The following is a 57,671-nucleotide window of genomic DNA, read 5'->3' as shown; positions in this document are numbered from 1 at the left end:
CAGGCCTTTAAATGCTACAGATGGTTTTTGTCGACTGAAATAGCTATTTCAGTATTAATAACTCATCTCCACTATTTCCTTTACCTTATCTAATGTAATAATGCCATTTTCTCCGAGGGCTTTCCAGTTGCGTTTGCTGAATCGGTCCTGGATAATACTGGCTGTTTCCTGGTATTGACCCGTATATTCGGAAAGACGGGTTTTAACCCCCAGCGACTGAAAGAAAGAAACTGTTTTCTCAATGGCTGCAGTTGCTTTTTCATCTACCGTTCCGGTAGTAATGCCCCATACTCTTTCAGCATATTGTGCCAATTTCTGTTTTTTATTGGAGAACATTACACGATACAGGTTAGGGCCTATGATCGCGAGCGTTTGTGCATGGTCGATACCATATAAGGCCGTTAGTTCATGCCCAATCATATGAGTAGCCCAATCGGTAGGAACACCCTGCGCTATCAATCCGTTCAGTGCCATGGTACAGGCCCACATGAAGTTTCCGGCGCTGATTTCATCAGCTGGATTCTCTAAAACTTTCGGACCAATTTCAATCAGCGTGCGGAAAATTCCTTCGGCAAAATTATCCTGGATAGGAGCATCTGAAGGATAGGTCATGTATTGTTCCAATACATGACTATAAGCATCAATTACACCATTGGCAATCTGAATCTTCGGCAAACTTTTTACCACCTGCGGATCCAGTATGGAGAATGCTGGATATACCAGTGGTGATCCGAAAGAAAGCTTTTCACGGGTGGATTCCCTGCTGATCACTGAACTCCCGTTCATTTCTGAACCAGTGGCAGGAAGCGTAAGGATGGTTCCTATAGGAATTGCTTTTTTCTGTTGACCAGCCGTACGGTTGACAAGCATTTCCCAGGGATCAGCACCCTCATAAGGAATGGCGATTGCTATGAATTTCGCGGCATCCAGTACGGATCCTCCTCCAACTGCCAGGATAAAATCAACTTTCTCTGCCCGGCTCAATTCCACCGCCCGCATACATGTTTCATAACGGGGATTGGCTTCAATTCCACTAAATTCAATGACTTTATACTCTTTCAGCTCAGCCATAGCCTGCTCATAGATGCCATTTTTTTTAATACTTCCGCCTCCGTATGCAAATAAAATAGTAGCATTAGCCGGAATATTATCCTTCAATTTTTGAATTTTCCCCTTGCCAAACAGAATCTTAGTGGGGTTGCGATATTCGAAACTATTCATGGTTTTTTTCTTTTAACAAAGATAGTCCCGGCTTGTTTGATGCCCTGTTAATTGTTTGCATCCAGCGCAAATCGCCCGGCCCCGTTAAAAAGAAAAAGTACTGCTCCAAACAGAATGTTAAGAGCGGGAAACAGGTCTGGCAGGGGATCATGATTCGCCAGATGAACACCTGCAGCCACAATAAAATTAAGGACCAGTACAGCTGCGGCCCATCGGGATTTATAGCCGATCAACAGGAAAACAGCTGCAAAAAATTGTCCATAAACTGAAAGGAGCGCACTTATCAGTGGAAATGGAAATCCTTCTGACTGGAGAAAATCCCTGAATTCCAGCATACGATTCCAGCTTAAAATATTATCCAATACTCCATACAGAATCTGGAGGCAGAGGAATACGCGGAACAAAAATATACCCAGGTGCTGTTTGTTAAGAATTGCTTTCATCTTTAAATAAGAATTAATGCAATGAAGCTAGTTGAAAGCGGTGTTTGCCTATTTGCCGTCTGATACAGTTTGAGTATTTTCTGTGGACAAATACGACACGTTAAATCAGTTCATCCAAAATAACTACAAACTTGACTGTCGTTGGTGGGTAGATTCCTGCTGTTCGGCGCTTTATTTTCGGTTTACTTCATTTTTATCGACTTTTGATCCGCATGAAGAAGTTACCTATTCATATTACCTACTGGTTCCTTTACCTTTCTTTAAAAATCCTGATTGAATATTTATGGGTAAAAGCGGTTATTACTACTATTCCAGCCAATGAACTGGCAGGCGGATCTGTTTTGGCAGGTATTCTGTACCTGATTCCAGAGATAGTATTCGCGTATTATTTACTCAATATCGGATTGGATAGAGTCATTAAAAAAGGGCGCGATCGCTTTTTTTATTTTCTTGAGATTGTATTACTGCTTTGCGTTACGATTTATTCCATGCGACTAATTGCTCACGGGTTAGTTGCGCCGTATGCGTATCAAAATCAGCTTCCACTTGCTCCGATTCTTGGATTCCAGCGTGTGTTGCTGTTATTGGTTGATATTATTTTTTCTGCCGGCTTATTGATTGCCATTGAATTTGGAATGAGGCAACTGGAGTATAAAGAAAGGGAGAAAGAGCTGATCCGGGAAAAGATGAACACAGAATTACAGATGCTGAGAAATCAGATCAATCCTCATTTCCTGTTTAATACACTCAATAATATTTATGCCCTTACCCGAAAAAAATCTGATAAGGCCCCCGAAGTGGTTATGAAGTTGTCTGAACTGCTGAGTTTCATGTTGTATAAATCAAGTGTGGATACCATCACCATACAGGAAGAAATCAGGGTATTGGAAGATTATATTGAGTTGGAAAAAATCCGTTATAATGAACGTTTAACGGTCTCCTTCACCAAACAGATTGATGATCCTTCGCAGCGAATCATACCACTTTTATTCCTTCCGCTTGTTGAAAATGCATTCAAGCATGGTGTAAGTGAATCCCGATTCGACTCCTTCGTTCACATAGATTTAAAGTTAAAGGACGGATTTTTGAATTTTAGTATTGAAAATTCAATTGAACAAAAAGGAACTGAAATTCAGTATGGGAATATTGGACTTTATAATACCAGAAGACAGTTGGAACTAACTTATCACGACCATCACCTGCAACAGCAAACTTTGATGGATGCTTTTCGAATTCACCTGGACCTGAACCTACTGAGTTATGGAAAAATATAGCTGTATCATTGTTGAAGATGAACCACTTGCTGCTGAAGTATTAACTGATTATATCAGGCAAACACCATTTCTGGAGCTGAAAGGAATATGTTCAGACGCTATCTATGCATTGGAGTTGTTACAGCGGCAACCGATCGATCTCATTTTTCTTGATATACACTTGCCCAAGCTACGAGGCTATGATTTTATTCGCACCCTTAAAAATCAACCCCAGATTATTATTACTACTGCCTATCGGGAATATGCACTGGAGGGATATGAATTAAATGTTGTTGATTACCTGCTTAAACCCATCAGCTTTAATCGGTTCCTCTCCGCAATTAATAAAGTGAGGAAAAATATAGATCCTGTACTAACACAGCTTGCACGTCAGCCTGTTGGAGAATTGGAAGCTCCTTATATTCTGATTAATGTAAATAAGAAAAGGGTCAAAATTGAACTCAGTGAAATTTTGTACATAGAAAGTAAAAAGGAATATATCTCCATAGTAACCCGGCAACAGGCCTATCTCACGAAATACGCGCTGGGGGATATCGATCAGCAACTTGATAAGGCGCGGTTTCTCAGGATCCATCGTTCCTTTATTGTTGCCAGGGATAAAATCAAGGCATTTAATGCAACTGAAGTGGAAATCAATGGCATTCAACTACCTATTGGCAGAAGTTATAAAGAATTGGTGCTTTCTTTATTAGGTGACCCCTTACTGTAAAAAAGTCCGCCACTTAACAGAGGCGGACTCATATTGGGGAATATTTTCCCTTCTTACATTGCTTTTGTATTGAGATTGGTGTCTGCAATTCCAGTTAGCAACTCATCGCACTTTTTCTCTTCATTCAGAGTTTTAAGTAACTCCTGCAAGGCAGCTTTATGTCCGAGTACTTTCGCAAAAGCTGCCAAGGTTCCATAACTGGCAATTTCATAATGCTCCACTTTCTGGGAAGCTGCAATAATGCCGGCATCCCGCACAGAACCTGCTTCAGTTTCTTCCATGATGGATTTTCCTTCATCCAGTAATCCCTGCATGGCATCACATTTCTTTGCCTGGGCTTTCTTTCCAAGGGCATTGAAACAGGCTTCCAGACGGGTTACATGATTTCGGGTTTGCTCCAGGTGGTTCCCAATTGCTTTTTTCAATTTGGCATCGGAAGCATTTTTCTCCATTTTAGGGAGTGCTTTCACCAGGGCTTTTTCCGCCCAGTACAAGTCCTTTAATCCGTCTTCAAAAAGGGAAGACAGGTCTTTGGCGGCATCTTTTTTAGCGGGTATTTTGGCTGCTTTTTTTGGTGCTGCTTTTTTGTTGGCTGCTTTTTTTGTAGGCATACAAAAAGGTTTATTGGTTAATGGATCTGATTATCTGCCCTTTGATCAAAAAAACTATGCCACCAACGGTTTATTCAGGCTCTTTTAACTCATCCAATAATTTTCTTATCTGCTTTGCATGTTTTCCATAATACTTTTCTACCCACCAGTTGGTTGCCCAAATAATAAATACCGTCATCAATACCAGCACCACAGGAATCACAATCCAATCCCCAGCTTCCATTAATTGTTTGTCCGGGTACTTCAATAACCTCCTGTTAAATACAATCAAGAGGGCTGCAATCATGGCAAAGGGTACCAATAAAAAAGAGAAGGATTTGTAGGCTTCCATATTCAGGCGGATCTCATAATACAGTTCATATAAATTGTCTTTTGAATTGCCTGTATATTGATGTGACGCTTTAAAAAACCGGTAGAATCGCAAAAAATAATAGAGCGATACCATTATCAACAAAGCGTAAATGCTGTAATAAGCGATGCTGAATTGTTGATTGAACTTGAAATAAATGGGCCAGAATCCCATTATCAGAATTGCGAAACTCTGATAAAAAAGCTCATTTTTCATATTAATCCGGATTCTGTCAAGCGGCTGATGCGCTTTGCGTAATTTCTCAAGCACCAGGTTCAACGGTTCACTATCCGAGCCTTCCTTACCCCATGCTTGCTGCAGTTCATCAAGATTCATATCCAAGTTGTTTTATTAGTTGTTGTAATTTTTCTTTGGTGCGACTCAGTTTCACCCTGGCATTATTTTCTGTTATACCAAGTTGTGCACCGATTTCGCGGTGTGATAAGCCTTCCATGAAATAAAAGATCAGGGCTTTTTCAATTGAATTCAGGTACTGCACCGCTTTATAAAAAATCTTCATTTGTTGTGCCTGTTCGGAAGCATGGTCATCAGCTTTCAGCTCTTGCAGGTTTTCAGTTTCAGTAACCAGTATCGGCTGTCTTTTCTCTTTGCGCAGAAACGTGATGGCTGTATTTACCGCTACCCGGTACATCCAGGTTGAAAAACTGCTCTTGCCTTCAAACTGCTGGTAGTTGGTCCATAAGCGCAGCACGATTTCCTGGATAAGATCTTCCTGATCCTCCCTGCTGTCCATATACAACCTGGATACCTTGATAAGGATGCCCCGGTTTGCTTCCATCCGTTCTAAAAATTCTTTCTCCGATATGTTGTTCACAGTAATTTTCTTCCAGTTGATAGTATAGATAGTCGCCCAATTTCCGGTTTCGTTACAAGAGCCTCAAATTTTTTATAGTAACTTGACACAGCAGTATGACCACTCATACCCCTACCAAAGCACCTGTTGCGGATACCGAACTGGCAATTGACCAGGAACTGCTTACCTCCGTTGATGAAGCAGGCCAGGTGATTGTTCACGCCTCCATCACCTGCCGGGCCAGTTGGGAACTGGTGCGTATCTGGAAAACTACTTTTCTGATCGACCGGGCTTCGGGTTTCCAAAGTCAGCTGCTGCATGCTTCCAATATTTCGATTGCTCCCAACTGGACACCCATTGTGCAGGGACAAACCATTCGCTTTACCCTGGTGTTTGAAGCTCTTCCCAAAGCCTGCACGGCTTTTGATTTTGCTGAAATTATCCCCGAGCCAGGCGGTTTTTTCATTGAGAATATCCCCCGAAACCAAACAGATGTATATCGGATTGATCTGAGCAACCAGGATTTATTTTAGGGTTTCGGGATTCAATTCCCATTTTATTGTTAGTTTTTCGGCATGCTTCGTCACCTATACGTACAGGTTATTATTGGTATTCTCGCAGGTATCCTGGTGGGAGCCCTGTTTCCCTCCTTTGCACCCGGTGCCAAACTGATCAGCGAAACCTTCATCAATATGATCAAGATGGTAATCGCTCCCGTGATTTTTTTCACAGTGGTGGCAGGCATTGCCGGAGCAGGCGATCTCAATAAAGTTGGCAGGGTCGGACTTAAGGCTTTCATCTACTTTGAGGTGGTAACAACCCTGGCACTGATAATCGGTCTGATTACAGCAAACCTTGTGAAACCCGGGGCTGGCGTGCATTTCAGTGGTGGACCCAATAAGCAGGTGGAAAAAATAGCACAACAGGCAGGGGAAATGGACTGGGCTGAATTTTTCACGCATATCGTCCCCTCCAATGTAGTGGATGCTTTCGCCAAAGGAGATATCCTGCAGGTACTTTTCTTCTCCATCTTATTTGCAATTGGCTTAAAAATGACCGGTTCCGCCGGTAACAGCCTGCTGGTTTCTTTTGACAAGATCAATAAGGTGCTCTTTAATATCCTTCACATCATCATGCGTCTTAGTCCGCTTGGTGCATTTGGGGGAATGGCCTATACAATTGGTGAATATGGCTTCGGAACGCTGGCAGTGCTCGGTAAACTGATGCTGACTTTTTACCTGACTGGCTTTCTCTTCATTTTTGTGGTACTCAACCTTATTTGCCTGTATTACCGCATCAATCTCTGGAAACTGCTCAAATACATTAAGGAGGAAATTTTTGTCGTAATTGGTTCCAGCAGCAGTGAAGCTGCACTGCCCTCACTGATGGAAAAGCTCACCAATGCAGGTTGTGAAAAAGAAGTAGTTGGACTCGTTGTACCAACAGGTTATTCTTTCAATCTCGATGGTACTACCATTTACCTTAGTATGGCAGTTATTTTCCTGGCCCAGGTTTTTGATATCCAACTCAGCCTGGGGCAGCAACTAACCGTCATCGGTATCCTGCTGATTACCAGTAAAGGTGCAGCAGGTGTAACCGGTAGTGGATTCATCGTTCTTACTTCTACACTTACGGCGTTAAAAATTATTCCCCTGGAAGGGTTGGCGCTGCTGATCGGTGTAGATCGATTCATGAGTGAGGGCAGGGCAGTAGTTAATTTTATTGGAAACTCTGTTGCTACCATTGTTATTGCCAAAATGGAAGATGCCCTTGATCTGCCTACTTACAGAGCAGTGGTGGACCAGGGCAAAGAGCCTGCCTGATTGGTTACAGCCTTACTGAATGGTACACTTTCTTTCAATAAAATAGTATGCATGCGTTCAATATTACCAGGCAGGTGTTTAATTTTTCTTTTACTTGTGTTTAATGGGGTCGGCAGTCTGACAGCTCAAACCAACACCGTTCCATTTCAGTTGAAGCAAGTGGATGGCAGCCCGGCTGTTGCGCCTTATAAGTTTCATCCCGACCACCTAATGCCGGAAATAAAGTGGACGGCCGACTGGATCTGGTTGAATCCCGATGAATATCCAGCGTTTCAACGCACCAAAACTACCTGGCTGGGATCTGAAACCAGGACTACTCCCTATCGCGTGTTCTTTCGGAAAGAGATGAACTGGAAACCAGGCAATTCACCGGTGTACCTGTATTGTACAGCAGATGTGCGTTTTCGGTTATATATAAACGGTATACTTTCTGCTGAGGGCCCGGTTAATACGGGTGGAGATTATGATGATACAAAAGCTCCTGATTATTGGTATTACAGTATATACGATATCAGTTCTCTTTTGAAGGATGGAAATAATACCATTGCTGTTGAAGTGTTCAGTTATGCACTTGAATGGTCTGAAATAACCAGCACCTATGGTGGCTTACTCGCAGAAATTAAATCTGGAGACCAGACGCTCCTGCGCACCGATGCCAGCTGGCAGGCTATGCTGGATACCAGCTTGCAAAAAAAAGGCGACTGGCTGGAGTGGCAGGCAGGCATCGAACCCGAAGCATGGTCCCAACCTGGTTTTAATGCTTCCACCTGGAAAAAAGCGGCTGTGCAGAAAGATCTTTCCAAAACCCGCTTGTTTCGGAGCAATATTCCTGAATTGATGCAGGCGCCCATTCAGCCACTAACCCCCATGCCTGAACGTTTTTTGGCAGATTCTTCATTTTTGCTGGATTTCGAACGTAACCGGGTTGCCAGGATACAGTGCAGCTTTATTGCCAATGAAGGAGATACGATTGAAATCATGCCTTTTGAAAAGAAGGATTATGTAGCCAGTCCATCACGCGCCATCAGAATCATTGCCAAAAAGGGAATGAACCAGTACCGCTCTCCTAACCTCGCCGCCTTCAGGTACCTGAAGGTTCGGGTTGCTTCGAAAATGCCGGTGAACTTTACGGCTTTCGAAGCCATCTTTACCAGTTATCCGTTGGTGTACCGGGGCAGTTTTTCCTGCTCAGATCCTTTCTACACCAGGCTTTGGTCCATCGCCCGCTATACCACGCAACTTTGCATGGGTGATATGTTCTATGATTCGCCCATGCACCAGGAACCCAATGCCTGTACCGGTGATTATTTTATCGAATCACTCAATGCCTGGTATGCTTTCGGAGATGCCTGGTTAACCCGGCAAAACCTGGTTCAGACTGCACAAATGATGGAAAAGAATCAGTACCGGATGTTCCATACAAGCTATTCCCTGATCTGGGTGCAGATGTTACACCAGTATATCCAGTACACTGGCGATGCATCCATTCTAACTGAATTGTTGCCGCATACGCATCAACTGATGCTGCTTTTCCGATCCTATCTCAATAAGGATTACCTGGTTGCCAATGCACCCAATTACATGTTCATGGACTGGATCAAAATCGACCGGTTTAATGCACATCATCCTCCCGCTATGATTGGCACCGGTTACATGACAGCCTTCTATTATAAAGCTTTGCGAGACCTGGCCTGGTTACACGAATGGGGAAGTAAAAAATCGGTTGCCACCGCGTATTTATCAAGGGCCTCCTGGTACAATCAATTGGCAGACAGTATCCGAACCGGTATCGAAGTTCGGTTATGGGACCCCGGTAGAAAGCTGTATCGTGATGGTATTCCGGGAATGAGTAAGGTGTCTCCTTCTTTCTGGCTTCCTGCTGATACCAGCATCATAACCTACAGTGCTCATTTTAATACACTGGCGGTTTTATACGGAATAACTCAGCCTGAGAGGATGGAGTCGCTGATGCGTTATGTTGTAACACAACAGGACTATGAATTACAGCCTTATTTTATGTCCTATGTGCTGGCAGCTATGTCCAAACTTAATAAAACAGACGAGGGGCTTTCACTGGTAGATCGCTGGAAGAATGGTATTGATACCAGTACTTATACCTTGAAAGAAAACTGGCAGGATCTCAGTGCTACCGGTTACAGGGGCGATTACAGTCATGCCTGGGGTGGCTCTCCACTACTGTTTTGCTCCGTCAATCTGCTGGGTATTACATCTTATAGTCCCGGTTATACGCAGATATCCATTAAACCCTATGATGGCAATAAAATTGAATGGGCAAACGGTGCAGTTCCGTTAGGAGATAATGAACTGGTTCAGGTGAACTGGAAAAAAACAGGAGCAAGTTCAAAGTGGGACTACCAACTGCCCCCCGGCAGAACGGCTGTTATCCAAATGCCGGAAAGCTGGCGATCCAAAAAGATCCGGATCAATAGGAAAAAGGTGAAGTACCAGTCCAGCCTGGCCTATCGGGTAGCACGCATACTTATTGAGGTGGAGTAATCAGTTTTCCAATGCCTGCAACTGTTTATTGTATTTGTTCCGGTAGGCAACCGGGTTGAGTCCGGTTATCTTTTTAAACAGGGACCGAAATGCTTTCGTATCGGTATATCCTACATCATACATTACTTCATTGATGTTTTTGCGGGTTGCTTCAAAGCTGCGTTTGGCAGCTTCCACTTTAACGCGCTGGATATATTCTGCTACGGTGTTGTTAGTTGCTTGTCGAAAACGTCGTTCCAGGCTTCTGCGGCTCATGGCAACTGTTTTTGCGAGCTCTTCAACCGATAATTTTTCTGTGAAATTTTTTTCGATGAAATGCTGCACTTTTTTGACGTCTTCATCAGCATGGTCTTTCTGTCCGTTAAAAATCGCAAAGACTGTCTGGCTGTTCCGATCAATATCAATTGCAAAATATTTGGAAGCCAGAATAGCTGTTTCGCGGTTGGTATATTTTTCAAGGAGATAAATCAGCAGGTTCCAATAGGAATTCGCGCCACCACTGGAATAAATTCCCTGTTCTTCTGTGATGATATGGCCGTCCATAATAGTCACCTCCGGATATCGTTCCCTGAATTCATTGTAAAAGGCCCAGTGTGTCGAACATTTTTTCCCATCCAGCAAACCGGTTTCCGCCAACACGAAAGCTCCCAGGCAAAGAGATGCGATTTCTGCGCCTTTCTGGTATTGTTTCACCAGCCAGGGGATAAATGCCTTATTCTTTTCCAGCACCGGACCAATCGGACTTGAAATTGCAGGAATGATGATCAGGTCTGTTTGATCCACTTCGCTGATAAGTTTATCGGCCTGAATGGAAAATACACCATCCAGTAAACTGGTTTGTTTTTCAAGTCCGACCAATTGAATGGAAAACAGAGGAGGCCTGCCGGCTGCTTCAAGGAACTGGTTGGCAGTCGTAAACAGATACCTGGGATCTGCAACGGCTTCCATAACCGCACCTGGAGGAACCAGGATGGAGATCGATTTCATAGTATGAAAGTACACGAAAATGCTGACGGAAACCACCCCGCAATCCGTCGCAATCAGCAATCCTCTTTTTAGTTTCGGATAATGAATTTTGAACCAAATGATTTCGCTAATGCGCCAGATGATTACTTACCTCAGCTTCAACGGCAATTGCCGGGAAGCCATGCTGTTTTATCGCGATTGCCTGGGAGGGGAGTTGAGCTGGCAAACGATCGGCGATACACCTGTTGGTGAAAAAATTCCTGAATCCCTGCAACACTTTATCCTGAATGCAAGTTTGATCAAAGATGATTGGATCCTCATGGGAACAGATATGGTGACAGATGGCGCGCTGATCAAAGGAAATTCAGTATCCATCCTGCTGGATTGTGTTTCTGAAGAAGAATTTTACTCCTGTTACCAACGATTGAAAGAAGGCGGACAAAGCACACAGGAAATTGAAAGCACCTATTGGGGTGTTTTATTCGGCGGACTAACGGATCGTTTCGGAAATCAGTGGCTGCTGAAATTTGCGAATTATGATAAAAGCTGAACGAAGCTCTTTGCTTTTGCCGAAATGTAGTATTTTGTCAATGTGCGTCTACACATTCTTGTAATAGGTATCTTATTATTTTCTGCTGGTGCACTTGCACAAACAACGAGGGTTACAGACAGTACCCTAAGTTCCTATTCCAATCAATATCATGATCTGGCCGGGAAGGGTGAATGGGGAAAAGCCCTTGCAATTGGTAAACAGGCATTGCAACAGGTTACCATAGAAACGGCCTCTTCTGATAAAAGAGTTGAGTTGTGGTTTGATATCGCTTACATGAGCACTGAAGTAAAACAGTACGACAGTGCTGCAAACTATTATGAAAAAGCCAGGGTGGAATTGGAAGCTTCGCCTGATCGTGATGTAGAACAACTGGGCCTCATCTTTAACAACCTGGCCTTTGCTATGGATAACCTCGGGCGACAGCAAAAGAAAATCTCCTATTATACAAAAGCATTGGAACTGTGGTTAACAACACAGCCCCCGCCAGAGAAAAAACTGCTGACTGCGCTGGGTAACCTGGTGGAAGCCCATACTGAATATGGCTCCTTCAAACAGGCTGGTCATTACCTGGAGGAAATGAAAAAGAGAAGTAAAACTTTCTATTTTGATTCCCGAAAAAAAATGGATGTTGATCAGTTTACAGGTCGCGCTGAATCCATATTAGCCTGTATCCGGTATTATGCTGCAACTGATTCTGTGTTGCAATTAAAAGCCTGGGTTGATCAAATGGAAGTGCTGTTTCGCCAAAGCTCCCCCGTGTTTGCAGCGAATCATTCCGGATATCTCCTGACTGCACTTGAAACTGCCGGGTATGCATTCAAGAATAGAAAGGAATTTGATCAATCGCGGCAGTATTATGATAAAGTAAGCCGGCTTGCAAAAGAGCCTTTCTATCAGATGAAAGCTGCCGCTAATCTTGCCATACTTGAATACGATAGGGGAGCCAATGAAACTGCACTTGCGTTTACCAAATTGGCAATTTCCAGAACTGATACAAACTGGTCGGGTTCCAGTTGGTACAGCCTGATGGTGCTCGAAGCCGAATTGCAGGAACGTTTGGGCAAACCGGATGCCGCGATCAGAAATATTGAAGTGCTTTTATCAAGGCTGACCCGAAAGCAGGTAGAACGCAGGACTATTTCGAAACTTTCTTTTGCTGATTTAAGGAATCTGTCCAGCTACAACTATATACAGGTGCTGATCAAAGCCGGACAGGTACTCCAGCGCATATCCCTATCTGGTAGTGGTTCTCCGACAGAAGGCCGGAATCTTTTTCTATTGGCAGCGGCTATGTTCAAAGAATATTACCAGGAAGGAGTCTATAACAAATACCTGGATGGACTGAACCGTAGCATCATGGAAGGGTTGCTAAGTTGTGCGGTAGAAAGCAAGCCTGCTGATTCTATGCTGGATTCCGTCATTCAGGTGATTGAAAACAATGGATCGCGGCATATCTGGAAGAAACTGTTACATCGGTACACTGGGCAATTAGCAGAAAACCAGGGTGCTGTTTCCTCAGATTTCAGGCTGGCAGATCTCCGGCAAAAATTGACTAAGAACCAGCTACTGCTACGGTATTATCTGACAGATACTGCACTTTATTTGGTACAGATCAGCAAATCGGGCATTCAATTGAACAGGATTGAAAAGCGAGCTGAACTGAATACGCTGATCAGTGATGTTCAGCGGGTAGTTTCGGGTATTAATGCTGAGTATATTCCATTACTTAAAAAGTTATCGGAAAAGCTGACGCAACCCATTCAAAACCTATCCAAAGAAATTAGTCAGTTGATAATAGTTCCAGATGAAAACCTGGGATTCCTTGCATTCGAGTCCCTCTTACTTCCTGATAACAGGCACCTGATTGATCAGTTTTCTGTATCCTACGCATATTCTTTACCGTTATGGACGATTCACCAAAAACCAAAATCGGGTTCCATAAATGAAAAAGGACTGGTCGCATTTGCACCTGGCTATCCTGAGCTTCCTGTTTCCAACCGCTCCATTGCTACAAGGGGTACGGGTTTGTATCAATTGCCCTTTGCCCAAAAGGAAGCCAGGGAGATTGCATCTCTTTTCGGTGGTACTTTTTTCGAAGGTCAGGCAGCAAACCGAAGTAATTTTCTTAGTGCGATTGGTTGCTACGACTACTATCATTTCGCCATGCACGCAGCATTGGATACGCTTTCCTATGAGTCCACCAGCCTGGTATTTACTGAAAACGAGCGGTTACATTTTTATGAGTTGTATAATCTCGATTTTCCTGCAGAAATGGTGGTATTGAGTGCCTGTAATACCGGTATCGGCGCAATGGTGAAGGGGGAGGGATTGATGAGTCTTTCTCATGCATTGAGCGCAGGTGGAGTCAGATCATCCGTCTATTCTCTTTGGGAAGTACCGGATAAAGAAACAGCAGAAATTATCACCGGCTTTTACAAATACCTGGAAAAAGGATACGATAAAGCAACTGCCCTGCAACAATCCAAACTGGATTTTCTAAAATCCAACCCAGCCAAACAACATCCCTATTATTGGGCAGGGTTCATTCTGAATGGGAATACAGATAGTATTAGTAAAAAAAGCGGTAATTACCTGGTTTGGATCCTGGCAGGAATAGTGGCAATACTTACAGCTATCCTGGTTTACAGAAAGCGAAAATCAGTTTAGTTGGCTTAATAATTTGATAGCCATCGTTGCGGAAGGATGGTTTTCCTTGCTCAATGCCGATAGTATTTCCTTTGCAAGTTGCGTTTGGTCTGATTTTAAATAAGCAAGTGCCCGGTACCATTCACCCCAGGATTTGAGAGCATACTCATCCTTCTTCCATTGAATGGATTCAAGTATTTGGATGGCCTGTTTTAGCTCGCCGGTTTCCATCCGGCAAATAGCCATATAAAAAAGCGCATAGTCTTCCTGGTTAAGGTTGTAGACTTTCTCAAACAGCTTACCAGCGGCTTCATAATCACCTTGTTCATACAATTGAAACGCCTGCCGGATGGTACCATTGCCTGTATTGGTTGTTTCCCCCCGCACAGTTGGATGAATCACATTGGGGTAGGCTTGAAAATAGTCAGTGTATAATTTGTTGTGTTGCTGCTGGCCTGAATAGATCCAGTAAATCACTGCAATCGCGGCAAATAGGGCAGCCACCGCCAGCAGCTTTTTGACGGTGAAGCGATTTTTTCTTTCAGCATCCCATTTCCGGAGCATTACTTTATCCTGCTTTCTTTGAAGGATATGCAAACCTGCCTGTAGTTCTTTTCTGAACAGCCACTCCTCTTTTAACACAGGATCTGCATCCAGTGCTTCCTGCAAAGCCTTCTTTTCTTCAGGGCTGAGACTCCCTTCAAAATAGCGGTTTAATAAATCGGGTGTATCCATACTGCTTAGCTGCGCATCTGCTTTTTTAATTGTTGAAGACAGCGTGATTTCTGACTCTTGACTGTCTCTTTATTTTCATAACCCATACTGGAAACGATTTCATCCAGCTTTAATCCGGTATAATAAAATGCTTTTAATATTTCCTGGCATTTACGCCCCAATAACCGGAATTGCTGTTCCAGTTTTTCAGTGAAGCCTTCGGGTAAGGAGTTGGCATAGGGTTCCCAGCTTAGCCGGACTTCACTGTTTTCATCTAATGGAATCCAGTCCTGCTGTTTTTTTGAGTTGAAATAACTGTATTTCCCAATAGCAAACAGATAGGTACTCAACCTGGCCTCCAGTTGATCCAGCCTGCCTTTCCGGATATTTTCGAGCAAAATAATAAAGGCATCCTGGTAGCGATCTGGCAGCGAATCCTCTGCAGCTCCCAGTTTCCGCATGAAAGCATAAAACCCTTCCCTGTTGGTTTCATATTCCATGCGGGTGATGGATGGATCGCCTTGTTTTAATGCTTCGATTCGGTTCAAGTCCTGCTCTTTAGTGTTGAAATCCCGAAAAAGTAAACATAAAAAAAATTTCTCCAGGCATGTTTACCTTTTTTCATTTTCACTACTAATAAGGATGCTACTAACAAAACCATTGTAAATATGAAATCTATTGTGCTGGTATTCCTGTCTTTCCTGTTGTTTTACTTTTACAGCGGGGCTCAAACCATTGATCCGAAAGAAAAAGTTAAGCGCAAAACCACCCAACGCGCAGATCAGCGCACTGAAGAGGGTATTGACAAAGGCCTTGACAAAATAGAGGAGGGTATAAATGGTCTGTTCAAGAAAAAGAAAAAATCAGAAAAAACATCAGAGGACGTAGAAGAAGAGGAAGAAACCACTGGCGCTGATACTACCCAAAAACCAGTGAAGACCACTACCTCAGGAACCGGATCTGAGTTCAAACGATACAGTAAGTTTGATTTTGTTCCCGGCGAAAAAATTGTTGCAGTCGAGGATTTCTCCCAGGATGCAATTGGTGATTTCCCTGCCCGCTGGAATACCAATGCTTCCGGCGAAGTCATCACTGTAAACGGATCAGATCAGCATTGGATGAACCTGACACAGGCGGGTTATTATTATCCTGAATTCCTGAATAAAATTCCGGAGAACAGCACTATTGAATTTGAGCTGTTAGCATTAGGTGATTTTACCCCCACAAATGAAGTTTTCTCTTTTGGATTTGTCAGGGATACCAAGAGTTTGCTTACGCCGGAAGAGCCTTCTGCAGTCTGGGTTTCCTTTAATGCGTCATCCGAAGGAAGTGTAAATTTTACAGTTCGGGATGCGGAGGGTAATGAGATCATCAATAATAATATTGCTAAAAATCCGGGCTGGACTTCAGAGAGCAACCGTAAAGCCCGCGTTTCTGTATGGCGTCAAAAAACAAGGCTTCGCGTTTATATGAATGAAACAAAGCTGATTGATCTGCCCAGGGCTTTTGATCCTGCCCAGCAGTATCGCTTGCTCTTTCATTCCAATCTGTATGGTACAGAAGGTCTTAGTTATGCCATCTCACAGCTTCGCGTAGCCGAAGGAATGCCGGATACCCGCTCCAAGCTGATTACAGAGGGCAAATTTGTTACCAACGCCATCCTGTTTGATGTGAATAAGGCAATCGTTAAACCTTCCAGTTATGGCGTGATTAAAGAAATCGCCCAGGTACTGAAAGAAAATGCGGCTGTAAAAGTGGCTATTGTTGGTCATACAGATAGTGATGGTAGCGCTGCCGGAAATCTCACCCTTTCCAAACAAAGAGCGGAGTCGGTGAAAAATATCCTGGTTACTGAATTCGGAATTGATGCCAGCCGCCTGAGTACCGATGGAAAGGGCAGCAGTCAGCCTATCGATAACCGCAATTCGGCAGAGGCAAAGGCCAGCAACCGGCGGGTTGAATTTATAAAGCTGTAATCGGATCCATTCACCATTAAACCATTTCTGAAACAGGGTTTTGGTAGGTCAGGTGTAAATTTTGCGGAACGTAAGATTGATCCTGCCTCCCAATACCCTGCTTCTTTTTGGCAGTGCATGCTCCCAGTAATGCTGGGTACTTCCTTTCATGAGCAGGAAGGAGCCATGTGTGAGCAACAGGGCCTGTTTGAGTGTTTTATCGTAGTAATGCCGGAACTGAAATTCCCTGGCTTCGCCAAAGGACACTGAACCAATGATTGGATTGGATCCCAGTTCTTTTTCATTATCGCGGTGCCAGCCCATACTGTCCTGCTGGTTGCGGTAATAATTCAACAGCGCGCTTGTGAACCTTATCCCGGATAATTCCTCTATTCGTTTTTTTATCAGGTCCAGCGCAGGAGTCCAGGGTTCCGGATGCATCGTAATTCCTGAGTAAGAATAAGGTTTATCATCATCCCCATACCAGGCAGTTAAGCGGGGCTGCATCACTTCCCTGCCAAAGATTTTGATCGGTTCCTGTTTCCAGTTGACCCTTGTTTTGAGTTCCTGAAACAACCGGTCACTTTCTTCTTTCGTGAAGAAGTCCGGGTAATAATATACTTCACCGTCTTTGGGCAATAAATTTTGCATGGTTAGTCCCCTTTTCTCAACACGCGACCAGTTTTCGCTCCTGTGTGTTTACCATTTTCCAGGACCAGTTCACCGTTCACCAGGATCCATTGAAACCCTTCAGAAAACTGATGCGGATGGGTAAAGCTGGCTTTGTCTGTAACAGTAGCCGGATCAAACACAACAATATCAGCCGCCTTTCCTTCCAGTAACAATCCACGTGAGGGAAGGTTGAATTTCTGGGCTGCGAGAGAGGTCATGCGACGGATGGCTTCTTCCAGTGTGATGATTTTTTCTTCCCGCACATATTTCCCCAGTACACGTGCATTGCTTCCATAGCCGCGGGGGTGGGGCATACCGGTACCATCCGAAACGCCTGCATCTGCGCCAATCATATTGTGAGGATAGGCCATGAAATAACGCAGATCGTTTTCATTCATACTGTGATATACCATCTGGGCACCACCTGCATGGATCAGCTCCAGTACGGTTTTGATTTCTTCTTTTACTTTATTTTTTCTGCCCTTGAGCTGATTGATCTCCGTGATGGATTTGCCATTATAACTGCTGTCTGCCTCGTGACGCGCAACCACTGCATAGGAATAATTCGGGTAGTTGTTTCTCTTCAGATTTGCCTGCATTTCCTTTTCAATCCTGGCTTTTATAACAGGGTCGGATAAGCGCTTCCGGATGGAATCCAATCCGCCCGATTGCGCCCAGTCCGGTAATTGTGTATTCAGGTTGGTACTGCTGGCGGTATAGGGATATTGATCAATGGTAACATCATATCCTTCTTCCCTGGCTTTTTTGATATAACCCAGTGTTTCGGTGGATCGACCCCAGTTGGCGCGGCCCGCTACTTTAAAATGGGATATCTGCACCGGAAGTTTTGCCTGGCGCCCAATTTCAATTGCTTCATCAATGGCTTCCGCCACTTTGCCTCCTTCACTCCGGATATGGGAAGCATACACACCTCCATAGGTTGCTGCTACTTTTGCCAGGCTCACCACTTCACTGGTCTGCGCATACATGCCCGGCAGGTAGATTAATCCGGTTGAAAGTCCTACTGCTCCATCCTGCATGGCTTTTGCCATCAGGCTGTCCATTTTTCGCTGGTGCATCTCTGTTATAGGAAGGTTTTCCAGTCCCACCGCCTGCCGGCGAATGGTATTATGCCCGGCCAGGGAGGCCACATTGATGGATACCCGCGCACTGTCCAGTTTCCTGAAAAAATCCGCGAGATCATCTGAGGCAGAACCGCAATTGCCTGTTATGATGGTGGTAACGCCGTCGTAAATAAAATTATCCGCGGTTGGGCGGCGAAATATACTGCCTTCAATATGTCCGTGTACATCAATAAACCCGGGGGCAATCACCCGGTTCTCCACATCTATTGTTTTAGTGGCAGTTTTGTTTTTTAGCTGACCGATGGCCGCGATCTTTCCGGCTTTGATACCCAGATCGCCATAAAACCAGGCATTTCCGGCTCCATTGATGATTCGCCCATTCAGCAATAGAATATCATAGTCCTGCGCGGCTAAAGGGCTGAATTTGCCCAGGGATAGTGACAAAATAAAGGCGATCAGGATTTGTTTTCGGCTAAACATGATGGATAGATTGATAAGTGTTTGGTTGTTCAGCCGGAAGTTACCAACTCCTGCTGAAGGGGAAAAACGGATAAAATTCAGGCAGTGGAATTCCTGCAGGGATGGCTAAATTGGTGCAAATATTCATGTAGTTATGCAACGATATTGTTTGGCACTTGATTTAAAGGAAGATCCTGAACTGATTGCACAATATGAAGCCTACCACCGTGCTGTATGGCCCGAAATCCTGGCTTCCATACGGGAGGCGGGCATCCTGGATATGCAGATATACCGTACCGGAAACCGGCTTTTTATGATCATGGAAGTGAGTGCGACCTTTGATGGTGCAGCCAAAGCTGCAGCTGATGCAACCAATCCGAAAGTAGTGGAATGGGAACAGCTGATGGATACCTTCCAGCAGCGCCTGCCCTGGGCAGCTCCCAACCAGAAATGGGTTCCCATGGAGCAGATCTTCGCGCTGAACAGCTAAGCTTACTCCGGAGTTTTGATGATCTTGTCCAGCTCGGTTTCGGTGGATTTGAGTTTTTCCTGGCAGAAGGCTACCAGCTGTGTGGCTCTTTTGACTTTGAGTGCCAGCTCATCCACTGAAATAGTTTCATTTTCCAGCGCAGTCACAATTTCCTGCAGCTCCGCATAGGCGGATTCATAGGTTAAAGGGGTCTCCATCATATTCTTTTTTATGTTTCACGGCAGCATCCAGTTGAGTGCCGGCAATTAAGATTTGAATCTTGTCTTCCGGATGAATGTCTGTGGCATTGGCCTGCACCTTACCATCTTTGACCACCAGGGCAAATCCCCGGGCCAGTAATTTTTCAGGCGAGGACATCCGGAAAAGGCGCAACAGATGGGCAAGGTCTTTTTCCCGGGTCCGGATATACCCTGTCGTGTTTACCTGCAGACTGGTTTTCACTTCCTGCAAAAGCAGCTGCTGATTACTGAGCAGTCGCAGTGGTTGCCTTCGAACCAGTGCATTCATTTCCCGGATCTGTTGTTTTTCCTGGTTGAGTAGCTCCTGGGTCCGGTAACTTAGGGAGAACCGGACCCGGTCCAGAAACGAAAAATGTTCTGCTAACAGTTGCCTGCTTAATAGCTGCACCTGGTGCAGCGTTGTAAACAGGCCTGTTTCAAATCCGCGGTTCCGCTCTATAATAAATTCAGCCACTTTGGTGGGTGTTTTGAATGCGGTATGAGCCAGGAGATCCGCAATGGTCTCATTTTTCTGATGCCCGATTCCTGTAAAAACCGGAAAAGGGCAGGCTGCTATCGCTTCCGCCACTTCAAACTGGTCAAAGATCAGTAAGTCCGTAGCCGCGCCCCCGCCTCGAATCAATATCACCGCATCAAAATCCTGTTCCAGTTCAAGTGCCCTTGTTTCAATGGCACTAATAGTGGCAGCCAGTTCCAGGGCATGCTGCTCACCCTGAACCGTCGCATAGAAGGGATGGATCTCAAATTTGTAGCCAAAGGAATTAGTATCCAGGCTGTGCAGGAAGTCTTCATAACCGGCCGCGTTTTTGGAACTCACTACAGCAATCCGCTGTATCACGGGCGGCAGATAAAGTTCTTTGTTGGCTGATTGCAGCAGTCCCTCCTGCTCCCAAACAAAATCCGGACATTCCAACAGCAATCGCTGAATGGTTGCCTGCTTTTTTTGTTCGAGTTGTCCCAGGGTAAACCGGCTATCAATGTCGAGCAGCGTCAGTTTCAATCCATAGACAGGATGATAATCCACCGACACCTCAATCAATACCTGTAACTCATTGCCGAAAACCTGCCCGGTTTCCTGTTCAAATGCCCGGATACGAATAGCCCCTTCCCGCCAGGCAACGCCTGCAATTTTGGCGGTCAGTGAATTAGCGGTTTTTGATTTCCTCGGCATCCGGGTAGTAGGTGCTACCGGCTCTTCTGTTTCCACCAAATCGAAGTAATGAAAGCCCTTGTGACCATAATAGGTATGGTTGGTTATCTCTGCCACTACCCAGAATCGCTGCCAGGCAAAACTTTCCTGAAGCGTGAGCCGGATGAGTTCATTCAGTTCTGACAATCGCATGGGAGCCATCATGCCGTAAAGATACAGGGAGGCCACAAAAATCTTTGTCGGATATTTTTAAAAGTGTATATTGTACATTTAATACCAGAATTGTTTGCCTATGTCTTTTTTATCAACTGCTTTCAGCCGTCAGCTGCTGCCTGTTTTTCTTTTATCTATGGGGATGACAACCCTCCAGGCGCAAACCATCAATGTTCGTTTGCAACCCTCGCCTGAAGCTCCGGTTATTGATAAACATATCTATGGTCATTTCGCGGAGCATCTTGGCACCTGTATTTACGGTGGTTTTTATGTGGGTGAAAAATCTACCCTGGTTCCCCATACGGAAGGGGTTCGCAATGATGTGATCGAAGCACTGAAAAAATTAAAAATCCCCAACCTGCGCTGGCCCGGTGGCTGCTTTGCCGATACCTATCATTGGAAAGATGGGGTAGGACCCAAAGAAAAACGTCCCACGATTGTGAACCAATGGTGGGGGGGAGTAACCGAAGACAACAGTTTCGGTACGCATGATTTTCTGAATCTCTGTGAGCGCATCGGAGCAGAACCTTACCTGGCAGGAAATATTGGAAGCGGAACAGTGCAGGAACTGGCCGACTGGGTGCAGTATGTAAACTTTAATGGTGTGAGCCCCATGAGTAAATGGCGCAGAGAAAATGGCAGGGACAAACCCTGGAATGTGCGCTACTGGGGCGTGGGCAATGAGGCCTGGGGTTGCGGTGGTCACATGACTCCGGAGTACTATGCCAATGAATACCGCAAGTATGCAACGTTCATGTCGGATTGGGGCAATAGTTCCAAAATTTTCCGGATCGCTTCAGGAGCAAGTTCCGGTGATTACAAATGGACGGAAGTCCTGATGAAAAATATTCCCCTGAACCTGCTCGAAGGAGTAGCCTTGCATCATTATGCAGTGGTCGACTGGAACAAAAAAGGTTCTTCCCTCGAATTCAATGAAGAAGAATATGCTGCCAATATGCGGGTAACCTGGCAGATGGAAGAGCTGGTACGGGAGCATAGCAAAATCATGGATAAATACGATCCGAAGAAAAAGGTAGCGCTGGTTGTTGATGAGTGGGGAGCCTGGTATGATCCGCTTCCTGGTACCAATCCCGGTTTCCTGCAACAGCAAAATACCATGCGCGATGCCATGGTGGCCGGTATCACGCTTAATATTTTCAATAATCATGCGGACCGGGTAAGGATGGCTAACCTGGCCCAGACCATCAACGTATTACAGGCAGTGATCCTGACAGACAAAGAAAAATTGCTACTGACACCTACCTACCATGTAATGGAAATGTACAATGTTCACCAGGATGCAAAACTGATACCGGTGGATTTCAAAGCTCCCTTGTTCATTCGGGGGAAGGACAGTCTGCCTGCGGTATCCATATCAGCATCTGTAGACAAAGCCGGCAAAACACATATCTCCCTGGTGAATATGGATCCTTCCAAAATTCATACGGTACAACTGGATCTCGGTAAGGCTATGAAATCTGTAAGCGGACGAATCCTGCAATCAGCAAGTCTGAAGGATCATAACAGTTTCGAACAACCAGAGAAGGTAAAACCCCGGGCATTCAATGATGCCAAACTAAAAGATAAACAACTGAGTCTTCAATTACCCGCGGCTTCCGTGATTGTACTTGAACTTCAATAATTGACCGCTATGTGGAAATCCTTGCTGACGGGCCTTGTGCTCACCGGTTCTACGCTGGTTGCGCAGGAACAACAACCCCTGCAGATTGATTTGACCAACCTGAAAGATGAGATTGCACCAACCATGTGGGGTGTTTTCTTTGAAGATATCAACCTGGGAGCAGATGGTGGCATCTATGCCGAACTCATCAAAAACAGGTCCTTTGAATTTTACAAACCCCTGATGGGTTGGAAAACCATCGGTACCCTGAAACAGGAAGGAGGTTTCCGGATTATCAATCGGGGCCTGCAGGCAGAACGTAATCCAAGGTTCCTGAGAGTGGAAGTAAAAAATGCCGGGGCCGGTGCTATCGGCCTGGAAAATGAAGGCTTCCGCGGCATGGGACTGAAGCAAAACCTGCGGTACGATTTCTCCACCTGGTACCGCCTCGAAGGGAAACCAATCACCCTGCAACTGGAACTGCTGAATGAACAGGAACAGGTTGTTGGTACTACCAAGCTTCAACTGACTGCTTCGGATGAATGGCAAAAAGTTGAAGCCAGCCTGCTCTCCTCCGCCACTGTACCCAAAGGAAAATTTCGCTGCTGGATGGAAGGGGATGGACAACTTGATCTCGATATGATCTCCCTTTTTCCATCCGATACCTGGAAAGGTCGTAAAGGCGGACTCCGGGCAGATATGGTGCAAAAGTTGGCAGATCTGAAACCTGGATTTGTCCGCTTCCCCGGTGGCTGTATTGTAGAAGGTCATGAATTGAGTACCCGCTACCAGTGGAAAAAAACAGTAGGCCCCCTCGAAGAGCGCCAGGTGATCATCAACCGCTGGAATACGGAATTCGCGCATCGTTCGGCTCCTGATTATTTTCAATCCTTTGGTCTCGGTTTCTTTGAATATTTCCAATTGGCGGAAGACCTGGGCTCAGAGCCTCTTCCTATTCTGAACTGCGGTATGGCCTGCCAGTTTAATACCGGGGAACTGGTACCGTTGGATCAACTGGATGAATATGTGCAGGACGCACTTGACCTGATTGAATTCGCTAACGGCGATGTTTCCACGAAATGGGGGAAACTGCGCGCGGATATGGGTCACCCTGCCCCCTTCAACTTAAAATACCTGGGCGTGGGAAATGAAAACTGGGGACCACAATACGTGGAGCGATTGCAGGTATTCACCAAAGCACTCAAAGCGCGTTACCCGGATATCCAGCTGATCAGTAGTGCCGGACCTTTTTCCAATGGCCCCTTGTTTGACTACCTGGATAAGGAATTACGAGCCATGAAAGCGGATCTGATTGATGAACATTATTACCGTAAACCGGAGTGGTTCCTGGGCAATGCAAACCGATATGATAACTACGATCGCAAGGGCCCCAAAATCTTTGCCGGCGAATACGCTTCCCATGTGGAAGGCATCTCCAATGGCCTGGTGCGCAACAACTGGCTGGCTGCACTTTCAGAAGCAGCTTTCATGACCGGACTTGAACGCAATTCGGATATTGTGAGAATGGCTTCCTACGCGCCACTCTTTGCGCATCTGGAAGGCTGGCAATGGACACCTGATCTGATCTGGGTGGACAATCTCAATTCCTATGGAACGCCCAGTTACTATGTACAGCAACTTTTTTCAACCAACAGGGGAACGCATGTGGTGAAGGCATTGCAGGCTGGTAAGCCGCTGGCCGGTCAGGACAGTCTCTATGTTTCAGCTGTATGGGATGATGCAAAAAAGGAACTGGTACTCAAAATGGTCAATGCAGGTGATGCTGCTGTAGAACTGCCCCTGCAATTGAAAGGAAAAAAGCCCGGGAAGGGAACTATCCAGGCGATGCAGTTGCAGGCAGATTCACTGCAGGCTGCCAACTCGATCAGCGCGCCACGGCAGGTGGCTCCGCAGGTAAGCAGTCTTCCTCTTCCTAAGAAGGCATGGAAAGCCAATCTTCCCGCCAGAACACTAACGGTGTGGAGAATTCCCATGAAATAAGCCTATTTTACTGAACAAAATTCAGCACCACTAATATGAAATGGATGAGCATACTTGCAACCGCAGCCGCCCTGAGTATGGGCAGTGCAGCCTGTAACAACGAAAGCAAAGAAGAACAGCCTGCAAAACCGCAGGCCGGAATCAGTAAACAGGCCTGGGGAGCCGCCAATGGCCAGCCTGTAGACTTGTACACCCTTCGGAATTCAAAGGGTACTGTGGTTACCATCACTAACTATGGTGGTATTGTTACTTCCTTCCTGGCGAAAGATAAAAACGACTCCGTTGCCAGTGTTGTAGTCGGGTTTGATAGCATTGAACCCTATTTGCTGTCGCACCCTTATTTTGGTTCTATCATCGGCCGCTATGGTAATCGGATTGGTGCAGGCAAATTCAGCATTGGTAATAAAAACTATACCCTCGCTACTAATAATGGAGCCAATCACCTGCATGGTGGAGTGGTGGGATTTGATAAAGTAATCTGGACTGCTGCCCCGGTTGTTGACTCCCTTCCTTCTCTCAAACTCTCTTACCTGAGTAAGGATGGAGAAGAAGGCTATCCGGGAAATCTGCAGGTAACGGTTACCTATACCCTAACCGAAGAGGATGGCCTGAAGATTCAATATGAAGCGACCACTGATCAGGCAACCCCGGTTAACCTGACCAATCACAGTTATTTCAATCTCACGGGTGATACAAAAGAACCCATCTTCAATCACCAGTTGCAATTGAACGCGGATGCGTATACGCCGGTAGACAACGGACTGATCCCCACCGGAGAAATCAGGCAGGTGGCCGGAACGCCTTTTGATTTCAGAAGCCCCATGCCCATTGGCAGTCGCATTGATTCTGTTCCGGGAGGATATGATCACAACTATGTATTGAACAATGCGGATGGTTCCTTAAGAAAAGTAGCTCACCTTACTGAGCCGGTAAGCGGGCGATTCCTCGAAGTCTGGACAACCGAACCCGGTGTTCAGTTTTACAGCGGTAATTTCCTGGACGGGAAATTCTCTAATCATACCGGAACACCGGTTCAATTGCATACCGCCCTATGCCTGGAAACCCAGCACTTCCCGGATTCTCCCAATAAAAAGGAATTCCCTTCCACCATCTTGGAGCCCGGAAAAAAATATTATACAGAAACGGTTTATAAAGTCGGAGTTAGCAAATAATGGAAATGGAAACTGTGCTGTCGCGGTATAAGGCATTCTTATTTGATCTCAATGGCACCATGATCGATGATATGAAATACCATATCGTTGCCTGGTCGGATATGCTGAACAATGTGCTGGGTGCCGGACTCAGTTATGAGGAGGTCAAGCGTCAGATGTATGGTAAAAATGAAGAGCTCCTGGTTCGGGTATTTGGTCCGGATAAATTCAGCCGGGAAGAAATGCAACAGTACTCCATGGAAAAAGAACGCCGATACCAGGCTGCTTTTCTTCCGGAACTCAAACTACTGGATGGATTACCCGGATTGCTTGACCAGGCAAAAGCTGCCGGTATCCGCATGGCAATCGGATCAGCTGCCAATACCTTCAACATTGATTTTGTGCTGGATAACCTTCGGCTCCGGTCTTATTTTGATGCCATCATCAGCGCGGATGATGTCGAAATCAGCAAACCTGATCCGGATACCTATCTCAAATGTGCAGCTGCAATTGGTGTTACTACAAAAGATTGCCTCGTGTTTGAAGATGCTCCCAAAGGCGTGGAAGCTGCCTTCAACGCGGGAATGGATTGTGTGGTGCTCACCACCCTGCATGAACCACATGAATTTTCTGCCTACCCGAATATCATACACTTTATGAATGATTACTCCGGGTTAGCAGGTAAAATAGGGTAAGATTATATTAAATGTTGATAATACACTTAATTTTAAATAATTGTATCTTGTGCCAATAAGCTTGTCATAATAAGAAACTATGTCAACATCATTCGTGATTGGAGTGGACTATGGGACCGATTCCGTTCGGTCGGTTTTGGTGGATACCTGCAACGGACAGGAGCTCGCATCAGCAGTATTTCACTACCCCCGCTGGAGAGATGGCCTCTATTGTGATGCTGCCAGCAGCCAGTTTCGGCAACACCCCCTGGATTATATAGAAGGATTGGAAACGACCATTTCTGAATGTTTAAAGCTGGCTGGTCCGGCTGCAGCTGCACAGGTGAAAGCCATCTCCATTGATACAACCGGCTCTACCCCGGTAGCTGTTAACCAGGCAGGTATACCATTGGCTTTACTCCCTGAATTTGAGCAGCATCCCAATGCGATGTTTGTACTCTGGAAAGATCATACAGCAATAAAGGAAGCTGCTGAAATCAACCAGCACGCAACCCGGTTTCCTACCAATTACCTGAAATACGTTGGAGGGATTTATTCCTCCGAATGGTTCTGGGCAAAAGCATTACACATTCTTCGGGTAGACCCGGCCGTTAGGGCCGCGGCTTATTCCTGGGTGGAGCATTGCGACTGGATTCCTTTCCTGCTTTCCGGTGGAACCAACATCAACCAGTTACGCAGAGGTATTTGTTCTGCCGGCCACAAAGCCTTGTGGGCAGCAGAATGGGGTGGATTGCCTCCGAATGAATTTTTCAAAACATTGGATCCCCTGCTGGATGGACTGGTTTCCCGCCTGTTTGATACTGTTTATACGGCTGATCAGGCTGCAGGTAACCTGAGTGACGAGTGGGCAGCGCGACTGGGATTATCCACCCGGGTGATTGTAGGCATAGGTGCATTTGATGCCCATATGGGTGCAGTAGGCGGACAAATTGAACCCTACCACCTCAGTAAAGTGATGGGCACTTCCACCTGTGATATGCTGGTAGCACCTATGGAAGAAGTGCAGGATATCCTGGTTAGAGGAATATGCGGGCAGGTGCCAGGTTCTGTTATTCCCGGCATGATGGGCATGGAAGCAGGGCAATCGGCTTTTGGTGATACCTATGCCTGGTTCCGGAAAATGATTACTCAACCGGTAGGTAAACTGCTGAAATGCTCCACGTTCATCGATGCACCGCTGGCAGAAAAACTCGAACAGGAACTGAATGAAAAACTGATTCGCGAGCTATCCGCAGAAGCAGCCCAATTACCTCTTTCAGAACAGGATGAATTGGCCATCGACTGGCTGAATGGTCGCAGAACTCCGGATGCCGACCAGCGACTTAAAGCCACCATTACCGGTCTGCACCTGGGCTCGGATGCTGCCAGAATTTTAAAGGCCCTGATTGAATCTACCTGCTTTGGTGCCAAAGCCATTGTGGACCGGTTTACATCAGAAGGAGTTCCGGTAAAAGGACTGATTGGATTAGGGGGTGTGGCAAAAAAATCACCCTATATCATGCAGGTGATGGCGGATGTGATGCAAATGCCCATTCGCATTCATAAAAGTGAACAGACTTGTGCTGCAGGTGCAGCCATGTTCGCGGCAACTGCAGCAGGCATCTACAACCGCGTGGAAGATGCCATGCAGGCAATGGGACAGGGTTTTGATGCGGAATACCATCCGCGTACAGCAACTGCCACCTACTACCGAAACCGATTTGAACAATATAAAAAGCTGGGTGCTTTCACAGCGCCATCCGGCGATTCAGAAAATTAAAGCAGCAGCATCATGCGATATGAGCATATCCGGCAGGAAGCATATGAAGCCAATATGCAACTTCCCCGTCTCGGACTGGTACTCTTCACCTTCGGGAATGTAAGTGCAGCTGATCGCAGCCAGGGGCTGTTTGCAATTAAACCAAGTGGCGTGCCCTATGATCAACTCTCACCCGCCTCCATGGTGATTATAGATTTTGATGGTAAGACTGTGGAAGGAGATTTACGCCCCTCATCAGATACACAAACCCATGCAGTTTTATACAAGCACTGGACAGCCATTAACGGTATCGTACATACGCATTCAGTCTATGCCACCGCCTGGGCCCAGGCACAGCGCGATATTCCAATCTATGGCACCACGCATGCTGACCACAATACGGTTGACATACCCTGTGCGCCACCCATGGAAGACAGCATGATTGAAGGAGATTACGAATACCAGACCGGTTTTCAAATAATGAATTGTTTCGCTGAAAGAAAACTGGATTATCGCGAAGTGGAAATGATACTGGTGGGCAATCATGCTCCCTTTACCTGGGGAAAAACAGCTGCCAAAGCGGTGTACAACAGTGCAGTACTGGAGACTGTTGCTCAAATGGCGATGCATACGGAACAGATCAATCCCAATGCACCCCGCCTGAAAGAAGCCCTGATCAAAAAACACTGGGAACGGAAACATGGTCCGGATGCCTACTACGGCCAATAATTTTTAAAAGACTCAATACAGTTTATATGGATAGTTTGAAGCAATACGAAGTGTGGTTCCTGACAGGATCACAACATTTATACGGTGAAGAAACCCTGCAGCAGGTAGCAGCACACTCGCAGCAAATTGCGGAAGCACTGGACAGGGCTCCCATGATTCCTGTAAGAATTGTATATAAGCCGATTCTTACCTCACCGGATGAAATTTTTGCCATCTGCCAGGAAGTGAATACCACCCGCAACTGTATTGGCATCATTGCCTGGATGCATACTTTCTCGCCAGCCAAAATGTGGATCAATGGCCTGAAGATTTTGCAAAAACCATTACTGCACCTGCATACCCAGTTCAACCGCGATATCCCCTGGTCCAAAATCGATATGGATTTCATGAACCTCAACCAGAGCGCACATGGTGATCGCGAATTTGGTTTCCTGGTAAGCCGCATGCGCATGCGCAGGAAAGTAGTTACCGGCTACTGGGAAGAAACTGCCGTGCAGCAACAAATCAATACATGGGTTAGGGCAGCCGCCGGTTGGGCCGACTGGCAAGGCGCCCGCTTTGTTCGTTTCGGTGATAATATGCGTGAAGTAGCTGTTACAGAAGGTGATAAAGTGGAAGCACAACTGAAATTCGGTTATGCAGTAAATACCCATGGTATTGGAGACCTGGTGCAGGTAATCAACCAGGTTACAGATGCAGAAGTAGAAAAACTCTGCCAGGAATATGAAGAAAGTTATAAACTGGCGGGTGCCCTTGCAAAAGGAGGTGACCAACGTTCATCCCTAACCGATGCGGCCCGCATTGAAATTGGTATGCGCCAGTTCCTGGAAGCCGGCGGTTACAAAGGTTTCACCGATACTTTTGAAGATTTGCATGGAATGACCCAACTGCCTGGCATCGCCACACAGCGTTTGATGGCATCCGGTTATGGATTCGGGGGAGAAGGGGACTGGAAAACAGCTGCACTGGTACGCGCAATGAAAGTAATGGGACAGGGACTGAAAGGAGGCAACTCTTTCATGGAAGATTATACCTATCATTTTGATCCGGCCAACCAGATGGTGCTGGGTGCGCATATGCTGGAGATTTGTCCCTCTATCGCACATGGACAACCGAGTTGCGAAGTGCACCCTCTTGGCATCGGAGGAAAAGCAGACCCGGTTCGCCTGGTGTTCAATGTAGACGGAGGGGCTGCTTTGAATGCCTCCATCATCGATATGGGCAATCGCTTCCGCCTGCTGGTAAATGAAGTGGAGGCAGTAACTCCAGTGCATGATCTGCCCAAATTACCTGTGGCCCGCGTGCTCTGGAAACCCTACCCGGATATGCAAACCGGCTGTACCGCCTGGATCCTGGCCGGGGGAGCACACCATACCTGCTACAGCCAGAACCTGACTTCAGAGCACCTGGAAGATTTCGCCGATATGGCCGGAATTGAATTTGTTCTGATTGGCAAAAAAACAAATCTCTATCAATTCAAGAATGATTTGCGCTGGAGTGACGTATATTACCAAATCAATTCTTAACCAAACCGACGTTTAGCTTGTCATGACTAAGTACCTGTCTACGGCCGATATAGTGGTATTTCTGGCCTATATCCTCCTGGTTGGCTCTTATGGATTCTGGATTTACAACAAAAAGAAGAAAGCCGTTACGGACACCAAAGATTTCTTCCTCGCGGAAGGATCACTCACCTGGTGGGCCATCGGAGCCTCACTGATCGCCTCCAATATTTCTGCAGAGCAGTTTATCGGAATGAGTGGAAATGGATTCTTTGTGGGCATCGCGGTTGCTGCTTACGAATGGCTGGCTGCACTGGCCCTGATCATCATTGCGGTTTGGTTCATCCCCATTTATCTCAAGAACAAGATCTATACAATGCCGCAGTTCCTGACGATGCGGTACAATGCCACGGTGGCCTTCATTATGACCATTTTCTGGTTATTCCTCTATGTATTTGTCAACCTTACCTCTATTCTTTATTTGGGCGCTATCGCGATTGACGGCCTGCTGGGTGGACAATACCTGCATATCATCATGGTGGCCCTGGCTGCAGCAGCCATCATCATTACATTGGGTGGCATGAAAGTGATTGGTTACACAGATGTGATCCAGGTAGCCGTACTGATCATTGGCGGATTGGCTACTACCTATATGGCCCTTACCATCGTGAGTGAAAAATTCGGACTGGGCTCCAGTGTGATCGCCGGTTTTAATCAACTCATGAAAGAAGCCCCGGATCATTTTCATATGATGCTGGATAAACCAGGACCCGAATCCACACAGGAATACATCGACAAGTATAGAATTCTTCCCGGGGTACTGATGTACCTGGGCGGACAGTGGGTGGTGAACCTCAACTATTGGGGTTGTAACCAGTACATCACACAACGCGCGCTGGGAGCCGATCTGCAAACAGCCCGTTCCGGTTTGCTCTTTGCCGGTTTCCTGAAACTGATGATGCCCATCATTGTAATGTTACCCGGAATTGCGGCCTATGTGTTGTACAAAGGTGGCCATCTTCCAGAGTTCTCCGGCAAAATGGACAGTGCTTATTCCGCTATTCTCTCCTTCCTGCCTTCCGGGCTGAAGGGTTTGTCGGTTGCCGCGCTTACTGCAGCAATTGTAGCTTCACTTGCGGGTAAGGCAAACAGCATCTCTACCATTTATACACTGGACATTCATAAAAAATACATCAACAAAGGGGCGGATGAAACCAAAATGGTATGGATTGGCCGTTCGGTAGTGATCATCTCGATGCTTATTGCAGTGATCTTTACCTGGGATGATCTGCTTGGTATCGGCGCTGAAGGCGGCTTCACTTTTATCCAGAAATACACGGGGTATTTTAGTCCGGGTGTATTTGCTGTATTCATCCTTGGTATGTTCTGGAAAAGAACTACCGGAACAGCTGCTGTGGTGGGTGTAATTGCCGGTTTCCTCTTGTCTATTCTCTTCAACGATCTGGCTCCAAAACTGTTTGGCAATGAAACCTGGCTGTATACGGCGTATCCAAGAGGTGATGGTACCTATGAGATCCCCTTCCTGATTTGTATGGGCTTTGCCTTTTTCATGACGATGGGACTCATGATCCTGATCAGCCTGTCTGGTCCGAAAGTCAATCCCAAGGCCTTCATCCACGATGAGGGAATGTTTAAGGTTAAGCCTTCCACCCTGCTGCAAATTGTAGTTACACTGTTGATATTAATGGCACTCTACATTAAATTCTGGTAAATTAGCCCGCAGTTATGGGAAGAATTGAATACAAACAGTACGATCGTTTTTTACTTGCGGTAGACTGCATCATCTTCGGATTTGATGGCAGTGGGTTGAAAGCGCTCCTGGTAAAAAGAGGCCTGGAACCCGAAGCTGGTAAATGGTCCCTGATGGGTGGGTTCGCACAGCAAAATGAAAGCATAGATGATGCGGCAGCCAGGATCCTCCTGAACCTGACCGGACTCGATAAAATTTATATGGAACAACTCTACTGCTTTGGCGACCTTGACAGGGATCCGGGCGGGAGAGTTGTATCCATCGCCTATTTTGCCCTCATTAAAATTGATGCTTCGGATAATGATAAACTGGAAGAACACCAGGCAAAATGGATTGATCTCAAAAAACTCCCGCCCCTGGTATTTGATCATAAAAGAATGATCAAACTCGCGAAGGAGCGATTGCAGCAAAAAGTATCCAATCACCCGGTTGGATTTGAATTGCTGCCTCATAAATTCACTCTGCAACAATTACAGGCCTTATACGAAGCGATCTTTGAAAGAAGCTTCGACAAGCGCAATTTCACCCGAAAGATTTTATCCCTTGGTATTTTGCAGCGGCTGGATGAAAAAGAAAAAGCCTCTTCCAAAAAGGGTGCCTTCTATTATGTATTCGACAAGAAAAAATACAAGCAGCTGGAAAGCGAGGGAATCCAGATGATCTAAGCAGCGGGCTTACAATGCATGTCCGCAAAATTTACAGAACCGCGCATCCGGATCATGGCCATCGTGCCCGCAACCCGGGCAACTTTCTGTGAGGTTGGTTTTCTTTCCAAACTGTTTGGATAACTCTACAGTAACAATACCAGTTGGCACTGCGATGATCGCATATCCCAGCAGCATCACAAGTGAGGCAACCATTTTACCAATGGCGGTGATGGGTGAGATATCTCCATAACCAACGGTGGTAATGGTAACAATTGCCCAGTAAATACTTTGGGGAATACTGCTGAAATCCGGGTTAGCAGCGTTTTCCACTACATAGATAATAGTTCCGAGGATGGTGCTTAACAGGAGGACAAAACTCAGGAAGATACTGATGCGTCGTACGCTGGCTTTCATTGCCATCAGGATCCCTTTTCCTTCTGATACAAAGTGGGTGAGCTTGAGTATGCGAAAAACGCGCATCAATCGTAAAGCCCGAATGGACAACAGGAATTGTGACCCGGGAAACAATATACTGAAATACGTAGGCAGAATAGCAAGCAAATCGATGATGCCATAAAAGCTACGGGCATAACGCAATGGCCTCTTTACCACCAGTAGACGAAGCACATATTCAATGGTAAACAACCCGGTGATGATCCATTCAATAATCAACAGTTCTTTCCCGTATTGGGCAGCTACGGATGGCATACTTTCCAGCATAACTACAGTCAGGCTGACCAGGATGAGCACCAGCAGGGCGAGGTCAAATCGTTTGCCGGCCTTCGTTTCAGCTTCAAAAATGATTTCAAACAGTCGGGTTCTCCAGCTCATACAAAAGGCTTATCGACGTTGAATATCGACAATCATAACCGGAGGATCAAAATATTGATCGGTTTCAGGCTTGCGATAGATTTTTCGAACGATGTCCATGCCACTGATCACTTTACCAAATGCTGCATATCCCTGGCCATCTGCATTGTTTTCACCCCCGAAATCAAAGCCCGGTAAATCACTCAGCGTAATGAAAAACTCCGAGGTGGCACTGCCTGGTTCTTCCCTGGCAAATGAGAGTGTCCCTGCACTGTGGGTAAGACCGGTTTGTTGGGTGGTTTCATGCGGGACCCGGGGCAGCTCGGGTCTTTTTTTCGTGCGGCTCCAAATTCCGCCCTGTATCAGTTCCGCCTTGGGTGCATTGGAGGGCTGATTTTCATCACTCAGGATCCGGTAAAAATAACTGCGCTGGTAGAGTCCCTGGTCCACGATAGCCAGGAAAGCCTTCACCGATTCGGGGGCTTGCTTAGGATAAAGCTCCGCGATGATGGTGCCTTCCACGGTTTTGATCTCAATCTCTACTGTATCACTGTTTTTGGTTGTTCCACCGCAGGATGCCAGCAAACTGATCACAAACAGGCAGATGCCCCATTTGAATATGCCCAACTGTTTCATACCCCAAAGTTGCTGAATAAGTGTTAAATTGGTGTTTACAATTGAGTTTTATGGCTGCCATTACACTGACGGTAAACAACAAGCAATACAAGATTGATGTGGACCCCCAGATGCCCCTGCTTTGGGCGATCCGCGATTTCGTAGGATTAAAAGGGACAAAATTTGGCTGCGGTATGGCGCAGTGCGGGGCCTGTACAGTGCTCATGGATGGCAATCCTGTCAGGAGCTGCAGTACCCCGGTTACAGCCGCCGCCAATAAAAAGATCTCCACCATAGAAGGCCTTTCAGACAATTTGGAGCATCCTGTACAGCAGGCCTGGATTGAATTCCAGGTTCCGCAATGTGGTTACTGCCAGAGTGGACAGATAATGACTGCAGTTGCCTTCCTGAAGAAAAATCCCAACCCCACCGAGGAGCAGATTGATGCGGCCATGCAGGGTAATCTTTGCAGATGCGGTACTTACCCGCGCATCCGCAAGGCAGTGAAAAGAGCGGCCGAGCTGATGAAAGCCAAACCTTTTTAAACTAACATAAACTACTTGCCATGCGTACGACTCTTTCCCGTCGTCGGTTTTTGCGTTTGTCCTCATTCACCGGCGCAGGCCTCATCATTGGGCTGAATGGAGTAGATGGAAAAGCATTCGGACAGTTGGTGAACCTGAGCAATGACGCCGAACTGGTGGGTGTTACACCCTTTGTGCTGATTGACCCGAAAGGAGGCATTACCATATATAATACCAAACCGGAGCTGGGACAGGGAACCTTCCAGTCGATTCCTTCTTTGATTGCGGAAGAATTGGATCTTACCCTAGACCTGGTTACCATCCGCCAATCAGGCGGACAAATAGAATTAGGAGCAGATCAGTTCTCCGGAGGCTCTGCATCTATCCGTACCAGTTATACCAAGTACAGAAAGGTGGGTGCAGCAGCCAGGGAAATGCTGGTAACTGCAGCCAGCCAGGCCTGGGGTGTACCCGCACAGGAATGTATAACCGAAAATGGAAAGGTCCTGCACAAGGCAAGCAATCGCTCCGCCACTTACCAGGAACTGGCAGCTACTGCAGCCAAACTGGAAGTGCCCAAGGAGCCCAAACTAAAAGACCCCTCCAAATTTATATTGCTGGGCAAGCGGGTAAAGAGACCTGATATCCCCCTGAAAAGCAATGGTACGGCAGTATTTGGTATTGATGTAGAGGTTCCGGGAATGCTTTATGCCAGCATCGAGCGTTGCCCTGTTTTCGGTGGCAAACTCATCAGCTTTGATGATTCCGCAACCAAAAAAGTAAAAGGCGTACAGCAGGTAATTACCTGTGAGCGTTTAATTGGCAAATACCGTTTTGAAGGGGTGGCAGTGCTGGCGGATAATTACTGGGCTGCAGTTCAGGGTCGCAAAGCGCTGAAAGTAAAATGGGATTACCAGGGCTATGATAAATTTTCGCTCACCGCCTACGAGCAGCAATTGAGAGAGCTAGCAAAATCCGAAGGCGTAGTGGATCATACCAAAGGTGATTTTGATAAAGCCTATGCAGCAGCTCCCACCAAACTGGAAGCTTTTTATGAAACACCGATGGTGTCTCACTCACCAATGGAACCCATGAACTGCCTGGCCCATTGGAAAGAAAACAACCAGATTGAAATCTGGACTTCCACGCAGGTGCCTTTCAGTATCAAAAACAGTTTCTCGAAAGAATACAAGGTAAAACCGGAAGACATTACCGTGCATGTTCAGTTCAATGGGGGTGGCTTTGGCCGCAGGCTGTACCCGGATTATGTGCATGAAGCAGTGCAGCTTTCCAAAAAAGCCGGTAAACCGGTTAAGGCGATCTGGACCCGCGAAGATGATACCCAGCAGGGACCTTTTCGACCCATGACTTTCTCAGCTTTCAAAGGAGCATTGGATGCCAATAAAAAACCGGTTGCCTTTCAGCATAAGGTGATCTCTCCATCCATCGGGGCGGCAACCAACCCGAACTATGATAAAACCAAAACCGATGGAGGCATGACCGAAGGTATCAGTGAACAGGCATACGAGATACCAAACATGAAGAATCTCTATGTGCATGCAGATATGCATGTGCCGCTGGCAGCCTGGAGAGCGGTAACCTCTACCACGCTTGCTTTCTCCCATGAATCTTTCCTGGATGAGATGGCAGTTAAAGCTGGTGCAGATCCCATGGCATTTCGGTTGTCCATGCTGGATAGTAAGCATTCCGATACGAAAAGACTATTGGAGAAATTAAAAGAGGTCTCCAACTGGGATAAACCTTTGCCGGCCGGATGGGGCAGGGGCGTGGCACAGTGGGAGTTTTTTGCCGGCCTTGCAGGCAACGTGGTGGAAGTATCTAAAAAAGGCGATGGCATCAAAATAGAAAAAGTGTATGCTGTAATTGATCTGGGTACGATGGTAAATCCCGATATGGTGGAAGCCCAGGTGGAAGGTGCTATTGTTATGGCAATAACAGCAGCCATCAAGAATGGCATCCGCATTGAAAATGGTAAAACCATTCAATCCAATTTTCACAATAACCCGATTCTGAAAATAACTGAAACACCTCCGATTGAAGTGTTTATCCTGGCGGAAGGTGGTGAAAAAATCAAAGGTGTTGGTGAACCGGGATTACCTCCGCTCGCTCCTGCCCTATGTAATGCAATATTTGCGGCAACCGGAAAACGAATCAGGCGACTCCCCTTTGATATAAATAAAATTTAATATTGGAGCTAACAAGTCCGCCTTAATATTGTCATATGACAGAAGAGATACTCTTGCTGATTGGCGAACGCATTCGCGCGAGGCGGCAGGAAAAAAACATAACACTGGAGCAACTTGCCAATAAAGCGGGTGTTACCAAAGGCCTGATTTCACAAATTGAAAACAACCGGACTGTTCCTTCTTTACCTGTACTCTTAAGTATCGTGCATTCCCTGGATGAAGATATGCGCGGATTTTTTGAAGGACTGCAGGCAAAAATGACCGATCTCAAATACTATGTTATCCGTAAAGATGAACTCAAAGAAGTAAATCGGGAGCCGGTGAAAGGCTTCTCGTATAAACGGATTTTTTCCAGAGCTGTCAACAGTTCCGCCTTTGATATGGAACTGCTGGAAATAAAACCAGGTGCCGCCCGCCGCCAGATGGTTACTACAGAAGCCTATGAATTGAAATACCTGGTCCAGGGTGAAATTGAATACCAGGTAGACAAAGAGAAGTTCACCATGAAAGCCGGCGACTCCCTCGCATTTGATGGCCGGCATCCGCATAGAATTAAAAACGTAGGAAAAGTAACAGCCCTCCTGCTCGTCATTTATCTCTTCTGAAAAAATTACGCAATCGTTTGCTTTTTATTTAGTTTTTGTGCAATGTGAAATTTTCGTTAAGTTTAGTTAACCTAAACCAACCGTTTATTTAGCCTAAACCTTTACATTTTAATAAAGTGTCGGTAACAAAGGCTTCATTTTGGGCGGATAGTTTTGGGTCGTAATTAAAAACAACTACTAAGTTTATGAGAAAACCAAGACATCATCGAGCCTCGGGCCTGGTGGGGCTTCTGCTGCTCCTCATTTCGCCCCTTCTCCTTCTCGCACAGGAACAAATTACTGGTAGAGTACTTTCTAAGCAGGATAACAGTCCGCTTAGTGGGATCTCTGTTCTCGTCAAAGGCACAACCCGCGGTGTGGCTACCGATATTGATGGCCGCTTCCGGATTACAGCCAAACAGGGCGACGTATTAGTATTCAGTGGTGTGGGTATCACTACTCAGGAAGTTACTGTCAGCGGCACAGGAGAAATCGTGGTAAACGCTACCACCCTCAACAATTCATTAAATGAAGTAGTTGTTACCGCCCTTGGTATCCGCCGCGAAAAAAAGAAACTGGGTTATGCTATCCAGGAAGTTAAAGGGGAAGACCTGACTGTTGCCAGGGAATCCAACGTAGTAAATCAGCTGGCTGGTAAAGTTGCTGGTGTTACTGTTGTTGGTAGTCCATCTGGTATAGGTGGTTCCGCCCGTGTTACCATCCGGGGTGAACGTTCGGTTGACCTGAATAAAAACCAGCCGCTCTATGTAATTGATGGTGTTCCGGTTAGTAATGCAATTACAGGTGCATCTGGTAGAGGTAACCTGGAAGTGGATTTCGGTAATGGTGCTTCCTTCCTTAACCCTGATGATATCGAGTCTATGTCAGTTTTGAAAGGACCTGCAGCATCAGCCCTCTATGGTTCACGCGCTGCGAATGGTGTAATTGTTATCAAAACCAAATCCGGACGTGTTCAAAAAGGACTGGGTGTTGAAGTGAACAGCAACGTTACTGCTGAATCCGCACTGAAATTACCTGAGTACCAGAAAGTATACGGACAAGGAAATGGTAATGGTGGTGATTTCGCATTTGTAAATGGTGCTGGTGCTGGTTTAACAGATGGTACCGACGAAGGATGGGGACCTGCATTCCGCGGACAATCCTATCCACAGTATAACTCTCCCCGGACATTAAATGGTCAGCCTACTGAATTCCTGGGTGGTGATCTGAATGCCCCTGCAGGATCAGTAATCACTGCTACTCCCTGGGTTCCGGATGTAGACAACCTGAAAGATTTCTTGCAAACAGGTCGCGCCATCACCAACAACGTAGCTTTAGTAGGTGGTAATAAAAGTGGTGATTTCCGCCTGAGTTATACCAATCTGGATCAGACCGGTATCGTACCCAATACAGATCTTCGTCGTAATACGATCTCTCTTACGGGTGGTTACAACTTTAGCGATAAACTCAGTGCACGTGCATTTGTAAGTTATATCAAGAGTGAAAGTGATAACCGTCCTTCTATCAGTTATGGTACAGAAAGTCTGATGTACCTCTTCAACTGCTGGCTGCCTGCATCTATTCGGGTAGAAGATATGAAGCGCCTGTACATGCGTGGTGCGGAAGGACTTCGCCAGTTCAGCTGGAACTACAACTACCACGATAACCCCTACCTCACTGTAATGGAAAATACCAATGGCCAGTATTATGACCGGATCATTGGTAACATTACACTGAAATATGAATTTACAAACTGGCTGAATCTGCAGCTGCGTTCTGCAACCGACTGGAGCCAGGAAAGAAGAGAGTACAGAAGAGCTTTCAGTACCCAACGTTTCCCCTTTGGTCAGTATCGCCAGGTGAATATCACCAACGAAGAAAGGAACTCCGACTTCCTGTTGACTGCTACCAAGCAGGTGAGTGATTTCAACCTCACTGCAACTGTGGGTGGCAACCAGATGCGCCAGACCAGCCGTTTTGTAGAAAACGTAGCCGGACAGCTCAATATCCCCGGCATTTACAGACTCACCAACAGCAGGATTCCGCTGGTTAGCGAAGACAACTTCGTTGAAAAGCGAATCAATAGCTTGTACGGAACAGCATCTGTGGGTTATAAAGACTTCCTGTTCCTGGATATCACTGGTCGGAACGACTGGAGCTCTGCTCTGACACTTCCAGATGCCTTGAAAGAATTTGGATCCGAGGATAACTCTTATTTCTATTCTTCTGTTGCATTGAGTGCCATTTTGAGTGATGTTGTAAAACTCCCCGACTTCATCAGTTTCCTGAAAGTTCGTGGAAGCTTCGCGCAGGTAGGTAATGATACAGATCCTTTCCGCTTTACTCAGTCCTTCAACCCGAGCACACCTTATGGTTCTTCCCAGATCTATGGTGAAACCAGCGTTCTGGCGAACCTGAACCTGAAGCCGGAGATCAGCTCTGCTTACGAAGTGGGAACTGATATCCGTTTCCTGGATAACAGAATCGGACTGGACCTGACTTATTATACCAGCCGTACCAAAAACCAGATCCTCTCTATTCCGCTTTCTAACACCAGTGGTTATGGAAGCCGCGTAATCAACGCCGGCTTGATTAAAAACTGGGGTTTTGAAGCCATGTTGAACCTGGTACCGGTTCGAAACAAAAACCTGACCTGGAATTTTGATGTTAACTGGTCTGCTAACCGCAGTGAAGTGATTGAGCTGAGTGATGGCCTGACCAATCTCGTAATGGCAAGCCGTGGTGTTAGCATTGAAGCCAGAGTAGGTGAGCGTATGGGTGATCTGTATGGAATTGGATTTGCAAGAGTACAGAGCAAAGATCCCAATGCTCCATATTATGACGCATCCGGACAGTATGCCGGTCAAATGGTGATTGGTTCCAATGGTCGTCCGGTACGTACAACCAATCGTATCAAATTAGGTAACTACAACCCCGACTGGTTGATGGGTATCCGCAACAGCTTTAACTATAAAGGCATTCGCCTGAGCTTCCTCTTTGATATCCGCAGTGGTGGTGAATTGTATTCCCTGACCCAGGTGGTGGGTCGCGAAGGTGGTATCATTACCGAAACACTGGAAGGCCGTGCTGATGGATACGACCTGACCAAACCTGGAAACGGTGTAATTGGAGAAGGTGTGGTTCAGAATGCAGATGGTTCTTTTACTCCAAATTCAAGAAAAGTTACTGCCCGCGAATGGCATACTGCCTGGACCGGTGGTCGTAACATCGCTGAAGGTGTAATGTACGATGCCAGCTTCATCAAATTGCGGGAATTGCAGGTTGGTTATAATATCCCTGATAAGGTTTGGGGTAAACTTCCTTTCCGTGGTGTAGCGGTTTCACTGGTTGGTCGTAATCTCTTCCTGTGGGACAATGTTCCGCACGTAGATCCTGAAAACATGAGCTATAGCGGTGGAACAGCATTACCAGGTATTGAATACATGAGTATTCCTACCACCCGCAGTTATGGTGTGAACCTCAGTTTCAAATTATAATCACTAACCCATCCAACTCTTTTATATGAAATTTCTTAAAATAACCCTGCCATTTCTGATAATGGGGATGTTGGCAGGATGTACCAAAGATTTTGAAGAGATTAACACCAATGGGAACGTTCCTATTGATGTGAATCCGGATCTCCTATTAAGTGGCGTTATCAGAAGTGCTATGAACCAACAGGTCTTTGAGGCCTGGGGCATTGGAAATATTGTTGTGCAATACCACGCCAAGATTCAGTTCGTAAATGAAGACCGATATCTCTGGAATGAGCAAAACGGTATCTGGAACAACGTGTATGGGAACTATCGCAACCTGCAGAATATTTTCAATAAAGTAGGAGGTGATAATACCAATGCATACAACGCTGTTGCCCTGATTCTGAAGTCCTGGATGTTCGCCCAGGCTACTGAAGCGTATGGTGATATTCCTTACTCAGAAGCTGGTAAAGCCAAGAGCGATGGTATTTATACACCTAAATATGATACACAGGAATCCATCTACAATGGTATCCTGGCTGATCTGAAAACTGCCAATGAAATCCTGGCGGTAAGCACAACCAGTATTGCAGGAGATATATTGTATGGGGGAGGTCCTTCTGCAATCATGAAATGGAGAAAACTGGCAAACTCACTCAGATTGCGTTACCTGCTTAGAATTTCTGCCAAGAAAGATGTAAAAGCAGAAATGCAGGCAATCGTGGGGGATCCTGCTAACAACCCCATCTTTACCGGAAACGCGGATAATGCAGCAATGAAATACCTGGCACTGGCCCCCAACCAATGGCCTTTGTATGATTCAAGGGTAGGTTCTATTGATGAATTCCGGGTAAGTAAAACATTGGATGATCGTTTGACTTCGCTTAATGATCCCCGTTTGAATGTTTTTGGAAGACCTTCATTAGCTTCAGTTGCAGCAGGTACTCCTGCAATTGAGGGCATTCCTAATGGATTGGGAGATGTGGATGCCTTGAATTACAATGGTGGGCCACAAGGCGTTAGCCGTGTTGGGTATACATTCGCCTGCCTGGTTTGTAATGACCCGGGTCAGGCGCCACCGGTTCCCGATGCTCCCCAGGCACTGCTGATGACCTATGCTGAATTGCAGTTCCTCCTGGCTGAAGCACGCGAAAAAGAACTCATCACTACCGGTACTGCAGAAACCTACTACCTGAATGGTATCAATGCCAATTTCGAGTACTGGAGAGGGGTAGTACCTGCACAGTACAATATCAACCTGACCATGCCGGCAGATTATCTTACTCAGTCCGGAGTTGCCTATACCGGCACACCCCAGGAAAAACTGGCTAAGATCGCACTGCAAAAATGGGTAGCGCTTTATTTCAACGGACTCGAAGGCTGGTTTGAATGGCGTCGTACCCGTTTGCCGGAAGTAATTCCTGGTCCGGCTAACCTGAACGACAACAAAGTTCCGGTACGTTATATCTATCCTCAGGCAGAACAATCGTTGAATGCTACCAACCGCAACGAAGCTGTTGCCCGCCAGGGAGAAGATACTCAAAACACAGCTACCTGGGTAAACAAATAAACTAAAAACAACTAAATCCGCGAGGCGATTCCTTTATTGGGTCGCCTTGCGCTTTTTGGGTGCATACTTGCGTTAATGCATGTTTTGATTTCCATTCCTGATTTTAAATTTGAACTATGACAACTCCACAAGAACTCACCAACCAGATCTTTTCCCTGTACGAACAATTCGGTGCAGAAGAATATGCAGGCGAAAAAGTTTCCCAGCTCGAACACATGGTACAGGCTGCTCAACTCGCTATGGAAGAAGGATACGACGATGAAGTGGTGCTCGCTGCCTTCCTGCACGATGTTGGTCACCTCCTGCCTGTTCATGATGTTTCTGAAACCATGGATGGATATGGGGTGATGGATCATGAAAAAGTGGGGGCCGACTGGCTGCTTGGCCTTGGTATGGGAGAACGAATGTGTAAACTCATCGCCTCCCATGTGAACGCCAAACGCTACCTCACCTGGAAATATCCTTCCTACTATGAACAGCTTTCAGAAGCCAGCAAAAAGACCCTCGAATACCAGGGTGGAAGAATGGAAGAAGCAGAAGCAAAAGCTTTTGAAGCCGATCCGCTTTTTGATTTGTATATCCGTATGCGCACCTGGGATGAAGCTGCCAAGATCGAAGGCAAACCCCTTCCCGAATTGGATGAACTGAAACAAAAACTGACGCAGTATATTATTGGGCGCCAACAGGCTAATTAGTCCATTGGCTGATGGTTTTTTCCGCAACAGCCGGACTAGCCGTCATGCCTTTCCCTCCAATTGCAGTAAGGATCAGGATATTCGTATCCGCATATTCACGGAAAATATCCTGCTCCTTACTTTGTGTATAATACCCATTCCAGGTTTTTGCAATGTTCCAGTGTGGCAGGCGGATCATTCGCTGCGCCTCCTGCAGAATGATATCTTCAATTACCTGCTTGTACTCAAATCCCAATGAATCCGTTTGATCAATAGGCGCATATTCATGTGAATCACCTATGATCATACTGCCATCCATCGCCTGTTTGAACAACACATGAATCCCCCACTTTTTAAAGCGGCTGTCTATCTGCGCTGACTGCAGCTTTTCAAATGAAGGACACTCCCGGAAACTCTCATATCGTCTGATACTAAGTCCACCGAAGATGGACCCCTTCAGTTCATAATCCGGCATAGGTGTAGTCTGCATCATCTGCAACTTGACCAACTCAATGCCCGCATTCGTAAACAAAGAAGGATACAGGGTTTTAAACTCCCTTCCTGAACAGATCACCACATAATTAGAACTGAATTGCTCGCCATTACCGGTTTCTACCCAGGCACGATCTGACTGATAAACTACTGACTTCACCAGGGTGTTGGATTTATATAGCAGTCCCAACTGCTCCTTCATATAAGCGATCAGGTGATGCACCATGCGGTTAGGCTCCACCGTTATTTCATCCGGAAAATATAACCCGCCCTGACAATAAGAAGCCCGAAGTCCGGGATACCGCAACAAACAATCTTCTTTACTTGCTAACGTACAGGCATATCCGTCTTTTTCATTAATCGCAGCAAGCTCTTCCAATAGTGTAGCCTCCGTATTGTCAGATGCCAGGTAAATAGAACCATTAGCACGCAGCGTGATGTCAAAACTGCTCTGAATCGACCGGTATATCTCCATGCTCCTCCTGCCATACTCCTTCCATTCTCCTTTTGCCATTCCGGATGGAATGATCATTCCAAAATTGCGGACAGATGCATCGGCCGGCTTTTCATCCTTTTCAATCAATAATACCTTCCATCCTTTTTTCGCGGCATGATAGGCATGAAAACTGCCCAGCACGCCGGCTCCTACCACGATCAGATCAAAATGTTTGGGTTGCATAAAATTTATAAAAGAACGGGTTGAGATTTATACTTGCGACTGAAATAGATCCAGCTATAGGCTACCAGTCCGGCACCTGCAATACCAAAGATCCAGCTGAGCTGGATAAAGTAAGGCAGCCAGTTGGTCTGCGCATTGAACAATTCCTTGTTAAGAATCAGGAAACAACTTCCGAGATATCCTACCGAATCCATCAGGTAAAAAAAGAAGCCGATATTTCCTTTCACTTTAAAGGCAGCAATGAATCGCTCGAGGAACAAACATTGCAGCGCATTGTAACTCAGGTAGAGCCCAACCGTAAATGTTATCAGCCAGAAAATGGCAGATCCCCAATGATTGGCTATTCCCAATGCACAAATCAGAATGGTCAGAAATCCCAGTCCTATCACCAGGTGCTGGCGATACAAACTTTTAAAATGATTGTGGATACCCGTTAAGGTCAGCAATAAGACAAACACTGCCAGGGAGGCGATGGTTTCCATCTGTGCAAAGATCCCGGGAGACGCACCAGGCTCCAGCACCAGCAGCATTTCAACCGCATAGTTATCCTTGATATCCCTCAGGATGGTCAGCAGCAAATTGATCAATACAATGACGGTGAGCCCGGGTAGAAACAACCGGATTAAGTCTTTACGCTGCGATTTGTTCATCTGAATGCGTTCTCCTCTCTCTTTTTTTTCTGTCTCCGCTGGTGGAGGTATCTTTCCCAGCAGATAAACAGATAAAAAAAGCAAGGGCAAAAAAATTGCGCCGGTTACAAAGGGCATCATCAGTTCTGAAACGCCCCAGGATTCAATGCTGATGCGTCCTACCGTCTTCACTACCCCGGAACTGAATATAAAATTGATACTCAGAATGAGTGCAATCAGATCGGTATATTTTCTGCCTTCGATATAACTGAATACCAGTCCCCATATCAGGCCCAGGCACATGCCATTCAAAAACAGGAACAATACATTATAAGGCAGCGGTATCAAGGCCATCATTAACAGGCAAAGATGCGCGCCTCCTATCAGGGTCAATATATAGGTTCCTCTTTTAGCCGGATTGATCTCAGAAATGAACCGGATCCCGATAAATTTGGAGGTCATATATCCCAGCACCTGGGCAATTACGATGGCTGATTTGAAACTGATCCCAAATGCCATCATGCCTTCAAAGGTTCCCGCGCTGATCGCTTTTCGAAACCCATACATACAGAAATACGTGGTAAAAGCTGCAAAGGATGCCAGGATGACGATGGCAAGCTGCTGCTGGCGGGAATCGGGTCCCTTGAGTATCCGGTTCAACATATGCTGTCAATTTACTGATTCCGGCCTGAAGATTTTATTTTCCCTTTCATTACTTTATTGCTAAGTCTGCACTCCATTTGAGTTTGAGCATTCTTTCCACAGGTGTGAAAAAGATTCAGCCCCCGCCTTTTACCAGAAGCCTACTTTCGTGTCCAGTTCTTGTCATCACAGCATCGGTTCAGCAGGGCCCAATCCTGCTGATTAATAGGGAACCACGTGTAACTCGTGGGCTGACGGGCAACTGTAATGCGCTCAAGCGTAAAGCCAGATACCTGCCGATTCTGTTTTGTTAGGACCTTCCCGCGTAAGGTACCGGCATAGGCAACACGCATCGGGACTGCAGACTCTGCAAGCCCAGGACGTATCAGCCCTTGCCCCCGCGGAAAACTGATACATCTATCTAAACATACTACCATGCAAAACGAAGTGTTGCTGAAGGAAAACAAGGATCGGTTTGTGATCCTTCCCATTAAATATCCCGCCATCTGGGAAATGTATAAAAAACATGAGGCCAGCTTCTGGACAGCAGAGGAAATCGACCTCAGTGCTGACCTGGCCGACTGGGCAAACCTGAATGACGGGGAACGTCACTTCATTTCGCATGTACTGGCCTTCTTCGCAGCCAGTGATGGTATTGTGAATGAAAACCTGGCCGTGAACTTCATGAGTGAAGTACAACTGCCCGAAGCCCGCTGCTTCTACGGTTTCCAGATCATGATGGAAAATATCCACTCCGAAACCTATGCCCTCCTGATTGATACCTACGTGAAAGATCCGGTTGAAAAAGACCGCCTCTTTCATGCCATTGATACCGTTCCCGCTGTTACCAAAAAAGCGGAATGGGCATTGCGCTGGATCGAGAAAGGAAATTTTGCTGAGCGCCTGGTTGCTTTCGCTGCCGTAGAAGGGATTTTCTTCAGTGGTAGCTTCTGCTCCATTTTCTGGTTGAAGAAACGTGGTCTGATGCCCGGACTCACATTCAGCAATGAACTGATTAGTCGCGATGAAGGCATGCACTGCGAATTCGCCTGCTTGCTGTACAGTATGCTGTCTGAAAAGCTCTCTCAGGAACAAGTATATAGCATCATCGGTGATGCGGTAGAGATTGAAAAGGAATTCATCACAGATGCCCTTCCGGTTGATTTGATCGGGATGAATGCCCGCCTCATGCAACAATACATCGAGTTTGTAGCCGACCGCTGGCTCGGTGAACTCGGTTATCCGAAAATGTTCAACACCGCCAATCCCTTTGATTTTATGGAGATGATCTCCCTGCAGGGCAAAACCAACTTCTTTGAAAAAAGAGTTGGTGATTACCAGAAGTCGGGAGTGATGAGTGGTGCAACCGGACAGTCCTTCTCCCTCGATGAAGATTTTTAAATTGATTAAAGCGTTTAACCATGTTTGTTATAAAAAGAAACGGTCGTAAAGAATCCGTAAAGTTTGATAAGATTACAGCCCGCATTCAGAAACTCTCCTATGGATTGAGTCCGCTGGTGGATGTACACGATATCGCGAAAAAAACAATTGAAGGTATCTATGATGGAGTAACTACTACGGAACTGGATAACCTTGCTGCAGAAACTGCCGCCAGTCTTACTACGCGTCACCCGGATTATGCTTTGCTGGCATCCCGGATTGCAGTAAGTAATCTGCATAAGAATACAAAGAAATCCTTCAGCGATACCATGCGCGCCCTGCATCAGTACATTGATGCGGCTACCGGTAAACGTTTGCCACTCATTGCAGATGATGTGATGACTGTAATTGAAGCCAATGCTGAATTACTGGACAGCACCATTATCTATGATCGTGATTTTGGCTTTGATTATTTCGGATTCAAAACCCTGGAGAAGTCTTACCTGTTGCGGATTAACGGTAAGATTGCTGAACGCCCGCAGCATCTCTACATGCGGGTTGCTATCGGAATTCATAAAGATGACCTGGAGCAGGCGATCAAAACCTATAACCTGATGAGTGAGCGCTGGTTCACCCATGCCACACCCACACTCTTTAATGCTGGTACTCCCAAGCCCCAGCTCTCCAGTTGTTTTTTGTTAACGATGAAGGAAGACAGTATTGATGGTATTTATGATACATTGAAACAAACCGCCAAGATCTCTCAGAGTGCAGGTGGAATTGGACTGGCTATTCATAATATCCGTGCAACCGGCACCTATATCGGTGGCACCAATGGCACCAGTAATGGCATCATTCCTATGCTTCGTGTATTCAATGATACCGCGCGTTATGTAGACCAGGGCGGGGGTAAACGAAAAGGCGCATTTGCTATTTACCTCGAGCCCTGGCATGCCGATGTGTTTGAATTCCTGGATCTGCGTAAGAACCATGGTAAGGAAGAACTGCGTGCCCGTGATTTGTTCTATGCACTGTGGATTCCGGATTTGTTTATGAAGAGGGTAGAGGACAATGGCGACTGGACATTATTCTGTCCGCATGAAGCACCCGGACTGCAGGATTGCCACGGTGCAGCTTTCGAAGAATTATATACTACCTACGAGAAAGAAGGTCGCGGGCGCAAAACCATCAAGGCACAGGAACTCTGGTTTGCGATCCTCGATGCACAGATTGAAACCGGAACACCTTACCTTTTGTACAAGGATGCTGCGAATGCTAAATCCAACCAGCAGAACCTGGGTACGATTAAGAGTTCCAATCTCTGTACCGAGATCATGGAATATACCGACCCCAATGAAGTAGCGGTATGTAACCTGGCTTCCCTGGCACTGCCTCGTTTTGTAAAAGACGGGAAGTTTGATTTTGATAAACTCTATGAAGTTACTTACCAGGTAACGCTCAATCTGAATAAAGTAATTGATGTAAACTATTACCCGGTTGAAGAAGCAAAGCGTTCCAACCTGCGGCATCGCCCGATTGGTTTAGGTGTACAGGGATTGGCGGATGTGTTTATCCTGCTGCGACTCCCATTCGAATCGGAATTAGCGGCTATGCTGAACCGTAATATTTTTGAGACCATCTATTTTGCTGCGATGACCGCCAGTAAGGACCTGGCCAAGGAGCAGGGTGCTTATGAAACCTTCCATGGTTCTCCTTTGTCAAAAGGACAGTTCCAGTTTGATCTGTGGAAGGTTCAGCCATCCGGAAGACATGATTGGGAAACACTGCGCAATGAGGTAATTGAACATGGTGTGCGCAACTCCTTACTGGTAGCGCCGATGCCTACCGCTTCCACTTCACAGATCCTCGGAAACAATGAATGTTTTGAGCCCTATACCTCCAATATTTACAGTCGCAGGGTGCTGAGCGGTGAATTTGTGATCGTGAACAAACACCTGTTGAAAGACCTGGTAGCATTGGGCTTGTGGGACAACGACATGAAAAACCGGATCATTGCTGCCAATGGCTCTATCCAGCAGATCACCAGCATTCCGGAAGAGATTCGGGAGTTGTATAAAACCGTTTGGGAAATCAAACAGCGGACTATCATTGATATGGCGGCCGACAGAGGAGCTTATATCTGCCAGAGCCAGAGTCTGAATCTGTTTGTAAGCAATCCAACTGCTTCCAAATTAACCTCCATGCATTTTTACGCCTGGAAAAAGGGACTGAAGACCGGCATGTATTACCTGCGTACGCAGGCAGCAGCACAGGCGGTTCAGTTTACCGTAGAAAAGCAGGGTGGTCAGAATATGACACCTGTGGTGGATCAGTCGCAGGTAGCCGAAGGTGCCGTATGTACCATGCAGGATGGCTGCATTAGTTGTGGATCCTAAGTTGATTAGTAGAGGACATTCGAAAAACCAACCCAGTTAAATGAAAGGCCCGAAGTATTCGGGCCTTTTTTGATTATGAATGGGTGATAAAACGCTAGTCAATAAAGTTGATTCTCATTAGTTTTGATAACCAAAAGTAATTATAGATAACTTTAACGAACAACTATGGGATTCTAAACAATAGATAATTTGGAAAAAATATGTGTCAATGGGAATTGAGTCAATTCATATAAGAAACTTCAAGTCGATAAAAGACTCTGGTATTGTAGCACTAAAAGCCTTGAATGTACTTATTGGTGCAAATGGAGCCGGCAAGAGTAACTTTATCAGTTTTTTTAAATTTTTAAACAAACTGTATATACAAGATTTGCAAACATATATTATACAAAATGGAAGAGCTGATAGTTTTTTATTTTTTGGAAGAAAATATTCATCCTTTTTGAGTGGTACTGTTACTTTTGATAATGAATATAAAAATGAATACTCATTTACACTCTTACCAGATCAGTCTGGAAGTTTAATATTTCAAAGCGAGTGGAGTAATACGACTCAAGGAAAGCTACAAATTACAAATACAACCAGGCTTGAAAGTGAATTGAAAAATCATACCTGGTATAGATCGAATTTCCTTAGAAATAATCTTAATACTTTAAAAATATTTCATTTTCATGATACTGGTTTCAATTCTCGTCTAAAGCAGCCGTCAAATTTGAGGGATTATGCATATCTCCAAGAAGATGGAGGAAATATTGCTGCATTTCTATATATGCTGCAAGAGACAAATTCGCAAAGTTTCAAAATGATTGAGAGGGTTGTTCAGTCAATTGCTCCATTTTTTGATGGATTTTTTCTATCTCCTGATGAAATCAATCCAGATCAAATTTTTCTAAGATGGAAAGAAAAAGGTTTCGATCAAATTTTTACTGCTCATAACTTATCCGATGGCACATTAAGAATGATTTGCCTTTCGACCTTACTTCTTCAACCTGAACCTCCATCTACAATTATTATCGATGAACCCGAATTAGGCCTGCATCCGTTTGCAATAAGTAAGCTTGCTGCTATGTTACAAAGTGTTTCTGAGTCTTGTCAAGTAATAATATCGACTCAATCGGTAAGTTTAGTAAATGAATTTTCGCCCGATGATATACTTGTTGTACAACGTGAAAATAATCATGAGACCGTTTTTAAACGTCTATCTGCTGAGACCTTATCCTTTTGGCTGAATGATTATTCTTTGGGAGAATTGTGGGAGAAAAATATTTTAGGAGGGCGGCCGAAATGAGAACAATTTATATAATTGTGGAAGGACAAACTGAAGAGGAGTTTGTAAATAGCTTAATGTCTCCATACCTAAAGCAATTTGGTATCAATAATTCAGTACCAATTCCAATAGAAACTAGCCCTGGTTTTTATGGAGGGGATGTTAGATATTCAAGATATAAAAATATTGCCACAAATCTTCTTAGATCAGATCCAAATGGAATTGTCACATCGTTAATTGATTTTTATGGATTGAGAAATGATTTTCCAGGCTTTATTCAATCAGCACAACTGCAAAAAAATCAACGTGTTGAATATATCGAAGGTGAAATCATAAAAGATATTGTACATCAAAATTTGATTCCCTATATTCAATTACACGAATTTGAAGCTCTTTTATTTTCTGATATAATAGGCTTCAGTAATTGGTTTCCGAGGCATATAAATCATTTTAAGTATATCATTAATCATTTTCCAAACCCAGAAATGATTAATGATAATCCCGAAAGTTCACCAGCAGCAAGAATTTCAAAAATTGTTGGCGGAAGAAAATACAAAAAAACATTACATGGACCTATTATTGCAATGGATATCGGAATGCCAACAATACTACAAAAATGTCCAAGATTCAACCTTTGGGTAAAAACAATAATTCAACGAGCCTCTTCTAAAGAATAATTTTCAACGTATTTAATCAATATTCCATTTAAATAACACTATACACTAACCTACTTGGCGATCTCAATCTTAACCCGCTGGCCTTTGATTTTCTGCTTTTCTATCAAAGGCAGGGTGCGACTCATTTTGGATTTGCGGATGGCTACAAAGGAGAAGAAATCCTTCACCTCGATCAGCCCGATATCCTCTTTTTTCAATTCCCCTTGCTGGGTGAGGAATCCTACAATATCAATCTTGTTGATTTTGTTTTTCTTGCCGCCCGCTATATGAAGCGTCACCCATTGGGGCTTATCGGGCACCTGTACGGTATCGGGAATATCTACCCAACCGGAGGCGGTATCGATATAATCAGGAATATCTTCTGAAGGTCCCATTAATAAAATGGCGGTGCCACTGGCTTCCATTCGGGCAGTACGACCATTCCGGTGAATAAAGGATTCTTCGCTTAGGGGTAGATGATAGTGAATGATGTACCGGATATGCGGAATATCGAGTCCGCGTGCGGCCAGGTCAGTTGTTACCAAAATGTTGGATGTTCCATTGCGAAACTTACAAAGTGCTGCATCCCGCTCGGGTTGCTCCAGTGCTCCATGGTAAAACACATTCACCAGGCCCTTGTCTTTCAGGTATTCACTGGTGCGTTGCACCGCATCCCGATGGTTCAAAAACACAATGGTGGAGCGGTTACCCAAATGACAGATGAGCCGGAACAGGGAATCCAGTTTATCTGCTTCGGTTGCCCGGGCCAGTTTGATTTCCAGCGCACCGGAGCTCTCGCCTGTCAGGAAATTCAGGGTAGTAGCTTGCTGCATCTTCAGGAAACGGGGCAGTTCCATCGCCTCGGTGGCAGATACCAGGATGCGTTTCTTCAAAGAAGGCAGACTGCCCACAACGAAGGACATCTCTTCTTCAAAACCAAACTCTACCGATTTATCAAATTCATCCAGCACCAGGGTGTGGATGGTTTCGGTTTTAATATTCTCGCGACGGATATGATCTCCCAGTCTGCCAGGAGTGCCCACAATGATAGCAGGGGCTTCGAGCAGGTTGTTTTCTTCAATTTCTCTTTTATGTCCGCCATAACAGGCCGTCACTTTCAAACCAGTTCCCATTTTTTTAGCCACGTCTTCAATTTGCAGGGCCAGCTCGCGGGAGGGTGCAATGATCAGGGCCTGCGTTCCTTTTTTATCCGGATCAATCTGGTCAAGTACCGGTAAGAGATAAGCCAGGGTTTTACCTGATCCGGTTGCAGAAAGCAGAATGATATTTTCATGCTCGTGGTTGGCGGCCAGCGAGGCTTCCTGCATGGGATTGAGTGATTTGATCTTAAAGGCTGCCAGTATAGATTCCAGCGAATAAAAAGGAGTAGACATGGCGCAAAGCTAGTTTAGTTTGGGGGAAGAGGCTAAATTGCCTGAAATAATCAGGCAGAACCGAATGAAAGCGGCTACGGTACACGAGATCAAGGAAGCCTTGCAGGCACTTCCGCCCGGCAAACTGGTGGATATCACCCTGCGACTCGCAAAATTCAAAAAAGAGAACAAAGAGTTATTGTCCTACCTGTTATTTGAGTCGGAGGAGACAGATCGATATGTTGGTGAACTCAAACTGGAAATGGAGGCAGAGTTCGCCACGATGAATGTTTCCCATGTCTATTTTGCCAAAAAGACCCTGCGCAAGATTCTCCGGAATGTGAACAAGCAAGCCCGTTATATTGGAAACAAAGAATCCGAAACCGCGCTCCTGCTGCATTATCTGCGACTGCTGAAAGACTCCGGATTGCCGGTACAAAAAACACCGGTGCTGATGAATCTCTATCTCACCCAGCTTAAAAAAACCAAAAAGCTGATTGAATCCCTGCACGAGGATCTGCAGTACGAATACCTGCGCCTCTGGAAGAAACTGGCTGCCTGATGCCCCCGGTTACGTACTTTTAGGGCATGAAAGACTTCAAGAAATATTTCATGATACCGGTTGATCCGGAGCAACTCTATCGGACATTGACTAACCCGGCTACGGTGCAATTGTGGGCAGGTGCAGATGCGGTGATGTCTGAAGAACCGGATTCCGAATTTTCCTTATGGGAAGAAAGTATTGTAGGGAAGAACCTGGAATTCGAACCCGGTAAAAAGATTGTGCAGGAATGGTATTTCGGGGAAGATGCAGAAGCCCCTTCCATCGTCACTATTAAATTACACGAACACAAACAGGGCACTTCCATGGAAGTACGCCAAACCAATATTCCGGATGATGTTTACGATGAAATCACCGAAGGCTGGGAAGAAGTGTATATCTCTTCCCTGCTTGATTTTTATTCAGAAGGATAAGCCCTGCTAACGGTGATCCGCATAGGTTTTTGCTGGCACGATCGATTCTACTTCCTCCAGTGCTCCAGCAGGCACTTGTTGGTTTATAGCCTTTAATGCCTGTTCTAACTGTTCCATGGTGCGAATCCCAATCACAGCAGCTCCAATAGCTGGTTTGGATAAGGCATAGTGAATAGCCACTGATTCCGGTTCCACCTCATAGCGTTTAGCGATTTCCGTTAGTTGCAACCTGATCCTGTTTACTTCGGTGGCGGTATGTCCAAGGTAATCTTTGCCAGCTTTATTGATCAGCATCCCGCTGGCCAGTGTTCCTCTTGCCAATACGGTAATCTTATTGGCAACGAGTAGAGGCAGACAGCTTTCTTCCGGCCTGCGGTCCAGCACACTGTATTGCATCATGACGCTGCTGATCCGACTCTTTTCAACATATTGCCGGATCACATTCGGGCGGATTGAGGAGATGCCATAATACCGGATCTTTCCTGCCGCTTTCAGGATTTCAAATGCTTCAATCGTTTCCTCAATAGGGTCTTCTATAGTTCCGCCATGTAACTGGTAGAGATCAATGCGATCGGTTTTTAATCGCTTTAAAGAAGCTTCCACTGCCTGAATGATGTACTCCTTACGTGGGTTCCAATCCCAGCCACTGCCATCTTCCCGCCACTGGTTACCTACCTTGGTGGCGATGAATACCTTGTTGCGGTGAGGCTTCAGCAGGCTGCCGATCAGCTCTTCATTCGCGCCCTGCTCATAGAGATCAGCCGTATCAAAATAATTGATGCCACCATCGAGGGCGGCATCAATTATGGAGGCAGCAGAAGCTTGTCCCGCTTTGAGCGACATGCACCCAAATCCGATCTGGCTTAGCTGCTCTTTAGTAGTTCCCAAAAAATGATAGGTCATAGCTGTTCGTTTAATGTCCGTCCATCTTCACCATCCTGGGTTGAAAGCTACCCAAAATAGATACAAGATCCGTTTGACAGGCCATCACTTCTTCCAGGTTTTTATAGGCCTGGGGTGCTTCATCCACACCACCGCCGATCAGGCTGACATTTGCTTCTTTCAGGGCCAGTTTCATAGCGGATCGGGTGATGGATTCATTGGCAGCGCGACGACTCATCTGTCTTCCAGCTCCATGTGAAGCAGATTGCAAAGAAGATGCCGCACCCTTTCCTTTCACAATATAACCGGGAGCCGCCATGGAACCAGGAATGATGCCCAGTACATTTTCACCAGCCGGTGTAGCGCCTTTCCGGTGAACAATCAGTTCTTCGCCATGGATGATTTCCTTCCAGGCAAAATTGTGATGGTTCTGCACCGCGACTACTGGTTTCTCTCCAATTGCCTTCGCAATTTTTTTGTGAATCAGTTCATGACAGGCGGCGGAATAATCGCCGGCCAGGTTCATGGCAGCCCAGTATTCAGCACCTGCTTCCTCCTCGAGGTATAACCACGACAGGTGTTTGCTTTCCCCCTGCAACCTACGAGTTGAGATAGCGAGCTGCGTATAGTGCTGCGCGATCTTAGCCCCCAGGGCACGTGATCCCGAATGAGACAGGAGTCCCAGCCATTCACCTGCTGGCATGCCCAATGTGCTGTCTTTTTCCTCAATTTTCACAATCCCGAATTCCACAAAGTGATTGCCACTTCCGGAGCTTCCCAGTTGTTTCCAGGCCCGGGTGTGCAGGTACTTGAGAAAAGGAATCTCGAAAAAGAGCCGGTTGTCCATCACCGCATGATCCGGTGAACGATCAAACTGTTTGCTGCTTCCAAACAGGGTTTGTTCATCCAGAATGCGTTCAAAAAAACCGGGTTTCTGGTTGAGTACCGCGCCTTTCACAGCAAAAATACTCAGTGCCATCCGGCAGCCGATATCAACGCCTACGCCATAGGGGATGACAGCATTTTTGGTGGCTAGCACACCGCCTATCGGTAATCCATAACCGTGGTGTGCATCCGGCATCAGTGCGCCGGCCACGCTAATGGGTAAGCGTGCGGCCTGGTACATCTGGTGCAGGGCAGATTCTTCAATTTGTTTCCGGCCATATATATTGAATTGAATACCCTGTGTATTCAGGGATGATTCAACGGCCGATGGTAGTTTATTTTCCATTTTTTTAATTGGTGGCCAATACCCTTCGGAACCCCATCACTTGTGTTTTTTTAGGTTCGTAGTTGGTAGAAGCCGGGTTCAATAATTCTGCCAGTGAAACCGGTGCATCGATGGTTGTTTCGATGTTCAGTTTACCAGCCAGTTGTTGTGCTTTGTCGACGCTCAGTTTGCCGAATTCGTATTGAGCAATCAGTCGACCTTTTCTTAATAAGGCAGGATCCACCAGGTGCAGTGCACTGTTGAACGTACAGATGATCTGAACATTCAGGCAATCACTCAGCAAGCCATCACTCAGGTTCAGCAGGTTGCTGACAGAATGATTGGATTGATAGGTGCGGTCCAGGATGATATTCTCTGCATCTTCAATCACAAGGATAGAGTTCGGGTGTTCGATCAGCAGATCCATAAAATCCGGATTCATCAGGTTGCCTGCAACCGAAGGAGAAAGGAACAACACTTTCTTTCTCACTTTTCCGATCAGATAACGCAGGTAGGTAGTTTTACCGGTACCTGGTAATCCGTGCAGGAGTACAATTCCTTTATCCTGCTCTTTTAGTAATCGTTCCTGAATCTTTGCATCTACTTCAATGAAGTCATCGTTGTAATAGAGATTCAGGTCCAGCTCGCTGGGTTGGATGTTGAGCGGTTTCAGATCTAATCCGTAGTTGTTGGAATTGATGATGTGAATCTGGTGCTGACCTTCTTCTTTTTCTTTTGGAAAATCAACCAATGCCTGCATGATTTGCTCAGCACGATCATGATCCAATACATCGTACGCCAACTCGGCGAAATCTCTGCCCAGTTCAATAAGTATCTTTCCTTTCAACTCAACAATACTCAGGGTGAATTCCTGTCTTTGCTGCTCCCAGTTATAGAAGTTACTTTGATGTACCTGAATAACTTTTCCTGCAGCATGTGTTAATAAATATTCCAGCGCTTTACCCGGATCGATATTGTTGATAAAGAGCACGGAAGGTGCTTTGCCAAATCTGTACAGGTAATAGGATTTTACTTCCAGGTAACTGTTATAGAACAGATCAGATTGAATATTGACGTCTGATCCGTTCACGATTGCGCGCACGATATCTCTTATCCGCTGTAATGCGGATGCTAAAATTGTGTTCATAAAAAATTGATTGAATCGAAATAAAAAACCCCGCTGTTTCGGCGGGGTTACTATACTGAAGTTGTTCGCTTAACGATTGGGAACAAACCACACCCCGCGCTGAAATGCACAGCCAGAAAGGCTTTCAGCGGTATGTTTACGATATGTGTTAAAGCGGGGCATTGTTCTTGTTTTTAAAATTTGTGAATGCAAAGATGGTTTAATTTTTCTGATTTCAAAATAGTCGATGAAATTTTTTTATTGAATAATAAGTCGCCCGGTTTTTTCTTTTACACCATCGCGGGTTATGATATAGATATAAACTCCACTGGAAAGTTGGGTTGTTGCAATCGATTCTGTTGTAGCGTTTAATTGTTTTCTCAATAAGGGCCTGCCTGTCATATCAAACAACACAAGTATGGCTGCTTCCGGATCTTTGGATAAGATGGTTAGCGGAGCTCCTTTTCTTACCGGTGACGGAAATACAAAGAAATCAGAGGAGCTGAATTGGTAAACAGGCAACCACTCAGTGTTGTAGGATGTACCATTGGCAAGTGTTACGATCGCTCTGTAAAGGTTGAGTCCGTCTCTTGCTGATGCGGACCTTGTAAAAAAGCGGTTATTGGTTACTGTTATAGAATCAACCGTTTCAATCCCTGTGCTTGTTTTTTGCTGGAAACGAACGGTTGCTACCTGGTAAGTAGTACCCAACTCCAGTTGAAGTTTTGCAGCTCCCGGGCCATCAGGAT

The 57,671-nt window shown here is 45.7% G+C and carries 51 protein-coding genes and 1 riboswitch (1 of these 52 only partly in view); of the genes, 30 read left to right on the top strand and 21 right to left on the bottom strand.

Annotated elements, in window-relative coordinates; genetic code table 11:
• Positions 1-54: 54 nt before the first annotated feature.
• A complete protein-coding gene (locus L0U88_RS19380; protein WP_234868304.1) occupies positions 55-1,221 on the bottom strand; it encodes an iron-containing alcohol dehydrogenase in 1,167 nt (388 codons plus the stop codon).
• 47 nt (positions 1,222-1,268) lie between these two features.
• Positions 1,269-1,664, bottom strand: a complete 396-nt coding sequence (locus L0U88_RS19375) for a DoxX family protein (protein ID WP_234868302.1) — start codon at positions 1,662-1,664, stop codon at positions 1,269-1,271.
• A gap of 212 nt (positions 1,665-1,876) precedes the next feature.
• On the opposite strand from L0U88_RS19375, the gene L0U88_RS19370 reads away from it, so the two are divergent.
• Both L0U88_RS19370 and L0U88_RS19365 read left to right on the top strand, forming a co-directional pair.
• Entirely contained in the window at positions 1,877-2,938 is a 1,062-nt protein-coding gene (locus L0U88_RS19370) for a sensor histidine kinase (protein WP_234868300.1), read from the top strand.
• Positions 2,925-3,647 (top strand): LytR/AlgR family response regulator transcription factor, encoded by a 723-nt coding sequence (locus L0U88_RS19365; RefSeq protein WP_234868298.1) that lies wholly within the window; start codon positions 2,925-2,927, stop codon positions 3,645-3,647. The genes L0U88_RS19370 and L0U88_RS19365 overlap by 14 nt, the downstream gene beginning before the upstream one ends.
• A gap of 53 nt (positions 3,648-3,700) precedes the next feature.
• On the opposite strand, the gene L0U88_RS19360 is transcribed toward L0U88_RS19365, so the two are convergent.
• From L0U88_RS19360 to L0U88_RS19350, 3 genes are all read right to left on the bottom strand, one after another.
• Entirely contained in the window at positions 3,701-4,258 is a 558-nt protein-coding gene (locus tag L0U88_RS19360; protein ID WP_234868297.1) for a YciE/YciF ferroxidase family protein, read from the bottom strand.
• A 70-nt stretch (positions 4,259-4,328) separates the two neighbouring features.
• On the bottom strand, positions 4,329-4,943 hold the full coding sequence (locus L0U88_RS19355) for a hypothetical protein (protein WP_234868295.1): 615 nt from the start codon (positions 4,941-4,943) through the stop codon (positions 4,329-4,331).
• Positions 4,933-5,406, bottom strand: coding sequence for an RNA polymerase sigma factor (locus L0U88_RS19350; RefSeq protein WP_234868293.1), 474 nt, complete (start codon positions 5,404-5,406; stop codon positions 4,933-4,935). Before L0U88_RS19350 ends, L0U88_RS19355 begins: the two co-directional genes overlap by 11 nt.
• Positions 5,407-5,537: 131 nt before the next feature.
• Between L0U88_RS19350 and L0U88_RS19345 the strand changes: the two genes are divergently transcribed.
• The 3 genes from L0U88_RS19345 to L0U88_RS19335 are packed head-to-tail and all read left to right on the top strand — an operon-like array spanning position 5,538 to position 9,761.
• Positions 5,538-5,954 carry a hypothetical protein gene (locus tag L0U88_RS19345; RefSeq protein WP_234868291.1) on the top strand — a complete coding sequence of 139 codons (417 nt, stop codon included), beginning with the start codon at positions 5,538-5,540 and terminating at the stop codon, positions 5,952-5,954.
• A gap of 42 nt (positions 5,955-5,996) precedes the next feature.
• Positions 5,997-7,244, top strand: coding sequence for a C4-dicarboxylate transporter DctA (dctA, locus tag L0U88_RS19340; protein ID WP_234868289.1), 1,248 nt, complete (start codon positions 5,997-5,999; stop codon positions 7,242-7,244).
• A 51-nt stretch (positions 7,245-7,295) separates the two neighbouring features.
• Positions 7,296-9,761: an alpha-L-rhamnosidase-related protein gene (locus L0U88_RS19335; protein ID WP_234868287.1), complete on the top strand. Its 2,466-nt coding sequence runs from the start codon at positions 7,296-7,298 to the stop codon at positions 9,759-9,761.
• On the opposite strand, the gene L0U88_RS19330 is transcribed toward L0U88_RS19335, so the two are convergent.
• Positions 9,762-10,748, bottom strand: a complete 987-nt coding sequence (locus L0U88_RS19330) for a GlxA family transcriptional regulator (RefSeq protein WP_234868285.1) — start codon at positions 10,746-10,748, stop codon at positions 9,762-9,764.
• Between the two features lie 97 nt (positions 10,749-10,845).
• Here L0U88_RS19330 and L0U88_RS19325 point away from each other — a divergent pair, with 97 nt between their 5' ends.
• Positions 10,846-11,277 carry a VOC family protein gene (locus L0U88_RS19325; protein WP_234868283.1) on the top strand — a complete coding sequence of 144 codons (432 nt, stop codon included), beginning with the start codon at positions 10,846-10,848 and terminating at the stop codon, positions 11,275-11,277.
• Positions 11,278-11,319: 42 nt separating this feature from the next.
• Positions 11,320-13,947 carry a CHAT domain-containing protein gene (locus L0U88_RS21160; RefSeq protein WP_234868282.1) on the top strand — a complete coding sequence of 876 codons (2,628 nt, stop codon included), beginning with the start codon at positions 11,320-11,322 and terminating at the stop codon, positions 13,945-13,947.
• Here L0U88_RS21160 and L0U88_RS19315 read toward each other — a convergent pair.
• Both L0U88_RS19315 and L0U88_RS19310 read right to left on the bottom strand, forming a co-directional pair.
• Entirely contained in the window at positions 13,939-14,661 is a 723-nt protein-coding gene (locus tag L0U88_RS19315; protein WP_234868280.1) for a tetratricopeptide repeat protein, read from the bottom strand. The genes L0U88_RS21160 and L0U88_RS19315 overlap by 9 nt on opposite strands.
• Positions 14,662-14,666: 5 nt before the next feature.
• Positions 14,667-15,188, bottom strand: coding sequence for an RNA polymerase sigma factor (locus tag L0U88_RS19310; protein ID WP_234868278.1), 522 nt, complete (start codon positions 15,186-15,188; stop codon positions 14,667-14,669).
• 120 nt (positions 15,189-15,308) lie between these two features.
• Between L0U88_RS19310 and L0U88_RS19305 the strand changes: the two genes are divergently transcribed.
• Entirely contained in the window at positions 15,309-16,616 is a 1,308-nt protein-coding gene (locus L0U88_RS19305) for an OmpA family protein (protein WP_234868276.1), read from the top strand.
• Between the two features lie 48 nt (positions 16,617-16,664).
• Here L0U88_RS19305 and L0U88_RS19300 read toward each other — a convergent pair whose 3' ends face one another.
• On the bottom strand, positions 16,665-17,246 hold the full coding sequence (locus L0U88_RS19300) for an alpha-ketoglutarate-dependent dioxygenase AlkB family protein (RefSeq protein ID WP_234868274.1): 582 nt from the start codon (positions 17,244-17,246) through the stop codon (positions 16,665-16,667).
• Positions 17,247-17,248: 2 nt separating this feature from the next.
• Positions 17,249-18,832, bottom strand: a complete 1,584-nt coding sequence (locus L0U88_RS19295; protein ID WP_234868272.1) for an N-acyl-D-amino-acid deacylase family protein — start codon at positions 18,830-18,832, stop codon at positions 17,249-17,251.
• A 133-nt stretch (positions 18,833-18,965) separates the two neighbouring features.
• Here L0U88_RS19295 and L0U88_RS19290 point away from each other — a divergent pair, with 133 nt between their 5' ends.
• Positions 18,966-19,301, top strand: coding sequence for an L-rhamnose mutarotase (locus tag L0U88_RS19290; RefSeq protein WP_234868270.1), 336 nt, complete (start codon positions 18,966-18,968; stop codon positions 19,299-19,301).
• Between the two features lie 2 nt (positions 19,302-19,303).
• Here L0U88_RS19290 and xseB read toward each other — a convergent pair whose 3' ends face one another.
• Both xseB and xseA read right to left on the bottom strand, forming a co-directional pair.
• Positions 19,304-19,501 (bottom strand): exodeoxyribonuclease VII small subunit, encoded by a 198-nt coding sequence (gene xseB, locus L0U88_RS19285; RefSeq protein WP_234868269.1) that lies wholly within the window; start codon positions 19,499-19,501, stop codon positions 19,304-19,306.
• Positions 19,476-20,894 carry an exodeoxyribonuclease VII large subunit gene (gene xseA / locus L0U88_RS19280; RefSeq protein WP_234868267.1) on the bottom strand — a complete coding sequence of 473 codons (1,419 nt, stop codon included), beginning with the start codon at positions 20,892-20,894 and terminating at the stop codon, positions 19,476-19,478. Before xseA ends, xseB begins: the two co-directional genes overlap by 26 nt.
• A gap of 88 nt (positions 20,895-20,982) precedes the next feature.
• Here xseA and L0U88_RS19275 point away from each other — a divergent pair, with 88 nt between their 5' ends.
• From L0U88_RS19275 to L0U88_RS19235, 9 genes are all read left to right on the top strand, one after another.
• Positions 20,983-22,545 carry an alpha-N-arabinofuranosidase gene (locus L0U88_RS19275; RefSeq protein WP_234868265.1) on the top strand — a complete coding sequence of 521 codons (1,563 nt, stop codon included), beginning with the start codon at positions 20,983-20,985 and terminating at the stop codon, positions 22,543-22,545.
• A 9-nt stretch (positions 22,546-22,554) separates the two neighbouring features.
• Positions 22,555-24,525 carry an alpha-L-arabinofuranosidase family protein gene (locus L0U88_RS19270; RefSeq protein ID WP_234868263.1) on the top strand — a complete coding sequence of 657 codons (1,971 nt, stop codon included), beginning with the start codon at positions 22,555-22,557 and terminating at the stop codon, positions 24,523-24,525.
• Positions 24,526-24,560: 35 nt separating this feature from the next.
• Positions 24,561-25,697 carry an aldose epimerase family protein gene (locus L0U88_RS19265; protein WP_234868261.1) on the top strand — a complete coding sequence of 379 codons (1,137 nt, stop codon included), beginning with the start codon at positions 24,561-24,563 and terminating at the stop codon, positions 25,695-25,697.
• A gap of 5 nt (positions 25,698-25,702) precedes the next feature.
• Positions 25,703-26,371, top strand: coding sequence for an HAD family hydrolase (locus L0U88_RS19260; RefSeq protein ID WP_234868259.1), 669 nt, complete (start codon positions 25,703-25,705; stop codon positions 26,369-26,371).
• Positions 26,372-26,450: 79 nt separating this feature from the next.
• Positions 26,451-28,130, top strand: coding sequence for a ribulokinase (locus L0U88_RS19255; RefSeq protein ID WP_234868257.1), 1,680 nt, complete (start codon positions 26,451-26,453; stop codon positions 28,128-28,130).
• Positions 28,131-28,142: 12 nt separating this feature from the next.
• Positions 28,143-28,838: an L-ribulose-5-phosphate 4-epimerase gene (locus tag L0U88_RS19250; protein WP_234868255.1), complete on the top strand. Its 696-nt coding sequence runs from the start codon at positions 28,143-28,145 to the stop codon at positions 28,836-28,838.
• Between the two features lie 26 nt (positions 28,839-28,864).
• Complete coding sequence (araA, locus tag L0U88_RS19245) at positions 28,865-30,364, top strand: L-arabinose isomerase (protein WP_234868253.1); 1,500 nt, start codon at positions 28,865-28,867, stop codon at positions 30,362-30,364.
• 22 nt (positions 30,365-30,386) lie between these two features.
• Complete coding sequence (locus L0U88_RS19240) at positions 30,387-32,072, top strand: sodium:solute symporter family transporter (protein WP_234868251.1); 1,686 nt, start codon at positions 30,387-30,389, stop codon at positions 32,070-32,072.
• A 14-nt stretch (positions 32,073-32,086) separates the two neighbouring features.
• Positions 32,087-32,776: an NUDIX hydrolase gene (locus L0U88_RS19235; protein ID WP_234868250.1), complete on the top strand. Its 690-nt coding sequence runs from the start codon at positions 32,087-32,089 to the stop codon at positions 32,774-32,776.
• A 9-nt stretch (positions 32,777-32,785) separates the two neighbouring features.
• Here L0U88_RS19235 and L0U88_RS19230 read toward each other — a convergent pair whose 3' ends face one another.
• Together L0U88_RS19230 and L0U88_RS19225 are read right to left on the bottom strand one after the other, a co-directional pair.
• A complete protein-coding gene (locus tag L0U88_RS19230) occupies positions 32,786-33,589 on the bottom strand; it encodes an ion transporter (protein WP_234868248.1) in 804 nt (267 codons plus the stop codon).
• A 9-nt stretch (positions 33,590-33,598) separates the two neighbouring features.
• Complete coding sequence (locus L0U88_RS19225) at positions 33,599-34,204, bottom strand: peptidylprolyl isomerase (protein WP_234868246.1); 606 nt, start codon at positions 34,202-34,204, stop codon at positions 33,599-33,601.
• A gap of 50 nt (positions 34,205-34,254) precedes the next feature.
• On the opposite strand from L0U88_RS19225, the gene L0U88_RS19220 reads away from it, so the two are divergent.
• The 6 genes from L0U88_RS19220 (at position 34,255) to L0U88_RS19195 (ending at position 43,239) form a co-directional block, all read left to right on the top strand.
• Entirely contained in the window at positions 34,255-34,728 is a 474-nt protein-coding gene (locus L0U88_RS19220) for a (2Fe-2S)-binding protein (RefSeq protein ID WP_234868244.1), read from the top strand.
• A 20-nt stretch (positions 34,729-34,748) separates the two neighbouring features.
• A complete protein-coding gene (locus L0U88_RS19215) occupies positions 34,749-36,914 on the top strand; it encodes a xanthine dehydrogenase family protein molybdopterin-binding subunit (protein WP_234868242.1) in 2,166 nt (721 codons plus the stop codon).
• Between the two features lie 35 nt (positions 36,915-36,949).
• Complete coding sequence (locus L0U88_RS19210; protein ID WP_234868240.1) at positions 36,950-37,519, top strand: helix-turn-helix domain-containing protein; 570 nt, start codon at positions 36,950-36,952, stop codon at positions 37,517-37,519.
• 185 nt (positions 37,520-37,704) lie between these two features.
• Entirely contained in the window at positions 37,705-40,995 is a 3,291-nt protein-coding gene (locus L0U88_RS19205; protein WP_234868238.1) for a SusC/RagA family TonB-linked outer membrane protein, read from the top strand.
• A gap of 25 nt (positions 40,996-41,020) precedes the next feature.
• Entirely contained in the window at positions 41,021-42,544 is a 1,524-nt protein-coding gene (locus L0U88_RS19200) for a SusD/RagB family nutrient-binding outer membrane lipoprotein (RefSeq protein ID WP_234868236.1), read from the top strand.
• A gap of 116 nt (positions 42,545-42,660) precedes the next feature.
• Entirely contained in the window at positions 42,661-43,239 is a 579-nt protein-coding gene (locus tag L0U88_RS19195; protein WP_234868234.1) for an HD domain-containing protein, read from the top strand.
• Here L0U88_RS19195 and L0U88_RS19190 read toward each other — a convergent pair.
• Together L0U88_RS19190 and L0U88_RS19185 are read right to left on the bottom strand one after the other, a co-directional pair.
• Positions 43,232-44,389: a TIGR03364 family FAD-dependent oxidoreductase gene (locus L0U88_RS19190; protein ID WP_234868232.1), complete on the bottom strand. Its 1,158-nt coding sequence runs from the start codon at positions 44,387-44,389 to the stop codon at positions 43,232-43,234. The two genes, L0U88_RS19195 and L0U88_RS19190, sit on opposite strands and share 8 nt — an antisense overlap.
• Positions 44,390-44,394: 5 nt before the next feature.
• On the bottom strand, positions 44,395-45,681 hold the full coding sequence (locus L0U88_RS19185) for a DUF5690 family protein (RefSeq protein ID WP_234868230.1): 1,287 nt from the start codon (positions 45,679-45,681) through the stop codon (positions 44,395-44,397).
• 157 nt (positions 45,682-45,838) lie between these two features.
• Positions 45,839-45,975, top strand: a riboswitch (cobalamin riboswitch).
• Positions 45,976-46,095: 120 nt separating this feature from the next.
• Here L0U88_RS19185 and L0U88_RS19180 point away from each other — a divergent pair.
• The 4 genes from L0U88_RS19180 (at position 46,096) to L0U88_RS19165 (ending at position 51,377) form a co-directional block, all read left to right on the top strand.
• Positions 46,096-47,061 (top strand): ribonucleoside-diphosphate reductase small subunit, encoded by a 966-nt coding sequence (locus L0U88_RS19180; RefSeq protein ID WP_234868228.1) that lies wholly within the window; start codon positions 46,096-46,098, stop codon positions 47,059-47,061.
• Positions 47,062-47,081: 20 nt separating this feature from the next.
• Positions 47,082-49,436: a ribonucleoside-diphosphate reductase subunit alpha gene (locus L0U88_RS19175; RefSeq protein WP_234868226.1), complete on the top strand. Its 2,355-nt coding sequence runs from the start codon at positions 47,082-47,084 to the stop codon at positions 49,434-49,436.
• Between the two features lie 208 nt (positions 49,437-49,644).
• Complete coding sequence (locus tag L0U88_RS19170; protein WP_234868224.1) at positions 49,645-50,721, top strand: AAA family ATPase; 1,077 nt, start codon at positions 49,645-49,647, stop codon at positions 50,719-50,721.
• Positions 50,718-51,377: a DUF4276 family protein gene (locus tag L0U88_RS19165; protein WP_234868222.1), complete on the top strand. Its 660-nt coding sequence runs from the start codon at positions 50,718-50,720 to the stop codon at positions 51,375-51,377. Before L0U88_RS19170 ends, L0U88_RS19165 begins: the two co-directional genes overlap by 4 nt.
• 50 nt (positions 51,378-51,427) lie before the next feature.
• Here the strand turns inward: L0U88_RS19165 and L0U88_RS19160 are convergent, their stop codons facing one another.
• A complete protein-coding gene (locus L0U88_RS19160; RefSeq protein WP_234868219.1) occupies positions 51,428-52,750 on the bottom strand; it encodes a DEAD/DEAH box helicase in 1,323 nt (440 codons plus the stop codon).
• A gap of 64 nt (positions 52,751-52,814) precedes the next feature.
• On the opposite strand from L0U88_RS19160, the gene L0U88_RS19155 reads away from it, so the two are divergent.
• Both L0U88_RS19155 and L0U88_RS19150 read left to right on the top strand, forming a co-directional pair.
• The gene (locus tag L0U88_RS19155; RefSeq protein ID WP_234868217.1) at positions 52,815-53,291 is read left to right on the top strand and encodes a hypothetical protein; all 477 of its coding nucleotides are present in this window, start codon (positions 52,815-52,817) and stop codon (positions 53,289-53,291) included.
• A gap of 26 nt (positions 53,292-53,317) precedes the next feature.
• Complete coding sequence (locus L0U88_RS19150) at positions 53,318-53,704, top strand: SRPBCC domain-containing protein (RefSeq protein ID WP_234868214.1); 387 nt, start codon at positions 53,318-53,320, stop codon at positions 53,702-53,704.
• A gap of 6 nt (positions 53,705-53,710) precedes the next feature.
• Here L0U88_RS19150 and L0U88_RS19145 read toward each other — a convergent pair whose 3' ends face one another.
• The 4 genes from L0U88_RS19145 to L0U88_RS19130 form a co-directional block, all read right to left on the bottom strand.
• Entirely contained in the window at positions 53,711-54,607 is an 897-nt protein-coding gene (locus tag L0U88_RS19145; protein ID WP_255723225.1) for an aldo/keto reductase, read from the bottom strand.
• A gap of 10 nt (positions 54,608-54,617) precedes the next feature.
• The gene (locus L0U88_RS19140) at positions 54,618-55,817 is read right to left on the bottom strand and encodes an RtcB family protein (RefSeq protein ID WP_234868212.1); all 1,200 of its coding nucleotides are present in this window, start codon (positions 55,815-55,817) and stop codon (positions 54,618-54,620) included.
• Between the two features lie 4 nt (positions 55,818-55,821).
• Entirely contained in the window at positions 55,822-56,943 is a 1,122-nt protein-coding gene (locus tag L0U88_RS19135; RefSeq protein ID WP_234868210.1) for an AAA family ATPase, read from the bottom strand.
• Positions 56,944-57,180: 237 nt separating this feature from the next.
• Positions 57,181-57,671, bottom strand: partial view of a S8 family serine peptidase gene (locus L0U88_RS19130; protein ID WP_234868208.1) — the final stretch only. 2,296 nt of this gene lie beyond the right edge of the window; 491 of the gene's 2,787 nt are visible here — the last part of the coding sequence; its start codon lies off the right edge, out of view; its stop codon occupies positions 57,181-57,183.

Origin of the sequence: Flavihumibacter fluminis (assembly GCF_021491375.1) — a bacterium.
Taxonomy (GTDB): domain Bacteria; phylum Bacteroidota; class Bacteroidia; order Chitinophagales; family Chitinophagaceae; genus Flavihumibacter; species Flavihumibacter fluminis.
Note: the sequence above shows the minus strand (reverse complement) of the source record. Positions and strands in the feature narration are given on the sequence as shown.

Excerpts from the sequence above, each read along its gene's own strand:
- L0U88_RS19325 (WP_234868283.1), top strand. The coding sequence starts at position 10,846 with ATGATTTCGCTAATGCGCCAGATGATTACTTACCTCAGCTTCAACGGC.
- L0U88_RS19235 (WP_234868250.1), top strand. The coding sequence starts at position 32,087 with ATGGGAAGAATTGAATACAAACAGTACGATCGTTTTTTACTTGCGGTA.
- araA (WP_234868253.1), top strand. The coding sequence starts at position 28,865 with ATGGATAGTTTGAAGCAATACGAAGTGTGGTTCCTGACAGGATCACAA.
- L0U88_RS19135 (WP_234868210.1), bottom strand. The coding sequence starts at position 56,943 with ATGAACACAATTTTAGCATCCGCATTACAGCGGATAAGAGATATCGTG.
- L0U88_RS19295 (WP_234868272.1), bottom strand. The coding sequence starts at position 18,832 with ATGTTTAGCCGAAAACAAATCCTGATCGCCTTTATTTTGTCACTATCC.
- L0U88_RS19380 (WP_234868304.1), bottom strand. The coding sequence starts at position 1,221 with ATGAATAGTTTCGAATATCGCAACCCCACTAAGATTCTGTTTGGCAAG.
- L0U88_RS19215 (WP_234868242.1), top strand. The coding sequence starts at position 34,749 with ATGCGTACGACTCTTTCCCGTCGTCGGTTTTTGCGTTTGTCCTCATTC.
- L0U88_RS19270 (WP_234868263.1), top strand. The coding sequence starts at position 22,555 with ATGTGGAAATCCTTGCTGACGGGCCTTGTGCTCACCGGTTCTACGCTG.
- L0U88_RS19375 (WP_234868302.1), bottom strand. The coding sequence starts at position 1,664 with ATGAAAGCAATTCTTAACAAACAGCACCTGGGTATATTTTTGTTCCGC.
- L0U88_RS19165 (WP_234868222.1), top strand. The coding sequence starts at position 50,718 with ATGAGAACAATTTATATAATTGTGGAAGGACAAACTGAAGAGGAGTTT.
- L0U88_RS19345 (WP_234868291.1), top strand. The coding sequence starts at position 5,538 with ATGACCACTCATACCCCTACCAAAGCACCTGTTGCGGATACCGAACTG.
- L0U88_RS19220 (WP_234868244.1), top strand. The coding sequence starts at position 34,255 with ATGGCTGCCATTACACTGACGGTAAACAACAAGCAATACAAGATTGAT.
- L0U88_RS19210 (WP_234868240.1), top strand. The coding sequence starts at position 36,950 with ATGACAGAAGAGATACTCTTGCTGATTGGCGAACGCATTCGCGCGAGG.
- L0U88_RS19195 (WP_234868234.1), top strand. The coding sequence starts at position 42,661 with ATGACAACTCCACAAGAACTCACCAACCAGATCTTTTCCCTGTACGAA.
- L0U88_RS19365 (WP_234868298.1), top strand. The coding sequence starts at position 2,925 with ATGGAAAAATATAGCTGTATCATTGTTGAAGATGAACCACTTGCTGCT.
- L0U88_RS19150 (WP_234868214.1), top strand. The coding sequence starts at position 53,318 with ATGAAAGACTTCAAGAAATATTTCATGATACCGGTTGATCCGGAGCAA.
- L0U88_RS19250 (WP_234868255.1), top strand. The coding sequence starts at position 28,143 with ATGCGATATGAGCATATCCGGCAGGAAGCATATGAAGCCAATATGCAA.
- L0U88_RS19225 (WP_234868246.1), bottom strand. The coding sequence starts at position 34,204 with ATGAAACAGTTGGGCATATTCAAATGGGGCATCTGCCTGTTTGTGATC.
- L0U88_RS19180 (WP_234868228.1), top strand. The coding sequence starts at position 46,096 with ATGCAAAACGAAGTGTTGCTGAAGGAAAACAAGGATCGGTTTGTGATC.
- L0U88_RS19205 (WP_234868238.1), top strand. The coding sequence starts at position 37,705 with ATGAGAAAACCAAGACATCATCGAGCCTCGGGCCTGGTGGGGCTTCTG.
- L0U88_RS19305 (WP_234868276.1), top strand. The coding sequence starts at position 15,309 with ATGAAATCTATTGTGCTGGTATTCCTGTCTTTCCTGTTGTTTTACTTT.
- L0U88_RS19315 (WP_234868280.1), bottom strand. The coding sequence starts at position 14,661 with ATGGATACACCCGATTTATTAAACCGCTATTTTGAAGGGAGTCTCAGC.
- L0U88_RS19170 (WP_234868224.1), top strand. The coding sequence starts at position 49,645 with ATGGGAATTGAGTCAATTCATATAAGAAACTTCAAGTCGATAAAAGAC.
- L0U88_RS19290 (WP_234868270.1), top strand. The coding sequence starts at position 18,966 with ATGCAACGATATTGTTTGGCACTTGATTTAAAGGAAGATCCTGAACTG.
- dctA (WP_234868289.1), top strand. The coding sequence starts at position 5,997 with ATGCTTCGTCACCTATACGTACAGGTTATTATTGGTATTCTCGCAGGT.
- L0U88_RS19145 (WP_255723225.1), bottom strand. The coding sequence starts at position 54,607 with ATGACCTATCATTTTTTGGGAACTACTAAAGAGCAGCTAAGCCAGATC.
- L0U88_RS19335 (WP_234868287.1), top strand. The coding sequence starts at position 7,296 with ATGCGTTCAATATTACCAGGCAGGTGTTTAATTTTTCTTTTACTTGTG.
- L0U88_RS19350 (WP_234868293.1), bottom strand. The coding sequence starts at position 5,406 with ATGGAAGCAAACCGGGGCATCCTTATCAAGGTATCCAGGTTGTATATG.
- L0U88_RS19175 (WP_234868226.1), top strand. The coding sequence starts at position 47,082 with ATGTTTGTTATAAAAAGAAACGGTCGTAAAGAATCCGTAAAGTTTGAT.
- L0U88_RS19185 (WP_234868230.1), bottom strand. The coding sequence starts at position 45,681 with ATGTTGAACCGGATACTCAAGGGACCCGATTCCCGCCAGCAGCAGCTT.
- L0U88_RS19370 (WP_234868300.1), top strand. The coding sequence starts at position 1,877 with ATGAAGAAGTTACCTATTCATATTACCTACTGGTTCCTTTACCTTTCT.
- L0U88_RS19265 (WP_234868261.1), top strand. The coding sequence starts at position 24,561 with ATGAAATGGATGAGCATACTTGCAACCGCAGCCGCCCTGAGTATGGGC.
- L0U88_RS19160 (WP_234868219.1), bottom strand. The coding sequence starts at position 52,750 with ATGTCTACTCCTTTTTATTCGCTGGAATCTATACTGGCAGCCTTTAAG.
- L0U88_RS19300 (WP_234868274.1), bottom strand. The coding sequence starts at position 17,246 with ATGCAAAATTTATTGCCCAAAGACGGTGAAGTATATTATTACCCGGAC.
- L0U88_RS19155 (WP_234868217.1), top strand. The coding sequence starts at position 52,815 with ATGAAAGCGGCTACGGTACACGAGATCAAGGAAGCCTTGCAGGCACTT.
- xseB (WP_234868269.1), bottom strand. The coding sequence starts at position 19,501 with ATGATGGAGACCCCTTTAACCTATGAATCCGCCTATGCGGAGCTGCAG.
- L0U88_RS19360 (WP_234868297.1), bottom strand. The coding sequence starts at position 4,258 with ATGCCTACAAAAAAAGCAGCCAACAAAAAAGCAGCACCAAAAAAAGCA.
- L0U88_RS19200 (WP_234868236.1), top strand. The coding sequence starts at position 41,021 with ATGAAATTTCTTAAAATAACCCTGCCATTTCTGATAATGGGGATGTTG.
- L0U88_RS19330 (WP_234868285.1), bottom strand. The coding sequence starts at position 10,748 with ATGAAATCGATCTCCATCCTGGTTCCTCCAGGTGCGGTTATGGAAGCC.
- L0U88_RS19355 (WP_234868295.1), bottom strand. The coding sequence starts at position 4,943 with ATGAATCTTGATGAACTGCAGCAAGCATGGGGTAAGGAAGGCTCGGAT.
- L0U88_RS19230 (WP_234868248.1), bottom strand. The coding sequence starts at position 33,589 with ATGAGCTGGAGAACCCGACTGTTTGAAATCATTTTTGAAGCTGAAACG.
- L0U88_RS19190 (WP_234868232.1), bottom strand. The coding sequence starts at position 44,389 with ATGCAACCCAAACATTTTGATCTGATCGTGGTAGGAGCCGGCGTGCTG.
- L0U88_RS19275 (WP_234868265.1), top strand. The coding sequence starts at position 20,983 with ATGTCTTTTTTATCAACTGCTTTCAGCCGTCAGCTGCTGCCTGTTTTT.
- L0U88_RS19255 (WP_234868257.1), top strand. The coding sequence starts at position 26,451 with ATGTCAACATCATTCGTGATTGGAGTGGACTATGGGACCGATTCCGTT.
- xseA (WP_234868267.1), bottom strand. The coding sequence starts at position 20,894 with ATGATGGCTCCCATGCGATTGTCAGAACTGAATGAACTCATCCGGCTC.
- L0U88_RS19260 (WP_234868259.1), top strand. The coding sequence starts at position 25,703 with ATGGAAACTGTGCTGTCGCGGTATAAGGCATTCTTATTTGATCTCAAT.
- L0U88_RS19140 (WP_234868212.1), bottom strand. The coding sequence starts at position 55,817 with ATGGAAAATAAACTACCATCGGCCGTTGAATCATCCCTGAATACACAG.
- L0U88_RS19240 (WP_234868251.1), top strand. The coding sequence starts at position 30,387 with ATGACTAAGTACCTGTCTACGGCCGATATAGTGGTATTTCTGGCCTAT.